This is a genomic window from Sphingomonas sp. CFBP 8765 (assembly GCF_014841445.1).
Lineage (GTDB): Bacteria > Pseudomonadota > Alphaproteobacteria > Sphingomonadales > Sphingomonadaceae > Sphingomonas > Sphingomonas aerolata.
On the sequence record NZ_JACYTY010000002.1, the window covers coordinates 1 to 57,671 of the forward strand.

44 protein-coding genes and 1 tRNA gene (1 of these 45 running past the window's edge) are annotated in these 57,671 nt (G+C 67.7%); 19 read left to right on the plus strand and 26 right to left on the minus strand.

Translation table 11 applies throughout. The features are described from left to right. Window positions 1-221 precede the first annotated feature (221 nt). Window positions 222-1,757, plus strand: coding sequence for a lipopolysaccharide biosynthesis protein (locus tag IFT87_RS04490; RefSeq protein ID WP_192007748.1), 1,536 nt, complete (start codon window positions 222-224; stop codon window positions 1,755-1,757). Between the two features lie 13 nt (window positions 1,758-1,770). Here IFT87_RS04490 and IFT87_RS04495 read toward each other — a convergent pair whose 3' ends face one another. Next, window positions 1,771-2,223, minus strand: coding sequence for a CBS domain-containing protein (locus IFT87_RS04495; RefSeq protein WP_031394021.1), 453 nt, complete (start codon window positions 2,221-2,223; stop codon window positions 1,771-1,773). A gap of 71 nt (window positions 2,224-2,294) precedes the next feature. Here IFT87_RS04495 and IFT87_RS04500 point away from each other — a divergent pair, with 71 nt between their 5' ends. Beyond that, entirely contained in the window at window positions 2,295-2,585 is a 291-nt protein-coding gene (locus IFT87_RS04500) for a hypothetical protein (protein WP_192007749.1), read from the plus strand. Between the two features lie 101 nt (window positions 2,586-2,686). Here IFT87_RS04500 and IFT87_RS04505 read toward each other — a convergent pair whose 3' ends face one another. From IFT87_RS04505 to hisS, 4 genes are all read right to left on the minus strand, one after another. Continuing rightward, window positions 2,687-3,904, minus strand: coding sequence for a DUF4167 domain-containing protein (locus IFT87_RS04505; RefSeq protein WP_192007750.1), 1,218 nt, complete (start codon window positions 3,902-3,904; stop codon window positions 2,687-2,689). 260 nt (window positions 3,905-4,164) lie between these two features. Next, on the minus strand, window positions 4,165-5,016 hold the full coding sequence (gene prmC / locus IFT87_RS04510) for a peptide chain release factor N(5)-glutamine methyltransferase (RefSeq protein WP_192007751.1): 852 nt from the start codon (window positions 5,014-5,016) through the stop codon (window positions 4,165-4,167). A gap of 117 nt (window positions 5,017-5,133) precedes the next feature. Further along, window positions 5,134-6,207, minus strand: a complete 1,074-nt coding sequence (prfA, locus tag IFT87_RS04515) for a peptide chain release factor 1 (RefSeq protein WP_037531654.1) — start codon at window positions 6,205-6,207, stop codon at window positions 5,134-5,136. Between the two features lie 106 nt (window positions 6,208-6,313). Continuing rightward, window positions 6,314-7,558 carry a histidine--tRNA ligase gene (gene hisS / locus IFT87_RS04520; RefSeq protein WP_107045049.1) on the minus strand — a complete coding sequence of 415 codons (1,245 nt, stop codon included), beginning with the start codon at window positions 7,556-7,558 and terminating at the stop codon, window positions 6,314-6,316. A 49-nt stretch (window positions 7,559-7,607) separates the two neighbouring features. Here hisS and IFT87_RS04525 point away from each other — a divergent pair, with 49 nt between their 5' ends. The 3 genes from IFT87_RS04525 (at window position 7,608) to ppa (ending at window position 11,052) form a co-directional block, all read left to right on the plus strand. Beyond that, complete coding sequence (locus IFT87_RS04525; RefSeq protein WP_192007752.1) at window positions 7,608-8,258, plus strand: DUF1345 domain-containing protein; 651 nt, start codon at window positions 7,608-7,610, stop codon at window positions 8,256-8,258. A gap of 224 nt (window positions 8,259-8,482) precedes the next feature. After that, window positions 8,483-10,396 carry a M61 family metallopeptidase gene (locus IFT87_RS04530; protein ID WP_107931320.1) on the plus strand — a complete coding sequence of 638 codons (1,914 nt, stop codon included), beginning with the start codon at window positions 8,483-8,485 and terminating at the stop codon, window positions 10,394-10,396. Window positions 10,397-10,473: 77 nt separating this feature from the next. Continuing rightward, on the plus strand, window positions 10,474-11,052 hold the full coding sequence (ppa, locus tag IFT87_RS04535; protein ID WP_031393175.1) for an inorganic diphosphatase: 579 nt from the start codon (window positions 10,474-10,476) through the stop codon (window positions 11,050-11,052). 124 nt (window positions 11,053-11,176) lie between these two features. Here the strand turns inward: ppa and egtD are convergent, their stop codons facing one another. The 4 genes from egtD to IFT87_RS04555 form a co-directional block, all read right to left on the minus strand. After that, complete coding sequence (gene egtD, locus IFT87_RS04540; RefSeq protein WP_192007753.1) at window positions 11,177-12,154, minus strand: L-histidine N(alpha)-methyltransferase; 978 nt, start codon at window positions 12,152-12,154, stop codon at window positions 11,177-11,179. Further along, complete coding sequence (gene egtB / locus IFT87_RS04545; protein WP_192007754.1) at window positions 12,154-13,431, minus strand: ergothioneine biosynthesis protein EgtB; 1,278 nt, start codon at window positions 13,429-13,431, stop codon at window positions 12,154-12,156. The genes egtD and egtB overlap by 1 nt, the downstream gene beginning before the upstream one ends. A 67-nt stretch (window positions 13,432-13,498) precedes the next feature. Beyond that, complete coding sequence (locus IFT87_RS04550; protein ID WP_031395689.1) at window positions 13,499-14,065, minus strand: cob(I)yrinic acid a,c-diamide adenosyltransferase; 567 nt, start codon at window positions 14,063-14,065, stop codon at window positions 13,499-13,501. A 19-nt stretch (window positions 14,066-14,084) separates the two neighbouring features. Continuing rightward, window positions 14,085-14,312: a twin transmembrane helix small protein gene (locus tag IFT87_RS04555; RefSeq protein WP_031395690.1), complete on the minus strand. Its 228-nt coding sequence runs from the start codon at window positions 14,310-14,312 to the stop codon at window positions 14,085-14,087. Between the two features lie 137 nt (window positions 14,313-14,449). Here IFT87_RS04555 and IFT87_RS04560 point away from each other — a divergent pair, with 137 nt between their 5' ends. Further along, a complete protein-coding gene (locus IFT87_RS04560) occupies window positions 14,450-15,925 on the plus strand; it encodes a S41 family peptidase (protein WP_244180484.1) in 1,476 nt (491 codons plus the stop codon). Between the two features lie 269 nt (window positions 15,926-16,194). Here IFT87_RS04560 and gluQRS read toward each other — a convergent pair whose 3' ends face one another. After that, window positions 16,195-17,058: a tRNA glutamyl-Q(34) synthetase GluQRS gene (gene gluQRS, locus IFT87_RS04565; protein ID WP_342211129.1), complete on the minus strand. Its 864-nt coding sequence runs from the start codon at window positions 17,056-17,058 to the stop codon at window positions 16,195-16,197. 89 nt (window positions 17,059-17,147) lie between these two features. On the opposite strand from gluQRS, the gene IFT87_RS04570 reads away from it, so the two are divergent. The 3 genes from IFT87_RS04570 (at window position 17,148) to ppc (ending at window position 20,928) form a co-directional block, all read left to right on the plus strand. Then, complete coding sequence (locus IFT87_RS04570; protein ID WP_031440448.1) at window positions 17,148-17,714, plus strand: HNH endonuclease; 567 nt, start codon at window positions 17,148-17,150, stop codon at window positions 17,712-17,714. 37 nt (window positions 17,715-17,751) lie between these two features. After that, the gene (locus IFT87_RS04575) at window positions 17,752-18,129 is read left to right on the plus strand and encodes an EF-hand domain-containing protein (protein WP_056409745.1); all 378 of its coding nucleotides are present in this window, start codon (window positions 17,752-17,754) and stop codon (window positions 18,127-18,129) included. A gap of 105 nt (window positions 18,130-18,234) precedes the next feature. Then, entirely contained in the window at window positions 18,235-20,928 is a 2,694-nt protein-coding gene (gene ppc / locus IFT87_RS04580) for a phosphoenolpyruvate carboxylase (protein WP_192007756.1), read from the plus strand. A 93-nt stretch (window positions 20,929-21,021) separates the two neighbouring features. Here ppc and IFT87_RS04585 read toward each other — a convergent pair whose 3' ends face one another. From IFT87_RS04585 to IFT87_RS04595, 3 genes are all read right to left on the minus strand, one after another. Next, the gene (locus tag IFT87_RS04585) at window positions 21,022-21,420 is read right to left on the minus strand and encodes an acyl-CoA thioesterase (protein WP_192007757.1); all 399 of its coding nucleotides are present in this window, start codon (window positions 21,418-21,420) and stop codon (window positions 21,022-21,024) included. Then, complete coding sequence (locus IFT87_RS04590; protein WP_192007759.1) at window positions 21,417-21,980, minus strand: VTT domain-containing protein; 564 nt, start codon at window positions 21,978-21,980, stop codon at window positions 21,417-21,419. The genes IFT87_RS04585 and IFT87_RS04590 overlap by 4 nt, the downstream gene beginning before the upstream one ends. Before the next feature lie 169 nt (window positions 21,981-22,149). Further along, window positions 22,150-24,237: a S9 family peptidase gene (locus IFT87_RS04595; RefSeq protein WP_249403215.1), complete on the minus strand. Its 2,088-nt coding sequence runs from the start codon at window positions 24,235-24,237 to the stop codon at window positions 22,150-22,152. Window positions 24,238-24,629: 392 nt separating this feature from the next. Here IFT87_RS04595 and IFT87_RS04600 point away from each other — a divergent pair, with 392 nt between their 5' ends. Beyond that, window positions 24,630-26,441 (plus strand): aminopeptidase P family protein, encoded by a 1,812-nt coding sequence (locus tag IFT87_RS04600; protein ID WP_031440849.1) that lies wholly within the window; start codon window positions 24,630-24,632, stop codon window positions 26,439-26,441. 5 nt (window positions 26,442-26,446) lie between these two features. On the opposite strand, the gene IFT87_RS04605 is transcribed toward IFT87_RS04600, so the two are convergent. Further along, entirely contained in the window at window positions 26,447-26,596 is a 150-nt protein-coding gene (locus IFT87_RS04605; RefSeq protein ID WP_168427513.1) for a hypothetical protein, read from the minus strand. An 89-nt stretch (window positions 26,597-26,685) separates the two neighbouring features. Between IFT87_RS04605 and IFT87_RS04610 the strand changes: the two genes are divergently transcribed. Together IFT87_RS04610 and IFT87_RS04615 are read left to right on the plus strand one after the other, a co-directional pair. Further along, window positions 26,686-26,760, plus strand: a tRNA-Thr gene (locus IFT87_RS04610). A gap of 204 nt (window positions 26,761-26,964) precedes the next feature. Further along, window positions 26,965-28,932 carry a beta-N-acetylhexosaminidase family protein gene (locus tag IFT87_RS04615; RefSeq protein ID WP_249403216.1) on the plus strand — a complete coding sequence of 656 codons (1,968 nt, stop codon included), beginning with the start codon at window positions 26,965-26,967 and terminating at the stop codon, window positions 28,930-28,932. A gap of 25 nt (window positions 28,933-28,957) precedes the next feature. Here the strand turns inward: IFT87_RS04615 and mdoH are convergent, their stop codons facing one another. From mdoH to IFT87_RS04630, 3 genes are all read right to left on the minus strand, one after another. Further along, window positions 28,958-30,826, minus strand: coding sequence for a glucans biosynthesis glucosyltransferase MdoH (gene mdoH / locus IFT87_RS04620; RefSeq protein WP_192007762.1), 1,869 nt, complete (start codon window positions 30,824-30,826; stop codon window positions 28,958-28,960). Window positions 30,827-30,829: 3 nt separating this feature from the next. Then, window positions 30,830-32,377 (minus strand): glucan biosynthesis protein, encoded by a 1,548-nt coding sequence (locus IFT87_RS04625; protein WP_192007764.1) that lies wholly within the window; start codon window positions 32,375-32,377, stop codon window positions 30,830-30,832. Between the two features lie 113 nt (window positions 32,378-32,490). Further along, a complete protein-coding gene (locus tag IFT87_RS04630; RefSeq protein WP_320481913.1) occupies window positions 32,491-33,066 on the minus strand; it encodes a TetR/AcrR family transcriptional regulator in 576 nt (191 codons plus the stop codon). Window positions 33,067-33,194: 128 nt separating this feature from the next. On the opposite strand from IFT87_RS04630, the gene IFT87_RS04635 reads away from it, so the two are divergent. From IFT87_RS04635 to IFT87_RS04645, 3 genes are read left to right on the plus strand one after another with little or no spacing between them, the layout of a single operon-like run. After that, the gene (locus IFT87_RS04635) at window positions 33,195-34,397 is read left to right on the plus strand and encodes an efflux RND transporter periplasmic adaptor subunit (protein ID WP_031441553.1); all 1,203 of its coding nucleotides are present in this window, start codon (window positions 33,195-33,197) and stop codon (window positions 34,395-34,397) included. A 6-nt stretch (window positions 34,398-34,403) separates the two neighbouring features. Further along, window positions 34,404-37,589, plus strand: a complete 3,186-nt coding sequence (locus tag IFT87_RS04640; RefSeq protein ID WP_192007765.1) for an efflux RND transporter permease subunit — start codon at window positions 34,404-34,406, stop codon at window positions 37,587-37,589. Between the two features lie 4 nt (window positions 37,590-37,593). Continuing rightward, entirely contained in the window at window positions 37,594-39,078 is a 1,485-nt protein-coding gene (locus IFT87_RS04645) for an efflux transporter outer membrane subunit (protein WP_031441552.1), read from the plus strand. 68 nt (window positions 39,079-39,146) lie between these two features. Here the strand turns inward: IFT87_RS04645 and IFT87_RS04650 are convergent, their stop codons facing one another. Further along, entirely contained in the window at window positions 39,147-39,773 is a 627-nt protein-coding gene (locus tag IFT87_RS04650; protein WP_249403217.1) for an NADPH-dependent FMN reductase, read from the minus strand. Between the two features lie 118 nt (window positions 39,774-39,891). Here IFT87_RS04650 and IFT87_RS04655 point away from each other — a divergent pair, with 118 nt between their 5' ends. The 3 genes from IFT87_RS04655 to IFT87_RS04665 all read left to right on the plus strand — a co-directional run bounded on the left by IFT87_RS04655 (window position 39,892) and on the right by IFT87_RS04665 (window position 44,128). Further along, window positions 39,892-42,081: a transglycosylase domain-containing protein gene (locus IFT87_RS04655; protein ID WP_192007766.1), complete on the plus strand. Its 2,190-nt coding sequence runs from the start codon at window positions 39,892-39,894 to the stop codon at window positions 42,079-42,081. Window positions 42,082-42,197: 116 nt separating this feature from the next. Continuing rightward, window positions 42,198-43,199: a threonine aldolase family protein gene (locus tag IFT87_RS04660; protein WP_031441549.1), complete on the plus strand. Its 1,002-nt coding sequence runs from the start codon at window positions 42,198-42,200 to the stop codon at window positions 43,197-43,199. Then, the gene (locus IFT87_RS04665; protein ID WP_031441548.1) at window positions 43,196-44,128 is read left to right on the plus strand and encodes a DMT family transporter; all 933 of its coding nucleotides are present in this window, start codon (window positions 43,196-43,198) and stop codon (window positions 44,126-44,128) included. Before IFT87_RS04660 ends, IFT87_RS04665 begins: the two co-directional genes overlap by 4 nt. Here IFT87_RS04665 and IFT87_RS04670 read toward each other — a convergent pair. Together IFT87_RS04670 and IFT87_RS04675 are read right to left on the minus strand one after the other, a co-directional pair. Further along, window positions 44,041-44,877 (minus strand): epimerase, encoded by an 837-nt coding sequence (locus tag IFT87_RS04670; protein ID WP_031441547.1) that lies wholly within the window; start codon window positions 44,875-44,877, stop codon window positions 44,041-44,043. The two genes, IFT87_RS04665 and IFT87_RS04670, sit on opposite strands and share 88 nt — an antisense overlap. Then, a complete protein-coding gene (locus IFT87_RS04675) occupies window positions 44,874-46,628 on the minus strand; it encodes a M28 family metallopeptidase (RefSeq protein WP_037527145.1) in 1,755 nt (584 codons plus the stop codon). The genes IFT87_RS04670 and IFT87_RS04675 overlap by 4 nt, the downstream gene beginning before the upstream one ends. 119 nt (window positions 46,629-46,747) lie before the next feature. On the opposite strand from IFT87_RS04675, the gene pepN reads away from it, so the two are divergent. Further along, on the plus strand, window positions 46,748-49,360 hold the full coding sequence (pepN, locus tag IFT87_RS04680; protein ID WP_037527147.1) for an aminopeptidase N: 2,613 nt from the start codon (window positions 46,748-46,750) through the stop codon (window positions 49,358-49,360). Between the two features lie 34 nt (window positions 49,361-49,394). On the opposite strand, the gene IFT87_RS04685 is transcribed toward pepN, so the two are convergent. From IFT87_RS04685 to IFT87_RS04710, 6 genes are all read right to left on the minus strand, one after another. Next, complete coding sequence (locus IFT87_RS04685; RefSeq protein ID WP_031441545.1) at window positions 49,395-49,739, minus strand: tRNA-binding protein; 345 nt, start codon at window positions 49,737-49,739, stop codon at window positions 49,395-49,397. Window positions 49,740-49,741: 2 nt separating this feature from the next. Beyond that, window positions 49,742-50,416 (minus strand): glutathione S-transferase family protein, encoded by a 675-nt coding sequence (locus IFT87_RS04690; protein ID WP_031396481.1) that lies wholly within the window; start codon window positions 50,414-50,416, stop codon window positions 49,742-49,744. 323 nt (window positions 50,417-50,739) lie between these two features. Further along, window positions 50,740-55,254 (minus strand): glutamate synthase large subunit, encoded by a 4,515-nt coding sequence (gene gltB, locus IFT87_RS04695; protein ID WP_192007767.1) that lies wholly within the window; start codon window positions 55,252-55,254, stop codon window positions 50,740-50,742. Between the two features lie 2 nt (window positions 55,255-55,256). Beyond that, window positions 55,257-55,838 carry a DUF2059 domain-containing protein gene (locus tag IFT87_RS04700; RefSeq protein ID WP_192007769.1) on the minus strand — a complete coding sequence of 194 codons (582 nt, stop codon included), beginning with the start codon at window positions 55,836-55,838 and terminating at the stop codon, window positions 55,257-55,259. Then, entirely contained in the window at window positions 55,835-57,277 is a 1,443-nt protein-coding gene (locus IFT87_RS04705; protein WP_037527153.1) for an NAD(P)-dependent oxidoreductase, read from the minus strand. The genes IFT87_RS04700 and IFT87_RS04705 overlap by 4 nt, the downstream gene beginning before the upstream one ends. Window positions 57,278-57,429: 152 nt before the next feature. Further along, window positions 57,430-57,671, minus strand: partial view of an undecaprenyl-diphosphate phosphatase gene (locus tag IFT87_RS04710; protein WP_031441542.1) — the 3' end only. The gene runs 568 nt beyond the window's last position; only the last 242 of its 810 coding nucleotides appear in the window; its start codon lies off the right edge, out of view — the gene reads right to left on this strand; it ends in the stop codon at window positions 57,430-57,432.

Consider the following 57,671-nt stretch of genomic DNA (forward strand, 5'->3'; position numbering starts at 1 on the left):
GGTGACACCCCTCTAGGCCCACTCCCCAATCCCGTCAAACGCAAATTTCACTTTTATGGCAATTTTCTTCATTTCGACCGACTTACGCCCCCAGGCAGCGTGTGTGGGCCGTGCAGGGCACGACGACGACGCCCCTGCGTGCCAGCAAGGGACGCGACGCGGCATCCTCGCGCAGCTTTCTTAAGTGCTTGTGAAGCGCAGGCGATTATAGGGCCGGTCCGATGACCACGCCGATTCCCAGCGCCCCGCCGGCGGCAGACCCGCTGGCGGCCCGGCCGCCCGACGGGCCGATCGACGGCTTGGCCGCCCCGGCGCCGCTCGCCGGACAGGTCCGCAGCGCGCTGATCTGGCGGTCGGGAAGCCAGATCGTCGCGCAACTCGTCCAGTGGAGCGCCACCTTCCTGGTGATCCGCATCCTTGCGCCCGCCGATTACGGGCTGTTCGCGATGTGCCAGGTGATCCTGACCTTCATGGCGATGCTCAACGGCTATGGCCTGGCGAGCGGGCTGATCCAGCAGGCGACGATCAGCCGCCACGAGGTGCGCCAGCTCTTCGGCATGCTGATCCTGCTCAACGCGACGCTGGCCACAGCGCAGCTGGTGCTCGCGCCGCTCGCCGCGGCCTATTACCGCCAGCCGGTCGTCGCCGACATGCTGCGCGTCCAGGCGCTGCTCTATCTCACCACGCCGTTCATCGCCCTGCCCTATGCGCTGCTGTCACGCGCGATGGATTTTCGCCATCAGGCCAAGGCGAACATCACCGCCTCGATCGCCTCGGCGAGCACCGCGCTCGGCGGCGCGCTCTACGGACTGGGAGTATGGACGCTCGTCATCGCCCCGCTCGTGCTGTTCGCGGTCCGCGGTACGATGATGACGTGGAGCGCGCGGTCGCTGGTCTGGCCGAGCTTCGACTTTCGCGGCGCGGGCCGGATCGCGCGCTATGGCGGGGTGATGGCGGCGAGCCAGCTCTTCTGGTTCCTGCAGAGCCAGGCCGATGTGTTCATCGCCGGGCGCCGGTTCTCGCCGCACATGCTCGGCATCTACACGACCAGCCTGTTCCTCACGCAGATCTTCGTCAGCAAGTTCGTGCCGCCGCTCAACGAAGTCGCCTTTTCCGCCTATGCGCGGATGCAGGCGGATCCCGACGCGATCGGACGGGCGTTCGTCAAGGGCGTGCGGCTGGTGATGATCGTCGCCATGCCCTTCTATCTCGGGCTCGCGGTCACCGCCGAGCCGCTGGTGCTGACCGTGCTCGGCGAGAAATGGGTCGAGACCGCACCGATCGTCCGGCTGCTCGCGCTGGCGATGCCGTTCATGACGCTCCAGGTGCTGCTGACCCCCGCCTCCGATGCGCGCGGGCGACCGGGTATCGGCGTGCGCAACGGCGCGACCGGCGCGGCGATCCTCGGCACCGCGTTCCTGATCGGGGTTGAGTGGGGGCCGACCGGGCTCGGCCTCGCCTGGATCGCGGCCTATCCCCTCTATTTCGCGATCAGTGCGTGGCGGAGCCTGCCGGTGATCGGCGTCCCCGCACGTGCGGTCGCCCGCGCGGTCGCGTCGCCCGCGCTGGCCGCGATCGCGATGGCGCTCGCGGTCTGGCTGGTCGATCAGCGCCTGCCAGTGCTCGATCCGGTCTGGCGACTCGCGGTGCTGCTCGCGGTCGGCGGCGTAGTCTATGCGGGCGGGATGCTCGCCTTCGCGCGCGCGGCGCTGGGCGAGCTCGTCGCAGTGCTGCGCAAACGCCCCGTTACGCCCTGACCGGGTCCGCGGGTCAGGCGGACTGGATATAGGCGCGCATCGCCGCGGCATCCGCCTCGATCCGGTCGATCCGGAATTTGACGAGATCGCCGATCGAGACGAAGCCGACGAGCTGATCATGGTCGATCACGGGCAGATGCCGGATCCGCCGCTGAGTCATCAGCGACAGCGCGCCGATCACCGATTCGGTCGGCGCGACCGATTTGACCGCGCGCGTCATCACGTCGCCGATCCGCTGCGTCAGCGCGCCCGCGCCCTTGGCCTGCAGGCAATGGATCACGTCGCGCTCGGAAAATATCCCGACCACGCGGCCGTCGTCGAGCACCGGCGCCGCGCCGATCCGCTGTTCCGCGAGCATCGCCACCGCGTCCGCGACGCTCGCATCGGGGTGCAACGACAGCACCATGTCCGCGCGCGTGCCGTCACCGGTCCGCCGCTTCGTCTCGAGGATCGTCGCGATCGTCATCTCCGCCTCTCCTTGTCGCGTCTCCATGCGCGTGGCTTGAGAAAACCATGTTTGCGCGGCAATGAAAAGCGATGACCGATCCTTCTGCCGAGACACCGACCGGACTCGACGATCCTCACTATGCCGCGTTCGCCTGGGGCCGGTTCCGGACGATCATAGCGTGGATGATTCTGGCGGCAGCGATCTGCGCCGCGGGCGTCATCGTCGCGATGGCGCATCTTCAGGGGGCGCTGCACCTCGTGACGATGCTCGCGATTCTCGGTGGGGTCGGCGGATCGGTGATCATGGCCGGGCTGTTGATGGGGCTCGTCTTCCTGAGTTCGGGCAGCGGCCATGACGAGGACGTGACTCGGATCGACTAGCCGTCCGGGCGATGCGCGCGGCCGCGGGATGAAACGAAAAAAGGCCGATACCGCAGCGTCGCGGTACCGGCCTTTTTCGATTTTGCCGTCTGGCGCGACGGTCAGCCCGCCTCGACCTCGTCGGTGGCGACGCGGACGCGACGGCGACGCGGCTTTTCCGCAGCTGCGCCGTCCGCCGAAGCGTCGGTAGCTGGTGCGGGTGCCGAGGCCGAGATGCCGAGCGATGGCGGCAGCCGGTCTGCGTCGAACGCCGCGGGTGCGGCATCGTCCGTGGCGACCGGCGCGTCGAGACTGCGGTCGCGACGCGGGCGACCACGACGGCGGGGCTGCTCCTCGCCCGAACCGTCCGACGCGGGCGCCGGGGCGCTCGCGGCCGCGGCGTCGACCGGCTCGCCCATGGACTGGGGCGCGGACGACCGGTCGTCGGACGTGGCTGCGTCGGGCGTGGCCGGCGTTACGCTGCGCGCGGCGACCTCTTCCATGCGCTCGCCCTGCTGCTCGGACTCGGCCTGGACCGGACGCGCGGCGCGTGGCGTGCGACGGATGGTGTCGCGGCGCGGGGCATCGCGATACTCGTCACGGCCCTGGTTTTCGCGAGGCTGGGCCTCGCGCTGCTGGCCTTGCTCGTCACCGGGCTGTTCGTCGCGCGACTGCGTCATCCGCGGGCCGCGAGCCTCGCCACGCTGGCCCTCGTTGCGGTTCGCGTCGTAGCGTGGGCGATCGTCCCGCTGCGAGCGGTCGTCGCGACCCTGGCCATCACGGCCCTGACTATCACGGCCCTGACTCTCACGGGGCGCGCGGGCGTTCGAATACTGGCCATTGGACTGGCCGCCATTCGCCATCGCCGCCTGGTCGCCGGATCCCTGCTGGCCGTTTTGCTGCCCGTGCTGCTGGCCGTTCTGCTGGCTGCCCTGCTGCTCGCCCGAGCGGATCGGTTCGCCCTCGTCGCCATAATCGTCGTCGCCGTCGAGATCGAACGGCTGCTGGCGACGCGGCTGCTGCTGCGCCTGGGGCTGGCTCTCTTCGAAGCGCGCGCGGGTTTCGCTCAGCACGCGGAAATAATGATCCGCGAACTGCAGATAATATTCGATGTTGACGCGGTCGCCCTGCATCTGCGCGTCGCGCGCCAGGTTCTTGTACTTCTCGTACAATTGGCTCGCGTTGCCGCGCGCGCGGCTGTCGATGCGGTTGCCGGTGTCGCGGCCACCCTGGCCACCACCACCGCCGCCGCCTTGGCGTTGACCGCCACCGCCGCCACCGCCGCCATTATTATTGTTGCCACGACCGCGACGGCGGCCGGCTTGCCGGTTGTTGATCAAGCTTGTGTCCTCAGTCGTCGAACCAAAATCTGGTCGTGCTCCGAAATGCGGTGCAAACCCCCCGCCGCGCACCGATGACGATGCGTCGGACTTGCCAGGGCCGCCGGACTGCAGCGACTTTAAGGCGAAGGATGCGGGTCAACGCTCAAAAACGACCAAGTTGTCGAGATTGCGTGCCCCTGCCCACGTGATAGCGGCCCGGAAGGGCCTCCCACAAGCGAAATATGCGGCGGCAGGCCATAATCGTCAAGTCGCGCCGGTCATCGCGCAAGCAGGACACGCGGGTTTCCGCCATAATCATGATGTAGCGCAACGTGCAGCCCCTGCGCCTCGAGCAGCACCGAGACCGGCGCCGCCTGCGTCGCGCCGATCTCGATCACCGCCGCGCCGCCGGGCGCGATCAGCGCGGGGAGCTGCGCCGCGAGGATCCGGTAATCGTCGAGCCCGTCCGCGCCTGCGAACAGCGCCGCATGCGGTTCGTGATCGCGGACCTCGGGCGGCAGCGTCTCGGCGGTACCGATATAGGGCGGGTTGGCGAGGATCAGGTCGAACCGCCCCTCGATCGCGTCCGCCCAGCTGCCACGCACGAACTGCGCCCGATCCGCCATGCCGAGTGCCGCCGCATTGGCGCGCGCATAGCCGAGCGCGTCCGCCGAAAAGTCGATGCCGAGACCGCGCGCGGGCCATTCGTCGAGCGCGGCGAGCAACAGCGTGCCGGGGCCGGTGCCGAGATCGAGGATCGTCGCGGGCGCACGACCGGCAAAATGCGCCTGCGCGGCGATCAGCAGCGTCTCGCTGTCCGCGCGGGGTACCAGCGCCCCCGGCCCGACCGCAAGATCGATCGACCAGAAGCCGCGCGTGCCGGTGATATAGGCGATCGGCTCATGCCGGAGACGACGCTCGACGAGCGCAGCGAACCTGGCGGGGACGGCGTAGCGGTCGGGATCGAGCAGGATCGCGTTCCCCTCGACGCCCAGCGCATGCGCCATCAGCAATTCAGCGTCGAGGCGGGGGGTGGCGGAGAAGGCGAAGCGCGTGGCCGCCGTGGCGAGGGCCTGACGTACCCCCCCGCCCGCTTGCGGGAGGGGGTTGGGGGGTGGGCTCGCGCTCACCGCGGTCGCACTGTCGGCGATGTGTCGAAAGACCGGAACGCGGCGCCTTCCTGGAACACGCCGCGCGCCCACCCCCCGGCCCCCTCCCGCACGCGGGATGGGGGGGAGCAGCCAGGCTCAGCCATCCAGCTGCGCCAGCCGGTCCGCCTCGTCCTGCGACACCAGCGCGCCGATCAGCTCGCCCATATCGCCCGCGACGATTTCCGGCAGCCGGTGCAGCGTCAGGTTGATGCGGTGATCGGTCACGCGGCCTTGCGGAAAATTATACGTCCGGATCCGCTCCGATCGATCCCCCGACCCGACCATCGACTTGCGCGCACCCGCACGCTCGGCATGCAACCGGTCGCGCTCCGCCTCGTACAGCCGCGTCCGCAGCACGCGCAAAGCCTTCGCCTTGTTCTTGTGCTGCGACTTCTCGTCCTGCTGGATCACCGTCAGCCCGGTCGGGATATGGACGATCCGCACAGCAGAGTCGGTCGTGTTGACCGACTGGCCGCCCGGCCCCGACGAGCGATAGACGTCGATGCGCAGGTCCTTGTCGTCGATCTTGACGTCGACCTCCTCCGCCTCGGGCAGCACCGCGACGGTCGCCGCCGAGGTGTGGATCCGGCCGCCCGCCTCGGTCGCGGGCACGCGCTGGACGCGGTGGACGCCGCTCTCGAACTTCAGTTTCGCGAACACGCCCTGCCCCGTCACGCTGGCGACGACTTCCTTGAATCCGCCCGCGTCGGACGACGATCCCGAGATCAGTTCGACCCGCCAGCCCTGCGATTCGGCATAACGCTGGTACATGCGGAACAGGTCGCCCGCGAACAGCGCCGCCTCGTCGCCGCCAGTGCCGGCGCGCACCTCGAGCATCGCCGAGCGCTCGTCCGCGGAATCGCGCGGCAGCAACGCGAGCGCGAGCTTGCGGTCCGCGGTCTCGAGCAGCGTGCGGTTCTCGTGCAGCTCCTCCGACGCCATCGCGCGCAACTCGTCATCGGCATCCTCGGCCATGAAGGCGAGGCTTTCGGCCTCCTGCCGCAGCCGCCGCACTTCGGTCGCCGCCTGCGCGACGGGTTCGAGCTCGGCATATTCCTTCGACACCGCGACGAAGCGGTCGGACGGCAGGTCGCCGGTCGACATCAGCGCCTGCAACTCGTCCCGCCGCGCCTCGATCGCGCGGATCCGGTCCGGGGAGATCTGGGTCATGCGGACGCTCCCTCTTGCGTCATCCCAGCGAACGCTGGGATCCAGGGTGACCGGGCGCAGCCTTCATGGCGCTGGATCCCGGCCTGCGCCGGGATGACGGGGAGGCTCAACGCAGCGCCTCCGCCAGATCGGCGAACGCGACCTCGGTCTGCGTGCCGGTCGCGAGCGCTTTCACCGCGCCCACGCCCTTGGCGAGTTCGTCATCGCCAAGGATGATCGCAAACCGCGCGCCGAGCGCATCCGCCTTCGCCATCCGCGCCTTCATCTTGCCCTTGTACGCCATCTCGACCGCGACGCCCGCACGCCGCAGGTCCGCGACGATGCCGGTCGCGCGCGCTTCGGCCGCGGCACCCATCGGCACGACCACCGCGTCGATCCCGGCCGCCGCCGGCTCGTCGAGCAACATCGCCAGCCGCTCGACCCCCGCGGCCCAGCCGACACCCGCCGTCTCGGGCCCGCCGAGCGACCCGATCAACCCGTCATAGCGCCCACCGGCCAGCACCGTCCCCTGCGACCCCAACCGGTCGGTCACGAACTCGAACGCGGTGTGGCGGTAATAATCGAGCCCGCGCACCAGCCGCGCATTGCGCTCCCACGCGACGCCCGCGGCATCGAGCCCGGCGGTCACCGCATCGAAGAACGCGCGCGCCTCGGGCGTCAGATACGCGTCGATATCGGGGGCGCTGTCCGCGATCGGCCGGTCCTTCGGATCCTTCGAATCGAGGATCCGCATCGGGTTCTTCTCGAGCCGCGTCAGGCTGTCCTCGGACAGCTCACCGCGATGCGCCTCGAAATGCGCGACCAGCGCCGCGCGCCAGGCTTCACGCGTCTCGGCATCGCCCAAAGTGTTCAGCTGCAGCGTCACCCCGTCCGCAATGCCGAGCTCGCGCAGCAGCTGGTCCGCCAGCACCAGCAGTTCGACGTCCGCCGCGGGCTCGGCCGCGCCGATCACCTCGGCGTCGATCTGGTGGAACTGCCGGAACCGCCCCTTTTGCGGGCGTTCATAGCGGAACACCGGGCCGCTCGTCGTGATCTTGAGCGGCGCGAACTGCTGCCAGCCCTCGGTCAGATAGGCACGCGCGATCCCGGCGGTGAATTCGGGCCGCAGCGTCAGCGAATCCCCGCCGCGATCCTCGAATGTGTACATCTCCTTCGACACGACATCGGTCGTCTCGCCGAGCGAGCGCGCGAACACCGCGGTGGATTCGAACACCGGGATGTCGATCCGCTGAAAGCAATACAGCGCACGCACGCGTTCGAAGGTGCTGAGAACATGCGCGAAACGGCGCTGCTCGTCGCCGAAGATGTCCTGAGTGCCGCGGATGCGACGCGGGGTTTCTGTTCTGGCCATGATGCGCGCGTATCTAGGCGACGTGCCCGCGAAGCGCTAGCGCCGTCACATGAGCAACGACGTCCGCTATTGGGGGCTCGGCCGGCGCATCGCCCCGCCGCGCTTCGTGCTGTTTGCATGCGTCTTCGCGATCGGCCTCGTCGCGCTGATCCCCCGACTGGGGCTGGGCCGCGGCACGATGGCGGCGTTCGATATCGCCGCGGTCCTGTTCCTCGCCACCGTCGCGACCTTGTTCGGCAACGCCACCGCGGAGCGGATGCGGCGCTATGCGGACGAGAACGACGCCAACCGCACGGTGCTGCTCGCGTTCAGCGGGACGATCCTGATCGTCGTGCTCGTCGCGGTGGCGAAGGAATTGCAGGGCAAGACCGATCTCGTCGCGGTCCTGATCTCGGTCACGACCCTGGTGCTCGCCTGGCTGTTCTCGAACATGGTCTACACGCTGCATTACGCGCATCTGTTCTACAGCGACGCCGCGGATGGCAGCGACGCGGGCGGGCTGGACTTCCCCTCCTGCGCCGAGCCCGATTACTGGGACTTCGCCTATTTCGCCTTCACGCTCGGCATGACCTTCCAGACCTCCGACGTCGAGATCACGTCGCGGCGCGTGCGCAAGGTCGCATTGGGCCAGTGCATGGCCGCGTTCGTCTTCAACATCGGCGTGCTCGCCTTCACCATCAACGTGCTCGGCAGCAGCTGACCCTGCCCCTTCCGTCATCCTGACGAAAGTCAGGATCCAGAGCCATAAACACCACCGCCCGTAACCCTGGATCCTGACGTTCGTCAGGATGACGGCGCATGTGGCAAAGCGCGACGCACCAAACGCCTGCGACGCGAAACTATACACCCCGGCAAAGGGCTGGACGACTGCCCTTTCTGCCGCTTACACCTTGACCATCGTCTCTCTGCCGGAAGGCCTTTTCCTTGATCCGCAAGCTTCTCGTCGCATCCCTGCTCGCGTCTGCACTTCCCGCGGTCGCGCAAGTCCCCGCCGGCAACACCGCACCACAGCCGGTGCCGTTCGTCGACACGATCCCCGCCGCGCAGGACACGCCCTATCCCGGCACGATCCTGCTCGACATCGACGCGACCGATACCGAGCGCGGCATCTTCCGCGTCAAGGAGACGATCCCCGTCGCCAAATCGGGCAAGATGGCGCTGCTCTTCCCGAAATGGCTGCCCGGCAACCATGCGCCACGCGGCGAGATCGAGAAGCTCGCCGGGCTGGTGATCCGCGCGAACGGCCGGATCCTTCCCTGGACGCGCGATCCGGTCGACGTCTACGCCTTCCACATCGACGTCCCCGCGGGCACCAAACAGCTCGACGCGACCTTCCAGTTCATCTCCGCGACCAAGGCGGACCAGGGCCGTGTCGTCATGACGCCGACGATGATCAGCCTCCAGCCGAACTCGGTCAGCCTCTATCCCGCCGGCTATTATACGCGTCAGATCCCGGTGAAGATGACCGTCACCTATCCGACCGGCTGGACCGCCGCGGGTGCGGTCCCCGCCAAGGTGTCGGGCGCGACCTATGCCTATGACCGGACCAATTACGAGATCCTCGTCGATTCGCCGATCCTCGCGGGCAAGTACGGCAAGGTCTGGCCTTTGAGCCCGAAGGTCGACCTCAACGTCTTCGCCGACACCCCCGACCAGCTCGCCGCCAAGCCCGAACAGATCGATGCACACAAGCGTCTCGTCGATCAGGCCGCGCGCACCTTCGGCGCCGAGCATTATGATCATTACGAGTTCCTGCTCTCGATCACCGATCAGCTCGGCGGGATTGGCCTCGAACATCATCGCAGCTCGGAAAACGGCGTCCGCCCCGGCTATTTCACCGAATGGGAGACGGGCGCGTCGGCCCGCAACCTGCTGCCGCACGAATTCACGCACAGCTGGGACGGCAAGTTCCGCCGCGGCGCCGACCTGTGGACGCCCGATTTCCGCACGCCGATGCGCAACTCGCTGCTCTGGGTCTATGAGGGCCAGACGCAGTTCTGGGGCTATGTGCTCCAGGCGCGCTCGGGTCTGGTCAGCAAGCAGGACACGCTCGACGGCTATGCCTCGATTCTGGGCACCTACGACACCGCGCAGGGTCGCCAGTGGCGCCCGCTGATCGACACCACCAACGATCCGGTCATCTCGTCGCGCCGTCCTAAGGGCTGGACCAGCTGGCAGCGCTCGGAGGATTATTACAACGAAGGGCTGATGGTCTGGATGGAGGTCGACGCGATGCTCCGCCAGAAGTCGGGCGGCACCAAGTCGATCGACGATTTCGCGCGAGCCTTTTTCGGCATCCGCAACGGCGATTATGGCGAGGTCACCTACACGTTCGACGACGTCGCCAAGACGCTGAACGGCATCCTGCCCTATGACTGGGCGGGCTTCCTCAACACGCGGCTGACCGAGACGGGCAAGCCCGCGCCGATCAACGGCTTTGCGATGAACGGCTACAAGCTGGTCTATGGCCCCGTGCAGAGCCCGTATCTGAAGCAGGCGGAGAAGAGCCGCGGCACCGATGTCAGCTATTCGCTGGGCTTGGTGATGAACAAGGACGGCGTCGTGACTGCCTCGATCTGGGACAGCCCCGCGTTCCGCGCCGGGATCGACGTCGGCACCGAAATCGAGGCGGTCAACGGCGAGTCCTACTCGTCGGACCGCATGAAAGCGGCAATTCTCGCGGCCCAGGGCACAAAGCTGCCGATCCGTCTGACTGTAAAAAACAACGAGCGATTCCGCGACGTCTCGCTCGATTACCATGACGGCCCGCGCTATCCGCGGCTCGAGAAGGTCGGTACAGGTGACGGCGGACTGGACAAGTTGCTGATGCCGCGCTGACAGTTCTGATATTTTTCCGGTGCCGGCCGCCTCCCCACGGGGAAGCGGCCGGCACCGCCATTTCTGAAAGGACCGCCATGCGTATCGACCTCATCCCGACGGGCAAGAATCCGCCCGAAGATCTGAACGTCATCATCGAAGTGCCGACCGGCGGCGAGCCCGTGAAGTACGAGTTCGACAAGGCCTCGGGCGCGCTGTTCGTCGACCGCATCCTGCACACGCCGATGCGCTACCCCGCCAATTACGGCTTCGTGCCGCACACGCTCAGCCCCGATGGCGACCCGCTCGACGCGCTCGTGATCGCGCGCTCGCCGTTCATCCCCGGCTGCGTCGTCCGCGCGCGCCCGATCGCGGTGCTCAACCTCGAGGACGAGGCCGGCGGCGACGAGAAGCTCGTCTGCGTCCCCGTCAACGACGTGTTCCCCTATTATTCGAACGTCGGCGGCCGTGCCGACGTGCCCGAGATCGTGTTCGAGCAGATCGAGCATTTCTTCACCCACTATAAGGACCTCGAGAAGAAGAAGTGGGTCCGCGTCGGCAAGTGGGGCGATGCCGAGGAAGCCAAGCGCATCACGATCGAGGCGATCGAGCGCTACGAAGAGGCCAAGAAGCAGGGCGACGAGCCCATGAACGCGGACGACGCCGCAGGCCGCTGATCACAAGCGACCGAAGTCGAAGCGGCGCGCACACGGCGCGCCTTTCGATTGCGCTCAGGGCGAACGGGGCCGCGAACTACGCCCCCCGTTCGTGCTGAGCGAAGTCGAAGCACCTGCCCCGCCCTTACGGCGCCGGCCGCTCCGCCTGCGCTTCCGCCAGGTACAGCGAGAACAACCCTGCCGGATCGGTCCATTCGCGGATCGGCGTCCACCCGCCTGACCGCAACAGGATTCGCGCATCACGCGACCCGTATTTGTGGCTGTTCTCGGTGTGGATCGTCTCGCCCGCGGCGATATCGAACGGCCGCCCCTCGATCGTGAACGCGGCATCGCGCTGCGCCTCGAGATGCATCTCGATCCGCGCGCGGTCGTCGTTCCACACCGCCATGTGCCGGAACGCCTCAACCGGCACGTCGGCGTCGAGCTCGCGGTTGATCCGCTCGAGCAGGTTCATGTTGAACGCCGCGGTCACGCCCTGCGCATCGTCATAGGCGGGGACCAGCACCGCTGGATCCTTGATCCGGTCCATCCCGATCAGCAGCATCGCGCCGATCCCGAGCGACGCGCGCATCGCCTTCAACAGGTCGACCGCCATCAGCGGGATCATGTTGCCGATCGTCGACCCCGGAAAGAAACCGAGCTTGGGCGTGTCCGCGATCGTCTTCGGCAATGCGAGCGGCCGCATGAAATCCGCCTCGAACGGCAGGACCAGCAGCTCGGGGAATTGCGCCGCAAGCACGCGCGACGATTCGCGCAGGAAATCGCCCGAGATATCGATCGGCACATAAACCGACGGCGCCACCGCGCTCAGCAGGATCGGCGTCTTGGTCGACGACCCCGACCCGAATTCGACCACCGCACGTCCCGCGCCGGCAATCTCGGCGACCTCGGGGCAGGCGGTCTCGAGGATCGAGCGCTCGGTCCGCGTCGGATAATATTCGGGCAGGTCGGTGATCGCCTCGAACAGCTCCGACCCGCGCCGGTCGTAGAACCAGCGCGCCGGAATCGCGCGCGGCCGCCGTTCCAGCCCGGCGAGCACGTCCGCCCGGAACGCAGGATCGGCCAGACTCTGCTCGCCGTCTTCGATTTCACGCTTCAACATCAGATATCCTTGGCGAGCCGGACGCCGGTGAACTGCCAGCGCTGGTGCGGGTAGAAGAAATTGCGGTAGCTCGCCCGCGCATGGCCGCGCGGCGTCGCGCAGCTCCCGCCGCGCAGCACGAACTGACCGCTCATGAACTTGCCATTATACTCGCCGACCGCCCCCTCGACCGCGCGGAAGCCGGGATAGGGCCGATAGGCGCTCCCCGTCCATTCCCAGACGTCGCCGAAAAAGGCCGGGTCGCCCGCGCGCGCCGGCCGCGGCTCGACCGGGCCCGCCGCATCCATCTGATTGCCGCCATCGCCGGCATAGTCCGCCGCAACGGCCTCCCATTCGGCCTCGGTCGGCAGCCGGACGCCCGCCCAGCTGGCATAGGCGTCCGCCTCGTAGAAGCTGACATGCGTCACCGGCGCCGCCGGATCGATCGCGCGCCGCCCGTCGAGCCCGAACCGCGTCCAGCCCCCGTCGCGCTCTTCCCAGTACATCGGCGCGACGATGCCCTCCGCCTTCACCCAGGCCCAGCCATCGGCGAGCCAGTGGCGCGGCTCGCTATAGCCGCCATCGGCAATGAACGCCGCCCATTCGCCATTGGTCACCGTCCGGTCGGCGATCGCGTGGCGCGCGAGCAGCGTGTCGTGCCGCGGCGTCTCGCAATCGAACGCGAAGCCGTCGCCGTCATGCCCCATCCGCGCGATCCCGGCGTCGCGTTCGATCCAGCCGATCGCGCCCGGCATCTCGACCGGCACCTTGCGCGGCGCAGCCCAGACCGCGGGCTCGAGCGGATTTTCCGAAAACAAATGGAGGATGTCGGTCACCAGCAATTCCTGGTGCTGCTCCTCGTGATGGCAGCCCAGCGCCACCAGCTCGCGCGCCGCCTCGGGCAGGTCGGGCAGCGCCGCGATCAGCGCCGCATCGACATGCACGCGGTACGCGCGGACCTCGTCGAGCGTCGGCCGCGTGATCATCCCGCGCCGGTCGCGCGCATGCCGCCGGCCTTCGGCCTCGTAATAGCTGTTGAACAGGAACGGGAAGCGTTCGTCGTGCAGCCGGTAGCCCGCGACATGATCGCGCAGCACGAACGTCTCGAAGAACCAGCTGGTATGCGCGAGATGCCATTTGGTCGGCGACGCGTCGGGCATCGACTGCACCGTCGCATCCGCATCCGACAGCGGCGCGGCCAGCGCGATCGACAGGTCGCGCACGGCGGCGAACCGCGCACCGAGCGCGTCTGTATCAGGCAGGGTCGCAGGATTATGGGTGGGGACGGGGTTCGGCATCGACTGTCCTCGTGCGGGCGATGCACGCGGCATGACCCCTTATAAAAGGATGCAGCGATACGGAGCGCTATCCGCGCGTTGCCCCCGGTCGCCAAAGAACGTCGCTCGCCCCGTTTTGGTTCACCGCACGCGCGGCGACGAACAGGAAATCCGACAAGCGGTTAACATACGCTAATGCCAGCGGATTGATCGGGTCGTCGACCGCGACCACCGCGCGCTCGGCGCGGCGCGTGATTGCGCGCGCCAGATGCAGCGCCGCGGCACCCGGCGATCCACCCGGCAGGATGAAGCTGGTCAGCGGCGCCATCTGCGCGGTCATCGCGTCGATCTCGCCTTCGAGCCGCTCGACCTGCGAACCGATGATCCGCAGCGTCATTTCGGACGGCGCGAAATCCTCGCCCGGCGTCGCGATGTCCGCGCCGAGATCGAACAGGTCGTTCTGGATCCGCTCGAGCGCTCGGCCAAGCGGATGATCGCCCAGCGCCACCGCGGCCACGCCGATCGCGCTGTTCGCCTCGTCGACATCACCGATCGCCTGCATCCGCGGGCACGCCTTGGACACGCGCGATCCGTCGACCAGCCCCGTGGTCCCCGCGTCGCCGGTCCGCGTGTAGATCTTGTTCAGCTTTACCATAACGTTAGGCCCTTCGGGCTCAGGTCCGGCCCGCGGCAAACAGGATCAGCACGACGATCAGGATCGCGATCGCCTGAAAGAAGATGCGCTGCTGCATCATCCGGTTCGATTTCAGCGACGCGGCGCTCGGCCCCCCGTCCTTCACCTGCGCCGACTGGTCCTGCAGGAACGTCACCACCCCGCGCACCAGAGCAACGAGCGTCGCGATCATCGCCGCGATCAGGAGGATGACGAGGAAGGTGTTCATGACGACAATCTAGGCATGCGCGCGCCGCCCCGCAATGGCCGTTCCGCCGGTCGTCGGACAAGCCTCGAAACGGGCGGAATTCTACGCTGACAGCCCCGATCTTCCCGGCTAGCATCGTGACAAATGGGGGAATGAGTATGCGTAACGGACGGATCGGCGCCAGCCTGGCGATGCTGGCTATGTTGAGTGCGTGCGGCGGAGACTCCGGCGCGGTGTCGGGATCGACCGGCGGGACGCCCGGGGTGTCCACCCCGACCACCGGCACGACCACCCCGACGACCGTCGCCGGGTGCAGCCTGCGTGAGCGGCAGGACTGGGCCGCGGCGCAGCTGCGCGAATGGTATCTGTTCCCCGAGACGCTGCCCGCCAGCCTCGACCCGACGCCCTATACGACCGTCGACGCCTATATCGATGCGCTCACCGCGACCGCGCGCGGCCAGCGCCGCGACCGCTATTTCACCTATCTGACGTCGATCAAGGAGGAGGACGCCTATTATGAGGCGGGGTCCAATGCCGGCTTCGGCTTCCGTCTCGGCATCGATGGCAGCGGGCGGCGCGCCTATGTCATCGAATCCTTCGAAGGCGGCGCCGCGCTGGCGGCGCAGGTCGATCGCGGTGCGGAAATCGTCGCGATCGGGACCAACGCCAACACGCTGCGGACCGTCAGCGCGATCTTTGCCGCAGAGGGCAGCGCGGGCGTCTCGACCGCGCTCGGCCCGGACACGGTCGGCACCAGCCGCGTGCTGCAGATCCGCGACGCGCAGGGGACGCGCGACATCACGCTGACCAAGACCGATTTCGCGCTGCTCCCGGTCTCCAGCCGCTACGGCGCGAAGGTCATCGCCGATGGCGGCCGCAACTATGGCTATATCAACCTCCGGACCTTCATCTCGACCGCCGACCCCGCGCTGCGCGCCGCCTTCGCCAGCTTCCGCGCGCAGAACGTCACCGATATCGTCATCGACCTGCGCTATAATGGCGGCGGGCTGATCTCGATCGCGGAGCTGATGACCGACCTGCTCGGTCGCAACCGCGCGACCTCCGAAGTCTCGAGCTACACGACCTTCCGCACCGAAAAATCCGCCAACAACACGACGCGCTTCTTCGCGCCGCAGCCCGAATCGATCGCGCCGACGCGCGTCGCGTTCATCGGCACGGGCGGGACCGCCTCGGCGAGCGAACTCGTCATCAACGCGATGATCCCGTATCTGCACAGCGCTGCCGGGCTGATCGGCACGAACACCTATGGCAAGCCCGTCGGCCAGATCGGGCTCGACCGCGCTGCCTGCGACGACCGTCTGCGCGTGGTCGCACTCTCGACGCAGAACGCCGCACGCCAGGGCGCCTATTATGACGGGCTCGCCGGCACGGTCGAGGCAAGCTGCCGCGCCGAGGACGACATCCGCTATCCGCTCGGCGACCCGCGCGAAGCCTCGACGCGGCAGGCGATCGACTTCCTCGCCGGCCGCAGCTGCCTGCCCGTCACCGCAACCGCAGCCACCGCGTCCGCCCGCACCAGCACGCCCACGCCGACGACCGACCTCCCCACGCGCGCGCTGCTGATCCCCGACCACCCCACCACCCCGCAACGCGAAGTCCCCGGCCTCTATTGATCCGTCCGGCGCGACGGGGCCGGGTCACCCCACCCACCCCGTCAATCCCGCTGACCCCGTCCTCCGCGCTCACCCACCCACCCCGTCACCCTGACGAAAGTCAGGGCCCAGAGCCAAACACGCCGCCCCCCGGTAACCCTGGATCCTGACTTTCGTCAGGATGACGAGGGGCATCGCCAGCGCCCCACCACCCCCACCCGTCATCCTGACGAAAGTCAGGATCCAGAGCCAAACACGCCGCACGTCGTAACCCTGGATCCTGACTTCCGTCAGGATGACGGCGAATAGGGCGCATCCCCCGCCAGCATCGCCCGCACCCCCGCGGCAACCGCGAGCCCGTCCTCCCCCCGTTCGCGCATCGCCGCGAGCGAGGGCGCGCCGGTGCGCTTGGCGAGCCGCGCGCCATCCGCCCCCAGCATCAGCGGATGGTGATGGTAGCGCGGCGTCGGCAGCCCCAGCAGCGCCTGCAACAGCCGGTGAATGTCGGTCGCCGCGAACAGGTCGTCGCCGCGCACCACGTCGGTGACACCCTGCGCCGCATCGTCGAGCGTCACCGCGAGATGATAGCTGGCGGGCGCGTCCTTGCGCGCGAGCACCACGTCGCCCTGCGCCGCCGGATCGGCCCGCACCGTCCCCGCCCGCGCATCCACCCAGTCGAGCGGTCCCGTGACGCTGAGCGCCGCGGCCATGTCGAGCCGCCAGCAATGCGCCTCGCCCATCCGCGCCGCGACCTCGGCGGGCGCCAGCTTCCGGCACGTCCCCGGATAGACCGCGGCGTCTCCGGCATGCGGCGCCGACAGGCTCGCCGCGATCTCCGCGCGCGTACAGAAACACGGATAGAGCAGCCCGCGCGCGTTCAATCCATCGAGCGCCGCCTGATAGGATGCGAGCCGCGCCGACTGATGCGACAGATCGTCCCAGTCCAGCCCCAGCCAGCGCAGATCCTCCACGATTCCCGCGACATGCTCGGGCCGGCTGCGGCCCATGTCGATGTCCTCGATCCGCAGCAGGAACCGCCCGCCCCGCGCCCGCGCAAAATCGTGCGCGCGGATCGCCGACAACGCATGGCCGAGGTGCAACCGCCCGGTCGGACTGGGCGCGAACCGCGTCGTGACGAATTCGGCGCTGTTCACTGGACTTGACCCCATGTCCCGCGCCGTGCTGTCATGACCCTGTCATGCCGGTGCGCGAAAGCGCGTCCGGGACTTTTGTGGGAGGAGCCGTGTTTCACCCCGACCTGATACGCCACCCGGATGGATGTCCGGCGCTCGTGCTCAACGCCGATTATACGCCGCTCTCCTATTATCCGCTCAGCGTCTGGCCCTGGCAGACCGCCGTGAAGGCTGTCTTCCTCGATCGCGTCGATATCGTCGCCAATTACGAACGCGAGGTGCGCAGCGCCAGCTTCGCGCTCAAGCTCCCATCGGTGATCGCGCTCAAGCAATTCGTCAAACCGTCGCAATTTCCCGCCTTCACCCGTTTCAACCTGTTCCTGCGCGACAAGTTCACCTGCCAATATTGCGGCAAGCTGCGCGATCTCACCTTCGACCATGTCATTCCCCGCGCGCAAGGCGGGCGCACCACCTGGGAAAATGTCGTCACCGCCTGTGCGCCGTGCAACCTCAAAAAGGGCGGGCGCACCCCGCGCCAGGCCGCGATGCCGCTCCATCTCGAGCCGATCCGCCCGACCAACTGGCATCTGCACGAACATGGCCGCAGCTTCCCGCCGAATTATTTGCACGAAACCTGGCATGATTGGCTCTACTGGGACATTGAACTCGAAGCGTGACCGTCCGGCCGCGCAGCATTGTGCGGGAGACGGGTCGATGCGGGTGATGATGGGTGTGATCGCGGCGGGACTGATTGTCGCAGGGTGCGGCGACAAGGACGCGCAGCGCGCAGAGGCGGATGCCGGCGCGGTTGGCTTCGTCCCCCCCTCGGTCACCTCGCGGCTCGATTTCGGCGCCAGCATGGAACGCCGCTTCCGCACGCTCGATCGCAACGCCGATGATCGCATCACCAAGGACGAGCTGCCCTCCCCCAATGCGCGGATCAAGGCGTTCGACCGCAACAAGGACGGCGTGATCACCGAGGTCGAGTGGAGCGAGGGCACGTTGCGATGGTTCGACCGGATGGACCTGAACCACGACGGCACCGTCACCTCCGAAGAGCGCGCCGAAGCCCGCAAGCGCGAGGGGCGATGATCGTCAGTAATTTTATGTCCTGACCGCACGCCTTCAGGCGCGGATTTCATCGCCGATTGCGGGTTCGGCGGTTGACCTGATCCCTGTCGCAGCGCAGCAAGGCGCATGGCCAGTCTTCCCGCAATCGCGAACAATTCCGACATCCGTTTCCTCGGCACGCTGCTCGGCGACGTCATCCGCAGCTATGGCGGACCGCGTCTGTTCGAGGCGACCGAGACGATCCGCAAGGCCTCGGTCGAGCGACACCGCGGCCTCGCCGAGGGCCGGACCGACGATCACGCCGCGGTCGATCTCAGCCTCGAAAAGCTCAGCCTCGACGAGACGCTCGATTTCGTCCGCGGCTTCATGCTGTTCTCGATGCTCGCCAATCTGGCCGAGGACCGGCAGGGGATCGCGGCGGAACACGGCGCCGACCTCGCCTCCGCGATCGCGCAGCTCGAAGCCGAGGGGATCGACCGGACGCAGGTCCGCGCGCTGCTCGACCATGCGCTGATCGTCCCCGTGCTCACCGCGCACCCGACCGAGGTGCGGCGCAAGAGCATGATCGACCACCGCAACCGCATCGCCGAGCTGCTCGCGCTGCGCGATGCGGGTCGCGACACCACCCCCGATGGCGACCGGGTCGACGACGCGATCCTGCGCCAGATCGCATTGCTGTGGCAGACGCGCGTGCTGCGCCGCGACCGGCTCTACGTCACCGACGAGGTCGATACCGCGCTCAGCTATCTGCGCGACGTCTTCCTCCCCGCTTTGCCCGCGCTCTACCAGCGCTGGGATCGCGCGCTCGGCGAACGCACGCCGAGCTTCCTCAAGCCCGGCAGCTGGATCGGTGGCGACCGCGACGGCAATCCCTATGTCACCGCCGATTCGCTCAAGACCGCGCTCGCCCGCGCCAGCGAGGCGGTGCTCGGCTATTATTGCCAGGCGGTCCACGCGCTCGGCGCCGAGCTCTCGATCTCGACCGAGCACGCCGTCGCCGACCCCGCGGTCGAGGCGCTCGCTGCGGCAAGCGGCGACGACGCCACCAGCCGCGCCGACGAACCCTATCGCCGCGCCTTGTCGGGGATCTATGCGCGCCTCGCCGCGACGCAGCAGAAACTGACCGGCAAGGCCGCGCCGCGCCCCGGCCGCCTCACCGGCGCGCCCTATGCCAGCCCGGCCGATCTGCGCGCCGATCTCGTCACGCTCGCGCACGGACTCGGCACCGCGCTCAAGACCGGCGGCGCGCTCGGCCGGCTGATCCGCGCGGTCGAGACGTTCGGCTTCCACCTCGCCACGCTCGACCTGCGCCAGAACAGCGCGGTCCATGAACGCGTCGTCGCCGAACTGCTCAAGGTGTCGGGCGTCGAGCCGGACTATCTCGCGCTCGACGAGGACGCGCGCGTCGCGCTGCTCCGCCGCGAACTTGCCAATGCGCGTCCGCTCACCACCCGCTTTGCCGCCTATAGCGACGAGACCGCGGGCGAGCTCGCCATCCTCCAGGCCGCCGCCGACGCGCATGCCGCCTATGGCCCCGCCTGCATCACCAACTACATCGTCTCGATGGCGCAGTCGGTCAGCGACCTGCTCGAGGTGAATTTGCTGCTCAAGGAGGTCGGGCTCTACCGCCCCGGCGACACGCCCAGCGCGGCGATCATGGCGGTGCCGCTGTTCGAGACGATCGGCGATCTCGAGGCCGCACCCGCGGTCATGACCGCCTGGTTCGCGCTGCCCGAGATCGCGACGATCGCCAAGGCGCGCGGTCATCAGGAGGTGATGATCGGCTATTCTGACAGCAACAAGGATGGCGGCTACCTCACCTCCACCTGGCAATTGTCCAAGGCCTCGACCGCGCTCAGGCCCGTGTTCGAGCAGGCGGGCGTCGGCATGCAGCTGTTCCACGGCCGCGGCGGCGCGGTCGGGCGCGGCGGCGGCTCGGCCTTCGCGGCGATCCGCGCGCAACCCGGCGGCACCGTGCAGGGCCGCATCCGCATCACCGAACAGGGCGAGGTGATCGCCGCCAAATACGGCACGCGCGACGCCGCGATGACCAATCTGGAGGCGATCGCGTCGGCCACGTTGCTCGCCAGCCTCGAACCCGAACGCCTGTCGAACGCCGACACCACGCGCTTCTGCGCCGCGATGGACTGGCTCAGCGACACCGCGTTCCACAGCTATCGCGACCTCGTCTACGGCACTGTCGGCGGCGACGAGCGCGGCTTTCGCACCTTCTTCCGCCAGATGACGCCGATCGCCGAGATCGCCGGGCTCAAGATCGGCAGCCGTCCCGCCAGCCGCACCAAGTCCGACCGGATCGAGGATCTGCGCGCGATCCCCTGGGTGTTCAGCTGGGCGCAGGCGCGCGTCATGCTTCCCGGCTGGTACGGCGTCGGCCAGGCGCTCGCCGGGTTCGAGGACAAGGCGCTGCTGCGCGACATGGCGCAGGGCTGGCCGCTCTTCGCCTCCGCGCTCGCCAATCTCGAGATGGTGCTGGCCAAGTCCGACATGGCGATCGCCGCACGCTATGCCGGGCTGGTCGAGGATCCGGCGCTGCGCGACACCGTCTTCGGCCGGATCCGCGACGGCTGGCAGCAGACGCATGACGGGCTGCTCGATGCGACCGGCCAGTCGCGCCTGCTCGAAAAACACCCCGCGCTCGAAGCTTCGATCCGCCTCCGCCTGCCCTATATCGAACCGCTCAACCTGCTTCAGATCGAACTGATCAAGCGCCGCCGCGCCGGTGAAGAGGATGCACGCATCGGCGAAGGCATCCTCCTGTCGATCAACGCGATCGCGACGGGCCTGAGAAACTCAGGCTAACTCCCTCTCCCCTTGGGGGAGAGGGAAGGGGCCCGCGGCCCTTGCCGCGGGAAGGGTGAGGGCCAGTGAGGCCAAAACCCTCACCCCAAACCTTCAGCCCGCCCCTTCAAAAAACGGCGCCGCAATCTCCGGCCGCACGCGCAGCAACCGCCCGCTCGCCCGGTCGAGCAGCGCCCAGGTCGTCACCGCGTCCAGCTTCACGCGCCCGTCATCGCCGACGAACCGCACATGCCGGTCGAACCGAGCGCCCTTCGGCCCGCCCTCGACCCAGGTCTCGCCGGTCACGGTCTCGCCCGCGACCACGCTGCCGCGATAGTCGATCTCGTGCCGCGTCACGACCCAGACATAGGCGGCCTTGTGCTCGGCGGGCGCGACCGCCTCCCAATGCGCGGTCGCGATCCGCTGGATCCACTGGACCCAGACCGCATTGTTGACGTGCCCCAGCTCGTCGATATCCGCCTCGGCCGCGGTGATCGTCATCGTGAAGGTCATGCGCTGCGCTCCCGCCATTTCCGCCACGCGAACCAGCCGCCGCCGACCAGCAGCAGCGCCGCCGCGCCGAGCAGGATCAGCCGCCCGGTGTCGATCCGCCCCAGCATCTCCTCGATGACATTGCCGAACGCATAGCCGATCGCGCTGAACACACAGCCCCACACGATCGCCGCGGCGAGGTTCACCGCCAGGAACACGCGCTGCGAAATCCGGCTCGTCCCGATCGCAATTGGGCTGACCGTGCGGATTCCGTAGACGAAGCGATAGGCGAAGATGAACCGCCGCGGATAGCGTTCGAGCAGGTCGATCGCGCGCGCATAGGCCGACCGCCGCCGGATCGCCGCAACGGGGCGCGACTCGCGGAAATACCGCCCGCCCGCAAAGAACAGCTGGTCCGCAACGAACGACCCGATCACCGCCGCCGCCATCGCGCCCGCCAGCGACACCAGCCCCTGATGCGCCAGCACCCCGCCCGTCACGACCGCCGCCTCCCCCTCGACCCCTGCCCCGAGAAAAATCGCCACGACGCCGTACCGCGCCACCAACGTCTCGATCGTCACGCGGCGACCGACCTTTGTTCACGCGAAGGCGCGAAGGCGCGAAGAAGGGTGGTTCGCGCAGAGGCGCAGAGGACGCTGAGAATGGTGTGCATCTTCTCTCTGCGTCCTCCGCGTCTCCGCGCGAAAACTCTAAATCTTCGCGCCTTCGCGCCTTCGCGCGAACCAAGAATCATCCCGCGACGCCCAACTGCCACAGCACGAACGCATGCTCCTCCGCCGCCTCGCGCAGCGACTCGAACCGGCCCGACTTGCCGCCATGCCCCGCGCCCATGTTCGTCTTGAGCAACAGCACATTGTCGTCGGTCTTCATCAGGCGCAGCTTGGCCGCCCATTTCGCGGGCTCCCAATAGGTCACGCGCGGATCGTTGAGCCCGCCGCTGATGAACATCGGCGGATAGGCCTGCGCCTTGACGTTGTCGTACGGCGAATAGGAGCGGATCAGCGCGAACGCCGCCGGATCCTCGATCGGATTGCCCCATTCGGGCCATTCCCCCGGCGTCAGCGGCAGCTCGGCGTCGAGCATCGTGTTGAGCACGTCGACGAACGGCACGTCGGCGATTACCGGGCCCCAGAGCGCGGGGTCGGAATTGACCACCGCCCCCATCAGCTCGCCGCCCGCAGACCGCCCCGCGATCGCGATCCGCCCCGCCGACGTCCACTTCGCGTCGACCAGCGCCTTGGCCACGTCGACGAAATCGTTGAACGTGTTCTCGCGCTTCTCCAGCTTGCCGTCGAGATACCATTGCTGGCCAAGGTCATCGCCGCCGCGGATATGCGCGATCGCATAGGCAAAGCCGCGGTCGAGCAGGCTCATCCGCCCGGTCGAGAAGCCCGGCGGGATCGCATAGCCGTAAGCGCCATAGGCATAGAGGAACACAGGCGCCGACCCGTCGCGCACGAACCCGGCCGGATAGACGATCGACACCGGAATCTCGGTGCCGTCCCGCGCGGTGATCTTCAGCCGCTCGGTCGCGTATTTCGCCGCGTCGTAACCGCTCGGAATCTCCTGCACCTTGAGCATCGTCCGCTCGCCGGTATCGACGTCATAATCGTACACCGTCCCCGGCGTGACCATCGACTCATAGCCGAGCCGCAGCACGGTCATGTCATATTCGGGATTATCGCCAAGCCCGGCGACATAGCTCGCCTCGGGAAACTCGATCCGCTTGCCCTCGGTCGGCGTCTCGTACCGGTGAATCGCGATCTGATCGAGCCCGTCCTCTCGCCCGTCGACCACGAAGAAGTCCTGATAGCACTCCACCCCGGTCATGTAGAAGGTCGGGCTGGCCGGGATCAGCTCGGTCCACGCGCCCGGCTCCTCGACCAGCGCGGTGCACAGGCGGAAGTTCGGATCGACGTCGTTGGTGTGGATGAACAGCGTCCCGTCATGCTCGTCGACGTCATATTCGCGGCCAACCTTCCGCGCGGACACCAGGATCGGTACCGCCAGCGGCTCGTGCGCGGGCAGCAGGTAGATCTCGCTCGTCACATGGTCGCTCGTCGCGATCACGATCCACTTGCGCGAACTCGTCTCGCCGACGCCGACGCGGAAGCCCTCGTCCTCCTCGTGGAACAGCACGACGTCGTCCGTGATCGGCGTGCCCAGCCGGTGGAACCGCGCATTGTCGGTCCGCCACTGCTCGTTCGCCAGACCGTAGAGGAAGCCCGCATCGTCCGCGGTCCAGACGATCTCGCTGAGCATCCCGGGGATGACGTCGGGCAGATGCTCGCCGGTGTTCAGGTCCTTGACCCGGACCTCGAACCGCTCGCTGCCATTGTCGTCGATCGCATAGGCGAGATAGCGCCCGTCATTGCTGACCGAGAACGCGCCGAGCCGGAAATATTCATGCCCCTCGGCGAGCGCGGGCTCGTCGAGCAGCAGCTCGTCCGGACCGCCCGCAACGGGCTTGCGCCACCATTTCTTGTACTGGCCGCCGGTCTCGTAGGCGGTCCAGTAAAGCCAGTCGCCGTCCTTTTGCGGGACCGAGGATTCGTCCTCCTTGATGCGTGCCTTCATCTCTTCGTACAACGTGTCGGTCAGCGCCTTGTGCGGCGCCATCTGCGCCTCGAAATAGGCGTTCTCGGCGGCGAGATACGCCAGCACGTCCGCGTCATCGACCTCGGGATAGTTGGGATCCTTCAGCCACGCATAGGGATCCTCGATCGTCACGCCATGCGCGGTGAAGCTGTGCGGCCGCTGCTCGGCACGCGGCGGCACGGATGGGGTCTCGGGCGAAGAGATGGCAGGGGAATTCATGGTCATCCCCCCTGTTACCGCCCCCACGACCGGAAGCCAACGCACCACGCCCGCGCCCCGGTTATCCTTCCCCCCGTCATCCTCCCCGTCATCCTGACGAAAGTCAGGACCCAGAGCCACAAGCGCCGAGGCCAATAACCTTGGGTCCTGACTTTCGTCAGGATGACGAACGGGGGGGGTGGCGGGGTGACGGCCCGACACCCCCGCAAGCAAACCCCGCTGTCCTACACGCCGCGTTTCTGTCACAACACGCGCCATGCCCTGTCCCGGCCCCAATTGCCCGCACACGCCCCGCCCGCGCGGCACCCGACCGGCACGCTGGACCTGACAACGCCGCATTTTTTGCTGCCAGCGTCTCAACATTCACAACATTCAGATCGACGAAAGCCCCGATGACCCGATCCAGCCCGACCCGACTCACCGCCCTGCGCGCCCATCTCGCCGCCGCCGGCCTCGACGGCTTCGTCGTGCCGCTGACCGACGAGCATATGAGCGAATATGTCGGCGGCTATGCGCAGCGGCTCGGCTGGCTGACCGGGTTCCAGGGCTCGGCGGGCAGCGCCGCGGTCCTTGCCGACCGCGCCGCGATCTTCACCGATGGCCGCTACACGCTCCAGGTCCGCGAACAGGTCGATGGCGATCACTGGGAATACGCCCCCGTGCCGCAGACCAGTGTCGCCGCCTGGCTCGGCACCCACGTCGCCGAGGGCGCGCGGATCGGCTATGACGCGTGGCTGCACACCAGCGCCTGGGTCGCCGAAGCCAGCGCAGTGCTCGCCGATCGCGGGGCTGAGCTCGTCGCGGTCGACGCCAACCCGATCGACGCGATCTGGACCGACCGCCCCGCGCCCTCGCCTGCGAAGATCACCATCCAGCCAGACGCGTTCGCCGGCGCCTCGTCCGCCGAAAAGCGCGCGCGGATCGCCGACTGGCTCGCCGAACAGCGCGCCGACGCGGTCGTGCTCTCCGCGCTCGATTCGATCGCCTGGACGCTCAACATCCGCGGCGACGACGTCAGCCACACCCCCGTCGCGCTCAGCTATGCGATCGTCGGCGCCGACGGCACCACCGACCTGTTCGTCGCACCCGAAAAGCTCGACGACACCGTCCGCCAGCATCTCGGCAACGCGGTCCGCGTCCATGACCGCACCGCGTTCCAGCCCGCGCTGCGCAACTATGCGGGCAAGCGCGTCGCCGCCGACCCCGAACGCGCCGTCGCCGCGATTTCCGACGCACTGATCGCGGGCGGGGCCAAGGTGCTCGCGCTGCGCGATCCCGTCGTGCTCGCCAAGGCGCTCAAGAACCCGGTCGAGATCGCCGGCCACCGCGCCGCCTCGGTCCGCGACGGCGCCGCGCTCGCGCGCTTCCTGCGCTGGGTCGAGACCGACTGCGCCGACGGCAGCGAGACCGAATTGTCCGCCACCGCGAAGCTGCTCGCCTTCCGCGAGGCGACCGGGCTGCTGAAGGACACGTCGTTCGACACGATCTCCGCGACCGGCGCGCACGGCGCCAGCCCGCACTACCACTGCACCGAAGAGTCGAACGTCCCCCTCGAGCCCGGCCAGCTCTATCTGGTCGATTCGGGCGGGCAATATGCCGACGGCACCACCGACGTGACGCGCGTCATGCCGATCGGCGCGCTCGCACCCGAACAGGGCAAGGAGCTCCGCGACCGCTTCACCCGCGTGCTCAAGGGCCATATCGCGATCGCGACCGCGGTCTTCCCCGACGGCACGCTCGGCGGCCAGATCGACGCGTTCGCCCGCCGTCCGCTCTGGGAGGCGGGGCTCGATTTCGCGCACGGCACCGGTCACGGTATCGGCGCCTATCTGGCGGTGCACGAGGGGCCACAGCGGATCGCCTCGCCCAACTACCCCGGCGGCGCGGCGATGGAGCCGCTGCGTGCCGGCATGATGCTCTCGAACGAGCCCGGCTATTACAAGGCGGGCGAATACGGCATCCGGATCGAGAATCTGCTGCTGATCGAACCGCGCACGATTCCCGGCGCGGACCGCGCGATGCTCGGTTTCGAGACGCTGACCTTCTGCCCGATCGAGCGCACGCTGATCGAGCCGTCGCTGCTCACCCACCCCGAACTCGCGTGGCTGAACGCCTATCACGCGCAGGTGCTGGACACGCTCTCGCCCGAAATGACCGGCGACGACCTCGCCTGGCTTCAGGCAAAATGCGCGCCGATCGGCTGACCGCCTCAGTCCACAGGCGGCTCATCCGTAGGGGGAGCCGCGGCGGGCTCGGCCGCCGCGGCACGCGCCTGCGCCTTGCGACGGCGCAGATTCTCGCGCAGCGCGGCGGCCATGCGGGCCGCTTTTTCCGCCGCCTTTTCATCGTTCGATTGCATAATAACGCTCTACATCGTCGCGCGACGCCTTGACAATCGTCCCGCCCTCGTCTCTTAGCCCCACTCCGCCGACAGCGATGTCGACGAGTGCTGCCGTAGCTCAGTGGTAGAGCGCATCCTTGGTAAGGCTGAGGTCGTGAGTTCAATCCTCACCGGCAGCACCAGCTTTTTTCATCCGACCGCCGCGTGGACCCGACGTCCCGCCGGCCCTGCGATAGGGGCCCAAGGTCGGTCACCCCATCCTGACCAAAGTCTGTCGGCAATGGCCGCCATGGCAGCGACGCCTTGCCGTGACGCCGTCCTGTGCCTAAACCGCTCTCATAATACCAATGAAATACCGGAGAGCTGTTATGACGCGATGCATGGCCATGACGGGGACGTACGCGGCCCTGATCGCGACGGGCTTGGCGACCACGGTCTCCGCGCAGGGTGCCGCGCAGCCGGTGACGATGCCCGCCATCTTCCCCGCGCCGACGTCGGTCGCGCTTCAGGCCGGCACGATAACGCTCGGCCGATCGGTGGTGCTCGTCGCCCCCGCCGGCACCGACGGTGACAGCGTCGCGCTGGTCCGCGAGATCCTGCGCGCCGCCGGAGTCACGACGATCACGACCGCACGGCGGCTGCCCGCCGCCCCCGATCGCCCGCACATCCTGCTCGGCACCGGCGATACCGCGATCGTCCGCGACGCGCTGGCCCGCGCCGGTACCGTCCGCGACACGCATCCCGAAGGCTATACGATCGCCACGCTCGCGGCGGGCAACAGCGGCATCATCACGCTGGCGGGCCACGACGCGGACGGACTATTCCATGCCGTCCAGACGTTCCGACAGCTCGCGGCACGCGCGGTCCTTCCCGCGCTGGTGATCCACGATCATCCCGCGATGCCGATGCGCGGCACGATCGAGGGCTTTTACGGCAAGCCCTGGACGATGGCGGACCGGACGAAGCATCTCGACTTCCTCGCCACCGTCAAGGCGAACACCTATGTCTACAGCCCCAAGGACGATCCCTATGCGCGCGATCGCTGGCGCGAGGCCTATCCCGCGGCGACTTTGTCCGCGCTCGGCACGCTGGTCGCGACCGCACGGCGCAATCATGTCGATTTCGTCTATGCGGTCTCGCCGGGCCCATCTGTGTGCTTCTCCGACCCCGCCGATGCTCAGGCGCTCGAACGCAAGTTCGCCGCGCTGCGATCGATCGGCGTCCACAGCTTCTACGTCGCGCTCGACGACATCGAATATACCAAATGGAACTGCGAGCGGGACAAGGCCAGTTTCGGACCATCAGGCGCCGAAGCCGCCGGCATCGCGCAATCGCGCCTGCTGAACGCGGTTCAGGCGGATCTGCTCGCGAAGGATCCGTCGTCGCGCCCGCTGATCATGGTCCCGACCGAATATTACGACGCGAAGGAAACCCCGTACAAGGCGGCGCTGCGCAAATATCTCGATCCCCGCGTCGTGGTGCAGTGGACCGGCACCGATGTCGTCCCCCCCGCGATCTCGATCGCCGATGCGAAGACCGCGACCAAGGCCTTCGGGCGCAAGACGCTGCTGTGGGACAATTATCCGGTCAACGACTATGCGCAGACCACCGGGCGGCTGCTGCTCGCGCCCTATGCGCGGCGCGAGGCGGGGCTGGCGGGCGAACTGACGGGGATCCTGTCGAACCCGATGAACCAGGAGGCGCCAAGCCGCGTCGCGGTGACCGGCGTTGCTGCGTTCGGCTGGAACGACAAGGACTATGACGCGGACCGCACGTGGCAGTTCGCCGCCCGCGAGCTGGCGGGCGGCGATGCGCGCGCGACCGCGGCGCTGCTGAGCTTCTTCGACACGCAGCATCTGGCCCCGACCTTCGGCAGCCAGCCCTGGCAGCCCCAGGCGCCCAGGCTCAAGGCCCAGCTCGACGCCGTGCGCCTCGCGCTGGCGGAGGGCGATGCGGCCGCCCGCGGTCTCGCGCTCGCGGATCTGGCCAGGGCGGCCGACGCCCTCGCGGCGGCGCCCGACACGATCCGCTCGGGCACGATCGATCCGGGCTTTGCGGACCAGGCTCGGCCCTGGCTCGATGCGATGCAGATCTGGGGTCGCGCGTTGCAGATGACCGCCGCCGGACTTGACGCCGCGAACCACGACGGCACGGCCGCCCCCGGCTATTTCACCGAAGCGCGCCGTCTCGCCGCACAGGCTGCGGCCGTCCAGACCATCCCCGGTGCGACGCGGTTCGACGGTGCGATCCGGGTCGCCGACGGCGTGCTCGACCGGTTCGTCGCGGATGCCCCGACGCTGATCGCCGCCGCATCCGCCCCAGCCGTTTCGGCCTCCGCCGAAGCCGTGCGGTAGCGTCGGCGGCGCCGCGCGTCGCGCGTCAGTGCGCGATCGCGTGGAGCGCCGACGCCTCGGTCGCGGGCAGCTGGTCGATGCCGCTGGCGGGCACCTGGAACAGGCCGCGCGCGTCAGCGCGGCTCCCCGCCGCGTTGCTCGCGCTCCATTTGGCGAGCCACGGCGACAGCAACAGCCCCAGCGTCACTGGCGCCAGCCACAGCGCGGTGATCGGAACGGCGGGCGAGATCAGGAGCAGGGCGACCCCCGCCGCCAGATGCCAGCGATAGCGCGGCACGACATCCGCGATCGACAGCCCGTCGCGATCCCTGTTCTGCGGGCTCCAGCCCGAGGGCTGGCCGCGGAAGATGCTGATCAGGTCCATCGTCTGCGTCAGCATGATGACCGGCGCGGACAGCATCGACAGCGGGATCTCGGCAATGGCTGACGCGATGATCGCCCGCGCCCCCCCGAACGCCGCGCGCCGGCTCCGGTCGGACACCGCCCAGATGATCCCGAGCAATTTGGGGCCGAACAGCAGGATGACCGTCAGCGCCAGCACGCGCGCCGAGGTCGTCGCCTCGACCAGCTTGCTTTCGCCGGCAAAGGCCTGCGCGATGGTCGTCAGGATCAGGACCAGCCAGGCGGGCGACGTCATGTACGCCGACGCCCCGATCGCGAGCTGCAGCCGGTTGACCGGATGGAACCCGTCCGACCCGAGCAGCTTCAGATGCTGGATATTGCCCTGCGCCCAGCGCCGGTCGCGCACCGCCATGTCGATCAGCGTCGGGGGAAACTCCTCATAGCTGTCGTCGATCATGATCAGGTGGACCGCCCAGCCGCGCCGCCGCAGCAAGGCGGCCTCGACCATGTCGTGGCTCATGATCGCGCCGCCGAACGGCGGGCCGCCAGGCAGCACGGGCAGGCCGCAGCTTTCGGCAAAGGCCCGGGTGCGGATGATCGCATTATGCCCCCAGAAGCTCGCCTCCGACCCCGACCACCAGACCAGACCGGCGGTCGAGATCGGGCCGTAGAGCCGGCTGTTGAACTGCATCCAGCGCTGGAACAGCGTGGTCGCGCCGCGGATCGTCGGCACCGTCTGCAACAGGCCGACCGAGGGGCGGCGCTCCATCACCTGCGCCATGCCGATCATCGCGTCGCCGCTCATCAGGCTGTCCGCGTCGAGCACCAGCATGTGATCATAGCCGCCGCCGAAGCGCCGGACCCAGTCGGCGACATTGCCCGGCTTGCGCGCGACATTGTCGGTCCGGCGGCGATAATAGAGCGGGACGCGCGATCCAGGTGCGAGCACCTCCCAGGCCGCGACCTCCTGTGCGCCCGACTCTTCGCCCGAATCGCTCAGCACGAAGAAGGCGAAGCTCCCCGCCTCGCCCGCAGCCTCGATCGCGTGCATCATCCGCGCGATCCGGCCAAATACCGCGTCGACATCCTCGTTATGGACCGGGATCAGCACCGCGGTCTGCCCGGTCAGCGGCTGGCGGTTCTGCGGCACCGGCACGAAGCCGGGATGCATCCGCGTCATCAGCAGGACGAACCCGATCAGCGCGTTGAGAAACCCGAACGCGATCCACGCGAAGAGCGGGAAGAACAGCACGAGCAGCGCGACGTCCCACAGATCGATGCCGTCGCCGAGCAGCGAATCCTGGACCGCCGCGGAGGCGGTGGTGGCGAGCAGCATCGTCAGCAGGAACAGGAGCAGTCGCCGCGACGACATGCCCTCGGGCGAGGTCAGCGTGTCCGAGCCGTTCGACGGTCCGGCCAGCGGGTCGGGCGTCGGCCCGCCGCCGGTGCCGCGCGCCCGGAAATTCTGCAGCGGCATGTCGATCGGGACGTCGGCGGGCAATCGTGCCGGAAGTGCGGGATGACCGGGGCGGCCCGGGCTGTCCACGGTCATGGCTCAACCCACCTGCGTCAGCACGGTTTCGCTGAGCGACTGCCCGCCGCGCTTCAGGAACAGCCGGACATCGGCCAGGACGCCGCGTTCGGGGGCGACATCGAGCGTGACGCGCCAGCGGTTCGGCTGGCCGACGACCGGATAGGCGGCGCTAGCGAGGACCCGGCCACGGCTGACATCGGCCTGCACCGTCACCCCGCTCGACCGGTCGAGACCGGCGAGCGTCGCACCGACGAAATCGACGACGACCTTCCGCGCGCCCGGCGTCGGCTCGGCGCCCGGCCGGCCGGCCGAGCCACGCCAGTTCTCGACCGCATGCGCGGCCTGCGCGACCGACGGATCGCGCGACGACCAGGTCAGGCGATAGTCGAACTGCATCGTCTTGCCAGCGGTCGCCGGCGCGGCGGGCACCCAGAAGGCGGCGATATTGTCGACCGTCTCGCTCGCGGTCGGGAAGGCGTACAGCGTCACCGCGCCCTTGCCCCAATCGCCCTTCGGCTCGATCCACAGGTTCGCGCGGCGATCGTAGAAGGCGCCGTCGTCCTGGTAATGATCGAACGCCCGGTCACGCTGGATCAGGCCGAAACCGCGCGGATTGTCATCCTGGAAGCTGTCGAGCGTGGGGGTCGCGGGATTGGCGAGCGGACGCCAGATCCGCTCGCCGGCACCGGTCGCCATCGCCAGCCCGTCCGAATCATGGATTTCGGGGCGCCAGTCGATCGCCGCGGCGCGATTGCCCTCGCCATACCAGAACATGCTCGTCGCCGGCGCGATGCCGAGCCGCGCGACGTCCTTGCGCAGCGTGATCGTCGACGAGACATCCTGGACGACGCCGCCATCGGTCCCGTCGGTGTACCGGCACACGAAGCGGTACGCACCGGTCACGCTGGGCCCGTCGAGAAGGGCATAGACGGTATAGCTCTGCGCGCCCGTCGCCTCGATCCAGAAGGCGGTGAAGGCGGGAAATTCCTCCTTGCCGTCGATCCCCGTGTCGATCGCGATACCGCGCGCGGACAGGCCATATTGATCCTGAGAACCGGCGGTGCGGAAGTAAGAGGCGCCGATGAACGCCATCCAGTCGCTCTTGCCGTCGCTCGACACCGCGCGGAAGCCGGCGATGCCGAGGGCGGCGTGATGCCCGGATTCGGTCTTGAAGAGATCCGCGGCGAAGTCGACCGCGCGCGCCTGCCCGCGTTCGACGACATGGATCGCGACAGGGGTCGGCGCATAACGGCCGAGCGGGAACAAGCGGATGCCGCCCGCCAGCGTCCGTTCGGGCTTGTAGCTGATCGACCCTACCGCATCATAATCGATCGCCTCCGCCGCCGCGACCTTGGCCGGTGCGCGGTAGGGCGCGCGCGCCAGCGCCGCGGCGCGCTGCTGCAGAGCCTCCCAGGAAAACGACTCGGGCTTGCCCAGCGCGGGGGCGGACGACGCCGCGGCGCCGCGCTTGCGGGGGGTGCCCGCCCCCGTCTGTGCCAGTGCCGCCGCCGGCCACAGGCCCGTGGCCGCAAGGGCCATCATGATGTCGCGTCGTGTCGTTTCGGTCATGGACCGCTTATCCGACTTCGCGCGCCGCAGTGCAACAATCGGTAATGCCCCGCACCGCCGCCCGCCCGCCAAACGGGGCCGCCTGCCCCGTCGTCAGGACACCGTGTCGTGTCTCAGAGCGCGTGGAGCGCCGCGAGGATCATGCGCCCGGTGACTTCTGCGGTCTCGGTCTCGGACAGCCGCGGACAGGACAGTGTCCGATGCCCCAGCCCGAACATGCACGCCAGCACCAGCTCCTCCGCGCCGTCGAGCGCATCCGCCGACAACGCGGGATTGGCGACGCAGGCGAGATCGCGCACCACCGCGCGAAACCCCGCGCACAGCGAACCGATCGTGTCCGCGACCTCGCCGTTGCGATGCGCTTCCGCCATAATATCAAACGACAACGCCTCATCCCCCTTGGCGAGCGACCGCCGCGCGAGCTCGACAAATCCGCGCTCGATCGACAGCCGCCCCGTCGACACGTCGTCGGTCAGCTTGCGCAGGTCTGAGAGTTTGGCCTCGGCATCCTCGAGGATCAGCGCCTGGATCAGCGCGTTCTTGCCGGTAAACAGGCGGTAGATCTGGCCGACGCTGACGTCCGCAGCGGCAGCCAGTTCGGCCATCGACGTCTGATGGAATCCCTGCGTCGCATAAAGATGCCGGGCCGCATCAACGATGTGCGAACGCGCCGACTTCTCATGTTGCACTGCACTCAAAATTCCACTCCGGACGACGTTTTAACTTGACCCGGCGTTCGCACGTCCATAGCGGCGGCGCAAGCGGAATGAACGTTCATTCCGGTGAACTCTTCTGCACGGACGTCGGGATGCTCAACATGCAGCGATTGAATCTCAAGGGATCGGTGGCCCTGGCCGCGCTGGCGCTGATGGCGGCGTGCAGCAAGGAAGAGGCCCCCCCGCCCCCGCCGACGCCCACGGTCGGCGTCGTGACGGTCGCGCAGGAGGCGGTGACGCTCACCACCGAGTTGCCGGGGCGGATTGCCGCGGTGGAGACGTCCGAAGTGCGGCCGCAGGTGTCGGGCGTCATCCGCCGTCGCCTGTTCACCGAGGGCGCGATGGTCCGTTCGGGCCAGGTCCTCTACGAGATCGAGGACGCCCCCTATCGCGCCGCGCTCGGCACTGCGCAGGGCCAGCTTGGCGCCGCGCAGTCGCAGATCAATGCGACCCGACTCCAGGCGCAGCGTTACGGCCAGCTCGTCGCGCTGAACGCGGTCAGCAAGCAGGAGGCGGACAACGCCACCGCGTCCGCACAACAGGCGCGTGCCAATGTTGCAGCGCAGCGTGCAGCGGTCGAATCCGCGCGCGTGAACCTCAATTTCACCCGCATCAAGGCGCCGATCTCGGGTCGTATCGGCCGTTCGATCTTCACCGCCGGCGCGCTCGTCCAGACCGGGCAGACCGACGCGCTCGCGACGATCCAGCGGACCGACACCGTCTATGTCGACGTCACCCAGTCGGCGGCGCAGCTGCTCGACCTGAAGGCGGCGATGGCGTCGGGCGGCGTGACGCGCGGCGACGGTACCGCACGCGTCCAGCTGATCCTGCCCAACGGCCAGACCTATCCGATCGAGGGTCGCCTGCAATTCGCGGAAGTGACCGTCGACCCCGCGACGGGCGCGGTCACGCTGCGCGCCAGCTTCCCCAATCCCAACGGGCTGTTGCTGCCGGGCATGTATGTCCGCGCCAAGCTGGTCGAGGGTATCCGCAGCCAGGCGATCATGGCCCCGCAGGAAGGCATCACGCGCGATCCGCGCGGCAAGGCGACCGCGATGGTCGTCACCGCGCAGAACAAGGTCGAGCAGCGCAATGTCGTCACCGACCGCGTGATCGGCGACAAGTGGATCGTCACCAGCGGGCTGAAGCCCGGCGACAAGCTGATCGTCGAGGGGCTGCTCAACCTGCGCCCCGGCACGACCGTCAAGCCCGCCGCTCCGCAGCAGGTCGGCAAGGCCGGTGGCAAGGACGCTGCCGGGAATGCCGCAGCTGGCGGCGCCGCCTCCACGCAGGCCGGGAAGTAACGCCTCATGTCACGCTATTTCATCGATAGACCCATCTTCGCATGGGTCATCGCGATCATCCTGATGCTGGCCGGCGTCCTGGCGATCCGGTCGCTGCCGATCGCGCAGTTCCCCGAGATCGCCGCGCCCAAGGTGACGGTCGCAACGTCCTATCCGGGCGCCGACGCGCAGACGCTCGAGAACACGACGACGCAGATCATCGAGCAGCAGATGAAGGGGATCGACAACCTTCGCTACTTTGCATCGACCAGCGATGGCGCGGGCAATCTCGCGATCACGCTGACCTTCGAACAGGGCACCGACGCGGACATCGCGCAGGTCCAGGTGCAGAACAAGCTGCAACAGGCGACCCCGCTCCTGCCGCAGGAAGTGCAGCAGGCCGGGCTTCGCGTGACCAAGGCGACCGCCAACTTCCTGCTCGTGATCGCCGCCTATTCGCAGGACGGCAGCCATGACCAGGTCGATCTCGGCGATCTGATCGCCTCCAAGCTCCAGGATCCGCTCAGCCGGATCAAGGGCGTCGGCGACACGCAGGTGTTCGGCGCGCAATATTCGATGCGGATCTGGGTCGATCCGTTCAAGATGTCGAACCTCGGCGTCACCGTCACCGACATCACCTCGGCAATCACCGCGCAGAACGCACAGGTTTCCGCCGGTCAGGTCGGCAGCCTTCCCGCGGTCAAGGGCCAGGCGCTCAACGCGACCGTCACCGCGCAGTCGCGTCTGCAGACTCCGGAACAGTTCCGCCAGATCATCATTCGCTCGGCCACCGGCGGCGCCACCGTGCGCCTTGCCGATGTCGCCCGGGTCGAAATGGGCTCGGAAAACTACAGCTTCCAGGCGCGCTACAACGGCAAGCAGGCAGCAGGCTTCGGCGTGAAGCTGGCGCCGGGCGCCAACGCGCTCGACACCGTCACGCTGGTGAAGGCCGAGGTCGAGAAGATCGCCAAGCAGTTCCCGGCCGACGTCAAGATCGCCTATCCGGTCGACAATTCGACGTTCGTCCGGCTGTCGGTCGAACAGGTGGTCCACACGCTGATCGAGGCGATCATCCTCGTCTTCCTCGTGATGTTCCTCTTCCTCCAGAACTTCCGCGCCACGCTCATCCCGACGATCGCGGTGCCGGTCGTGCTGCTCGGCTCGCTCGCCGTGCTTCAGGTCGCGGGCTTCACGATCAACACGCTGACGCTGTTCGGCATGGTGCTGGCGATCGGCCTGCTCGTCGATGACGCGATCGTCGTCGTCGAGAATGTCGAACGCCTGATCCAGGAAGAGGGGCTGAGCCCCAAGGAGGCCGCCAAGAAATCGATGGACGAGATCAGCGGCGCGCTGGTCGGCATCGGCCTCGTGCTGTCCGCGGTGTTCCTGCCGATGGCGTTCTTCAGCGGCTCGACCGGCGTGATCTTCCGCCAGTTCTCGATCACCATCGTCTCGTCGATGGTGCTTTCGGTGCTGGTCGCGCTGATCCTGACGCCCGCACTCTGCGCCACCATCCTGAAGCCGTCCAAGCAGGATCACGGCGACAAGAAGGGCTTTTTCGGCTGGTTCAACCGGACCTTCGATCGCGGCGTCGACAGATATGGCAAGGGCCTGCGCCGCGTCGAAAAGGGCTGGGTACGGACGATGATCGTCTATGCGGTCATCGTCGGCGCGATGCTGTTCGTCTTCCTGCGACTGCCCTCGGGCTTCCTTCCCGAAGAGGATCAGGGCCTGATGTTCGCGCAGGTGTCGATGCCCACGGGCACGACGATGGAAGAGACTGCGCGGACGATGGACAAGCTGCGCGATCACTTCCTGGTCGACGAGAAGGCCAACATTGCGGGCATCTTCACGATCAGTGGCTTCGGCTTTGTCGGCCAGGGTCAGAATGTCGGTCTCGCCTTCATCCAGCTCAAGCCGTGGGAGGATCGCGAAGGCGACGCGAATACCGTCGCCGCGGTCGCCCAGCGCGCGAACCAGGCCCTCGCCGGGATCCGCGCCGGCATGGTGATCGGCTTCGTGCCGCCCGCCGTGCAGGAACTGGGCAACGCCAACGGCTTCGACTTCATGCTGAAGGACAATGCCGGCGTCGGCCACGACAAGCTGCTCGAGGCACGCAACATGCTGCTCGGCATGGCCAGCCAGGACAAGCGCCTGATGCAGGTCCGTCCGAACGGCCTGGAGGATGCGCCACAGCTCAAACTGAACGTCGACCAGGCCCAGGCAGGCGCGCTCGGCCTGAGTCAGGCGGACATCAACACCACCGTCAGCACCGCGTTCGGCGGATCGTACATCAACGACTTCATCGACCGCGGTCGCGTGAAGAAGGTGTTCGTCCAGGCCGATGCGCCGTTCCGCAAGTCGCCCGCAGACCTCGGCAATTTCTATGTCCGCGGCGCGACCAACGCGATGACGCCGATGTCGTCCTTCTCGACCACCGGCTGGACCTACGGTCCCGCACGTCTCGAACGCTATAACGGCGTCGCCTCGTTCGAGATCATGGGGTCGCCCGCACCCGGCGTCAGCAGCGGCACCGCGATCAAGGCGATGGAGGAAATGGCGGCCAAGCTGCCCCCCGGCATCGGCTATGAGTGGACCGGCCTCAGCTATGAGGAACAGCTTTCGGGCGGGCAGTCGACCTATGTCTATGCGCTGTCGCTGCTGATCGTGTTCCTGTGCCTTGCCGCACTGTACGAGAGCTGGTCGATCCCGATCGCCGTGCTCCTCGTCGTACCGCTCGGCGTGCTCGGTGCGGTGCTCGCGGCGATGGTCGCGGGGCTCAACAACGACATCTATCTCCAGGTCGGCCTGATCACGACGATCGGCGTGGCGGCGAAGAACGCGATCCTGATCGTCGAGTTCGCCGAGGAAAAGATGGGTGACGGGATGAATGCGGCGGATGCCGCGGTCGAGGCCGCCAAGCTGCGTCTTCGCCCGATCCTGATGACCTCGTTCGCGTTCATCTTCGGCGTTCTCCCGCTCGCGCTGTCGAGCGGTGCGGGCGCGGGCGGCCAGAACGCAATCGGCTGGGCGGTGGTGGGCGGCATGCTGTCCGCGACTGTGCTCGCGATATTCTTCGTGCCGCTGTTCTTCCTGCTCGTGAAGCGCGTCTTCAAGCAGGACAAGCCCGGCCAGCAGGACGGAGACCGCCACCGTGATGACACCCGTGACGGCGACACCACGACCCACGACCAGCGGCCGCAGGAGGCCTGATCCGATGTTCTCGCGCAAAATCGCTCTGACGTTCGCCGCCGGGCTCACGCTCGCCGGCTGCAACTTGGCCCCGAAATATGTCCGGCCCGAGCTTCCGGTGGCTCCGTCAACGCCGACCGGACCGGCTTATGCGGCGACCGATGCGGCGGGTGCGATCATGCCCGCGGACACCGCATGGGAGGCGTTCTTTACCGACGACCGCCTGCGCCGCGTCATTCGCACCGCGCTCGACAACAACCGCGATGTCCGCATCGCGGTTGCCAATGTCGCGCAGGCGCGGGCGCAATATCGCGTCCAGCGCGCGGACCTGTTCCCGACGCTGGGTGCGACGGGCAGCGCAACCTATCAGAAGTCCCCCTTCGGCGCCGTCGGTGGCGGTACGGGCGGCACGACGGGCGGCGGTACTGGAGGCGGCAACGGCGGCGGCGGCACCGGTGCCGGGGCGGTCGCCGGCGGCGGCCGGTTCGATATCTATTCGGCCAATCTCGGCGTCTCGGCCTGGGAGATCGATCTGTTCGGCCGGGTCCGCAATCTGACCCAGGCGCAGCAGCAGGCCTATTTCGCCGCGGAGGAAAACCGCAACGCCGCGCAGGTGTCGCTGATCGCGGAAACCGCGACAGCCTGGCTGACGATGGCGGCGGACCAGGATCGGCTGAAGATCGCGCAGGACACCGAACGGGCCTTTGGGGAAACGCTCAAGCTGACGCAGGATCGATTCCGCATCGGCATCGCGTCCGAACTCGAAGTGCGCCAGGCGCGGACGACCTATGACCAGGCGCGCTCCGACATCGCCGACGCGACGACGCTCATCGCGCAGGACCAGAACGCACTCAACCTGCTCGCAGGCACCACGCTGAGCGCCGACCTGCTGCCGGCCCGGATGCCGGAGAAGACGCCGACGCTGGAAAACCTGCCCGCCAACCTGTCCTCCGAAGTCCTGCTGCGCCGCCCCGACGTCGCGGCCGCCGAGCATCAGCTGATTGCGGCGAACGCCAATATCGGTGCGGCCCGCGCGGCGTTCTTCCCCAATATCTCGCTGACCGCGTCGCTCGGCACGCTGAGCCTCGGCCTGTCGAACCTGTTCGGCAAGGGCAGCGAATCCTGGTCGGTCGCGCCGTCGATCACGCAGCCGATCTTCGACTTCGGTCGCAACAAGGGCAATCTGGACTACGCCAAGGCCTCGCGCGACGCGATGCTCGCTACCTATGAGAAGAGCGTCCAGACCGGCTTCCGTGAAGTCGCCGATGCGCTCGCGCGCCGCGGTACGATCAACGGCCAGCTCGAAGCGCAGACGTCGCTGCGCGACAATGCGGCGGGCGCGTTCAACCTGTCGCAACTGCGCTTCCGCGCGGGGATCGATCCGTTCCTCAACACGCTCGATTCACAGCGGTCGCTCTACACCGCGCAGCAGAGCCTGCTGGCGACGCGGCTGGTCCGCGATACCAATGCGGTCGAGCTCTATCGCGCGCTCGGCGGCGGGCTGCGCTAACACCGGCCCGTCCCGCCCACCGCGTCATTCCGGGCCAGGCCCGGGTGACGCGGCGGTGCGACGCGCGGTCAGTTTGCCGGTTCGGACAAAGGTGCGAACCGCGCGACCTGCCGGCCGACCAGCCGAAGCTGCTCGAGGACCGCGGGATCGCTCGCCCCGCCCTCGGCATCGAATTTCGTCACCTGTGTGTTGATCGCCGCTGCGAATGGCGTCGGCCAGCCGCGAAGTGCGTGGACGATCGAGCGCAGCGCCGCGATCGTGCTGCCCGTCGCCTGCCAGCCATAGGCGGTCGCGATCAGCCCGACCGGCATGTCCGCCAGATAGGGCCGTTCGGCATCACGTGCGGTTTCCTCGAGCAGGTCGAGCGCATTCTTCACCACGCCTGAGATGCTGCCATGATAGCCCGGGCTGGCGATGATCACCGCCGATGCCGCGCGCACCGCCGCGACAAAGGCACGCTCGTCCTCGGTCCGCTCGGTCGCCTTGGGATCGTAAAGCGGCAGCCGGGCCATGTCCGCGCCGCCGAACATCTGTGTCCGGTATCCGTGTCGCTCGACCGAATCGAGCGCGATCCGCAATGCGCGCTCGGTCGACGACACGCCGCCGATCGTCCCGCCAATGCCGACGACAAGCGGCAGGGAGGGCGATAGAGAGTCGGTAGCTGCCACGGTGTCACCCTGTTCGAACGTCATCATTATGCTCTTCCCCGTTTCGCCCGGTGATGACAACAGGCCAATGCTGTCGCTCAGCGCGCGTACACGTTAAGCGTGCGCATAGGCTTGTCCGAACTGTCATAGAACGATAACACACCAGATGCCCGACCGCTGGAACGATCCGATGCGCCCCGATCCCTTCGACCCCGCCCGATCCGGCTCCGGCATGTCCGGCGAACGCGAGCCCTATGCCTATGAACGCGAACGGTTGATCACCGAGCGCGAACGCCTGCGCGAGAAATATGAGCGCGAGCGACTGGGCGAAGATCCGGACGGCAATTACGATCCCCGCCAGGACGATGGCTACCCCCAGCCCGCAACACCGCGGCGCAGGCGGGGCGGGATCGGCCGGTGGATCGTGCGCGGCACCGGTATCGGCATCATCCTGCTGGTGATCGCGATCATTTGGCTGGCGATCACCGCGCCCCTGTCGAAATCACTGCAGCCGCCGACCCCGCCCTCGATCACGCTGACCGCCGATGACGGCACGCCGATCGCACGGCGCGGCGCGATCATCGGCAAACCGGTCGACGCGGCGACGCTGCCGCCGCACGTGCGCGAGGCGTTCCTCGCGATCGAGGACCGCCGCTTCTATTCGCACTGGGGTATCGACCCGCGCGGGATCGCGCGCGCGGCCTGGGCGAATCTCGGGTCGGGCGGGGTGCGTCAGGGCGGCAGCACGATCACGCAACAGCTTGCGAAGAACGCGTTCCTCGATTCGGATCGCACCGCGACGCGCAAGATCCGCGAGGCGATGATCGCCGTCTGGCTCGAGGCATGGCTGTCGAAGGACGAGATCCTCTCGCGCTATCTGTCGAACGTGTATTTCGGCGACAACACCTATGGGATCAGCGCGGCTGCCAAGCATTATTTCGGCCGGACACCCGCGGCGCTGAACGTCGGCCAGGCAGCGATGCTCGCCGGCCTGGTCAAGGCGCCGTCGCGGCTCGCCCCGACCTCCAACCTCGAGGGTGCGCGCAAGCGTGAAGCCGTCGTCGTCGGCGCGATGGTCGCCGCAGGCTTCCTTACCGAAGCGGAGGGCGATGCGGTCCGCCCGCAACGCGTGCTGGCGAACCGCCCGACGCAACTCCCCAACGGCACCTATTTCGCCGACTGGATCCTGCCCGAGGCGCGCGACCAGGCGGGCGAGGTGAAGACCGAGACGACCGTCCGGACCACGCTCGATCCGCGGCTGCAACGCGCCGCCGAACGCACCGTCGCGCGCGCCGGACTGCGCGAGGCGCAGGTCGCGCTGGTGGCGATGCGCCCCGACGGCCGGGTCGTCGCGATGGTCGGTGGCAAGGATTACCGCAAGAGCCCGTTCAACCGCGCGACGCAGGCGCGTCGCCAGCCCGGATCGACGTTCAAGCTGTTCGTCTATCTCGCCGCGATGCGCGCGGGGATGACACCCGATTCGACGATCGAGGACCGCCCGGTGACGATCGGCGACTGGACGCCCAAGAACAGCGACGGCCGCTATCAGGGGACGATCACGCTGCGCCAGGCATTTGCCCGATCGTCCAACGTTGCCGCCGCCCGGCTGACGCAACAGGTCGGCGTCCGGGCGGTGATCAAGGCCGCGCGCGACCTGGGGATTTCCACGCCCATTCCGAACGAGGCGACGATCGGCCTCGGCACCTCGACCGTGTCGCTGCTCGAACTGACCGCCGCCTATGCCGCGATCGCGCGCGAGACCTATCCGGTGCAGCCGCGCGGGCTGGCCGATGTTCGGGAAAAGGGCTGGTATCAGTCGCTGACCGGCGGTTCGACCGCCCTGCCGCCGAAGATCCATGACGAGATGCTCGATCTGCTCGCCGCCTCGATCCGCAACGGAACCGGGCGGAGCGCCAACCTGACGGTCGATGCGTTCGGCAAGACCGGGACGACGTCGGACAACAAGGATGCGCTGTTCGTCGGCTTCGCGCGCGACCTGGTGGTCGGCGTATGGGTCGGCAACGACGACAATAGTTCGAATCCCGGCCTGTCTGGCGGTGGCATCCCGGCGCGGATTTGGCGCGACTTTATGCAGTCCGCGCTGGGCATCGCCCCCGTCGCCGCCCCCGCGCCGCCGGTCGAGGAAATCGACCCCGATGCACTGCCCCCCGAAGACGGGGACAACAGCGTCCTGCCGCTCGGCGGCGAGATCGAGGGGCTCGGCTTCAACCTGAAGATGGGCGAGGACGGGACGATCTCGGTCGGCCCCGCACGCCGCGATCGACCGGAGGATGGGCCACCACGCGACGATCGCCGGCCGCCCGAGGAGGAACCGGGATTTGACGAGGGGCAGTAGTTCGATCCCCCGCCGTCATCCTGACGAAAGTCAGGCCCCGGGATAACGACGTCGAAGGGGGCGACCCAGGCGAAGCGCCCGTTGACGCCATCACTGCATCGCAGCATGTCCTCACCATGCGCTTTTTCTCCGACAACGCCGCCAAGATCCATCCGCAGGTCATGGCCGCGATCGCCGCCGCCGATACGCTCGACACCGCCTATGCGGGCGATCAATGGAGCCAGCAGCTCGACGGCCGCCTGTCGGCGCTGTTCGAGACCGAGGTCGCGGTGCTGTGGGTGCCCACCGGCACGGCCGCCAACTGCCTCGCGCTCGCCGCGCTGTGCCCGCCGCATGGCGGCATCGTCTGCCACCGCGACGCGCATATCCAGAACGACGAGGGCGGCGCGCCCGAATTCTACACCCACGGCGCCAAGCTGTTCCTCGCCGATGGGGAGGGCGCGAAGCTGACACCGTCGACGATCCGCACCGTTCTCGACGCGATCCCCGACGACGTCCACCGCGTCCAGCCGCACGCGATCTCGATCACCAACGCCACCGAATATGGCCAGGTTTACCGCCCCCACGAAGTCGCCGAGATCGGCGCGCTCGCGCGTGAGCGCGGCCTCGGCTTCCACATGGACGGCGCACGTTTTGCAAATGCGATGGTCCATGCGGGATGCTCGCCCGCCGACATGACGTGGCGCGCAGGCGTCGACGCGCTGAGTTTCGGCTTCGTCAAGAACGGCGCGATGAGCGCGGAGGCGCTGGTGTTCTTCAAACCCCAGCTCGCCGCCGTCACCCAGTATCGCCGCAAGAGGGCGGGCCTGCTCCTGTCAAAGGGGCGATACCTCGCCGCACAGATCCTCGCGATGCTCGAGGACGACCTCTGGCTCGCCAATGGCGAGGCCGCGAACCAGGCTGCCACGCGACTGGCCGCGGCCGCGGGCGACCGCCTCGTCCATCCGGTCGAGGCCAACGAGGTCTTTCTCCGCGCGACCCCCGACGAGGCCGCCGCGCTCCGCGCGCAGGGGTTCGATTTCTATGACTGGGCAGCGGGCGAGATCCGGCTGGTGACCGCGTGGGACACACCGGTCGGTCCGGTCGACCAGCTCGCGGACGCGATCCGGTCGTTATGACCGGGCCGTCCGGTTCGCCGCAACCCCCGATCCAGTCGACGCGCGCGGCGGTGCTGGTCCCGTTCGGGATCGTCACGCTGATCTGGGGGTCGACCTGGCTCGTCATCCGCGACCAGATCGCGGTGGTGCCGCCGAGCTGGTCGATCAGCTACCGCTTCCTCATCGCCGGCATTGCGATGGCCATCTATGCGCGGGTGAAGCGCGAAAGCCTCCTGCTCGACGCCCGCGGCTACGCCTTTGCCGCGATCATCGGCACCGCGCTGTTCACGTTCAACTTCAACTTCGTCTACCGTGCCGAGCATTATGTGACGTCGGGGCTGGTCGCGGTGGTCTTCGCGTTGCTGCTCGTCCCCAACGCGGTGTTCGGCCGCATCTTCCTGGGGCAGAAGCTCGGGCGACAATTGATGCTCGGGTGCGCCGTCGCGATGGCGGGCGTCGCATTGCTGTTCGTCAACGAGGCGCGGGTCGATCCGCATGGTCCGCAGTCCGCGACCATCGGCATCGCCCTGACGCTGGGCGGCGTCCTGGCCGCGTCGATCGCCAATGTCATGCAGGGCAGCGCGTTTGCGAAACGCTATCCGATGGCCCCGATGCTGGCGATCGCGATGCTGATCGGCGCGACGCTCGACGCGACCTTCGCCTGGATCACCACCGGGCCGCCGGTGTTCGAGCTGCGGCTGGGCTATATCGCCGGGATCCTCTATCTCGGCATCTTCGCCTCCGCGCTCGCCTTCCCGCTCTATTTCAACGTCATCCGCGCGATCGGGCCTGCCAAGGCGGCCTATTCGGGGGTGATCGTCCCGGTCATCGCGATGATCTTATCGACGATCTTCGAGCATTATCACTGGTCGACGCTGGCGGTGGCCGGTGCGGTACTCGCAGGGGCAGGACTCGTCATCGCGCTCAGCGCCCGCAGACCCGCCCGGTAATCCGGCCAGGTCGGGGTCCAGCGCAGGACGCGCTTCGCCTTGCCGTTCGCGACCCGCCGGTTCTCGGCATAGAAACCACGGCCCATCGCCGACAGCTGCTCGATCGTCACGAACGGCGGCGCGGGCAGACCGAGCAGCGCCGCGGCGAAGGCGACGACGTCGTTCTGCGACGCCGGAACGTCATCCGCCAGATTATAGGCGCCCGCCGGCGCATCGAACGCCGCGATCACGCCCGCGCCGATATCGTCGACATGCGCGCGACTGAACACCTGGCCCGGCTGGTCTATCCGGTGCGCCTTGCCCTCGCGCACGCGGTCGAGCGGCGACCGGCCGGGGCCGTAGATGCCGGGCAGGCGAAAGGTCCGCGCGCCGATCGCGAGCCAGTCGGCATCCGCCGCCGCGCGCGCACTCCGGCGTCCGCCGCCGATCGGCGCGGTCTCGTCGACCCAGGCACCACCGGCATCGCCGTAGACGCCGGTCGACGACAGATAGCCGAGCCAGGCGCGCGTTCTAAGCAGCGCCGCTCCGTAGCGCGCCAGAACGGGGTCGGCGTCATGCTCGGGCGGGACCGAGGACAGGATATGCGTCGCCGCGGCGATCTCCGTCATGACCGCGGCGGCGTCGTCGAACCGGATCGTGCCGTCGCGACCGTCGCGCGACGTGCCGACGACATGCCACCCGTCCCCGGCCAGGCGGCGTGCGATCCGCGACGCGGTATAGCCGAGGCCGAAGACGAGCAGCCGGCTCATTTCGCGGCCGCCGCCCGACCCATCGGGCCCTTGTAGAGCGTGCCGAAATAGTCGCCCGCATTCCAGACCGGCCGCTCCGCGCCATCGGCGATCTCACGCGCGATCCGGTAGTTCGCATCAACGAACCGCACGCCCTGATCCCACAGGATCGGCTGCGACAGATCGTCAGACGGCTTGTGATAATTGTTCGCCATGAAATAGGCGACCGCGGCCTTGCCCGGCCCCTTCTGCCCCGGCCACAGGAACACCGCCGGGATCCCCTTCTGAACGAAGCGGAAATGATCCGAGCGGACGAAGATTCCCTCTTCGGGCATCGGATCGGGCGACAGGCCGACACCGATCGCCGCGACCGCCGTCTGGACGATCGGACCGAGCGTCGATCGCTCCGCGCCGAACACCACCATGTCCTCGAACTTGTAGGTCAGGATCGGCATGTCGAGGTTCACGTCCGCGACGATATTGGCGAGCGGCACGGTCGGGTGGTTGGTGAAATAATCGCTGCCGACCAGCCCCTTTTCCTCGCCCGTGACCGCGAGGAAGATCAACGTGCGCTTCGAACCCTTGCCGCTGGTCGTGAAGCGCTTGGCTTCCTCGATCAGGCTGGCGATGCCGATCGCATTGTCGAGCGCGCCGTTGTTGAGCGCATCGCCGTCCTTCGCGCCGTTCGCGGGCCGGGTGATGCCGATATGGTCGAGATGCGCGGACAGCACGACGACCTCCTTGCCGAGCACCGGATCGGTGCCGGGAATGACGCCGACGACATTGCTGCTTGCCGCCGGCGCGAAGCTCGTCTTGGTCGCGACCGTCAGCGTGCCCGCAAGCGGTGCGGACCTGAACTTGGCATTGTCCGACCGCGCCTGCTTGGCGATCGCCTTCCACGACGCGCCGAACAACTTGGTCGCGCCTGCGACGCTCAGCGTGCCGAGCGACGGCGCGCCGGGCGCGTCGACCTTGCCGGTGCCGTCGGGGTTGGCCCAGGTCATCCGGGCAGCGTCGTAAAATTGTGCAGATCGCGCGAACGGGCGGGCCTTGGCGGTGCGCGGGCTTTCGAGCGTGATCACGCCGACCGCCCCCTTGCTTTCGGCGGTCCGGGCCTTGGTGCCGCCGGATCCGAAAAAGGCACGTTCCTCGCCGCTGAACCGCGCCGGCGCACCACCGAAATAGGCGACGATCTTGCCGCGCACGTCGACGCCGGCATAGTCGTTCTGGCCGTATTGCGGGGCGTCGATGCCATAACCGACGAACACGATCGGCGCCGACACCGCGGTATCCGCCTTCGCACCGTTGGCGGCGGGGACATAATCTGCCGCAAACACGAGCGGCTGCGCGGCGCCAGACTGCGGCGTCCAGGTGAAGCTGCCCTTGTCCGCGGCCTTGTAGCTGACCAGCGGCACGCGCTGCAGATAGCCGGCATCGTCACCACCTGGCCGCAGACCGGCGGCATAGAATTGCGCCGCGACATATTGCGCGGCGATGTCGAACTCGGGGCTGCCCGCCTCGCGCCCCTTCATCGCATCGGAGGCGAGGAACAGGACGTGCGCCTTCATCGCCGCCTGATCCGCCGGCAGCGGCGCTGCGAGCCGTGCATTGAGGATCGCCGGGTCGGGCTTTGCCGCCGGGGTGGCCGCCGGGGTGGACCCCGATGCGGCTGCCGGTGTCGGCGCGGCGGCTTTCGGTTGCGGGGCCGACGTCTGCGCCAGCGTCGCCGTGGAGAGGGCGAGCACCGAGAGCGCGCCGATGAACCGATACATGCCGAAATCCTCGCAAGACGAACGTGTTGCAGCCGGGTAGCACGCCGGCCGCGACACGCAAGCACAGCCCGGCAAGCTTTGGCTGGCGGAGCCCGCGACGGCCCCTATATTCGACGTCTATGCTCGACATCCAACACAGCCTCGCCCAGCCCGACATCGCTGCCCCGGTCGCCATTCGCCGGGTGGATTATACGGCGCCGGCCTGGCTGGTGCCGACGACACGGCTGGAGTTCACGCTCGATCCGTCCGCGACGCGCGTCATCGCGACGCTGTCCGTCACCCGCAACGGTGACCACCGCGATCCGCTGAAGCTCGATGGGGCAGGCCAGCGACCGCTGTCGATCATGGTCGACGGCGTCGCGGTCAACGACTGGCATTTCGAGGGCGAGCAGCTGGTGATCCCCCTGTCGGGCGACGCGCATGTCGTCGAGACCGAGGTCGAGATCGCCCCCGACCGCAACACCCAGCTGATGGGGCTCTATGCCTCGGGCGGCAATCTGTGCACGCAGTGCGAGGCGGAGGGGTTTCGCCGCATCACCTATTTCCCCGACCGCCCCGACGTGCTCAGCCGCTATTCGGTGCGGATGACGGCGGACAAGGCGCGCTTCCCCGTGCTGCTGGCGAACGGCGACCCCGTCGCACAGGGCGATCTCGCCGATGGCCGCCACTGGGCGGAATGGAACGACCCCTTCCCCAAGCCCTCCTATCTCTTCGCGATCGTCGCCGGGGATCTCGCGGTCAATTCGGGCCGTTTCACGACGATGTCGGGGCGCGAGGTTTCGCTCGGCATCTGGGTGCGCAAGGCGGACCTCGCCAAGACCGATCATGCGCTCGAGGCGCTGGCGCTCTCCATGGCCTGGGACGAGGCGACCTATGGCCGCGAATATGATCTCGACGTGTTCAACATCGTCGCGGTCGACGACTTCAACTTCGGCGCGATGGAGAACAAGGGGCTCAACATCTTCAACTCGCGCTACATCCTGGCCGACCCCGATACCGCGACCGATTACGACTATGACGCGATCGCCGCGGTCGTCGCGCATGAATATTTCCACAACTGGTCGGGCAACCGGATCACCTGCCGCGACTGGTTCCAGCTGTCGCTGAAGGAGGGCTTCACGGTCTATCGCGACCAGGGTTTCTCCGCCGACCAGGGCAGCCGTGCGGTCAAGCGGATCGAGGACGTCCGCGGCCTGCGTGCGTCGCAGTTTCCCGAGGATTCAGGGCCGCTCGCGCATCCCGTCCGCCCCGAATCCTATCAGGAGATCTCCAACTTCTACACCGCGACGATCTACAACAAGGGCGCCGAGCTGATCCGCATGATGGCGGCGATCCTCGGGCCGAAGAACTTCCGGGCGGGGACCGATCTGTATTTCGACCGCTTCGACGGCACCGCCGCGACCTGCGAGGATTTCGTCGCCAGCATGGAAGAGGCGAGCGGGATCGATCTGACGCAGTTCCGCCTCTGGTATTCGCAGGCGGGCACCCCGCGCCTCTCGGCGAGCCTGTCGCATGATCCCGTGGCGCAGAGCGCGACGCTGACCCTGGCACAGCATGTACCCGCCACGCCGGGCCAGCCGGACAAGGCGCCGATGGTCCTGCCGCTCGCGATCAAGCTGTTCGGCGCCGACACGGGCACCGCGCTGATCGACGAACGGCTCGTCCTGCTCGACGGGCCGGGCGAGACGATCCGGTTCGAGGGGATCGACGAACGCCCGGTCCTGTCGATCAATCGCGGCTTTTCCGCGCCGGTCGTGGTCGAAAGCGATCGCAGCGCCGCGGATCTCGCCTTTCTCAGCGCGCATGACGACGATCCCTTCGCGCGGTACGAGGCGATGCAGCAGCTGATGCTCGAGACGCTCGTGGCCAGCGCGAGCACGGGTCGCGCGGAGCATGACGGTGTGATCGCCGCGGTCGCCCGGACGCTGGAGGATCCCGATCTCGACCCCGCCTTCATCGCCGAAGCGGTGATGCTCCCCTCCGAGAGTTTTATCGGCGACCAGATGCGGATCGTCGATCCCGACGCCATCTTCCGCGCGCGCGACGGCCTGCGTCGCGATCTCGGCACGCAGCTCGAACGCCAGTGGCGCCAGGCGCATGCGCGCGCCGGTTCGGCACCCTTTGCCTATACGCCCGAGGGCAAGGGCCTGCGCCGGCTGCGCTCGGTCGCGCTCGCCTATATCATGGCGAGCGACGCCCCCGACGCCGCCGAACTGGCACTCGCGCAGTTCGAGGGGGCGGACAACATGACCGACCGCCAGGGCGCGCTGACCGCGCTCGTCAGCTCGACGGCGGCACAGCGCGACGCGGCGCTCGACCGCTTCTACGCGCGCTACAGCAGCAATCCGCTGGTGCTCGACAAGTGGTTCCAGACCCAGGCCCAGTCGTCGCGCGACGATACCGGCACGGTCGTCGCGGCGCTCGCCCGCCATCCCGACTTCACGCTGACCAATCCGAACCGCGCGCGCGCGCTCATCGGCGCGTTCGCGGCGAACCAGCGCGCCTTCCATGCGATCGACGGCAGCGGCTATCGCTTCCTCGCGGATCATCTGATCGCGCTCGACCGGCTCAATCCGCAGACGGCGGCAAAGCTCCTGCCGCCGCTTGGTCGCTGGCGCCGGTTCGACGCCAAACGCGCCGGGCTGATGCGCGCGGAACTCGAGCGGATCCTGAACACGCCCGGCTTGTCGCGCGACATGGTCGAGCAGAGCTCGAAAAGCCTCGAGGGCTAGGATCCGGGCCGTATTCGGCCCGGACGGCGCCGCGTCAGAAGAGGCGGCCGCCGTTCGGGACGGGCTCGGACGGTGCGATCAGCACGACCTTGCCGTCGGCATCGGGAAAGCCCAGCGTCAGCACCTCGGACATCATCGGCCCGATCTGCCGCGGTGGAAAATTGACCACCGCGGCGACTTGGCGGCCGACGAGCGTCTCGGGCGAATAATGGTCGGTGATCTGGGCCGAGGATCGCTTGGTCCCGATCGTGTCACCGAAATCGATCGTCAGCTTGAACGCAGGCTTGCGGGCCTCGGGAAAGGGCTCGACCGCGATGATCGTCCCGACCCGGATATCCACCCTAGCAAAGTCGTCGAACGCGATTCCGGGCTCGGCCATCGTCAGAAGTCCACATTGTCGTAATGCGCGGGCGGCGCGATCAATTCCATGCGCTCGCTCAGCAAGGGACGAAAGCTCGGCCGGCTCTTGAACCCGCGATACCAGCGTGCCGTCTGGTCGTGCCCCTTCCAGTCGATCCCGCCGAGATAATCCGTGACCGAGATCTGCGCCGCGGCGGCCAGATCAACGAGGCTCATCGTCGCGCCGCCGAGCCAGTTGCGGTGATCGAGCAGGTAATCGGTGTAGTCCAGATGCCCCACCGCTGCCTTCATCGCCTCGCGCAGGCCCTTGGCATCGGGTGCGGCGCGGTGCGCGAGGCGCTTGACCATCCGCTCGTGGAGCAAGGGGCCGGTCACGTCGCGATAGAAATGCGTGTCGAACCACGTCACCAGCCGGCGGATCTCCGCGCGGTTGGTCGCGGTGCCGTTGATCATCGCCGACTTCTCGACGGTTTCCTCGAAAAATTCGCAGATCGCCATCGAATCGATCAGCGGCGCGACGCCGCGCGACGCATCGACCATCACCGGCGTCTGCCCCGCGGGGTTCATGTCCATGAACTCGTCACGCCGTTCCCAGGGCGATTCGCGGACGAGCTCGTAGCCGATGCCCTTCTCACCCAGCAGCAAGCGCACCTTTCGCGAGAAGGGACATAAGGGGAATTGATAAAGCTGCCACATAGCGTCCGTTTAGGCGGCATCGGGCGGGTGTGTCACTAGCGCGGGTTTGCCGGTGCGTAAGAAGATTGGGTTCGCGCGGAGGCGCGGAGGCGCGGAGGTGTTGCGCTCGCTGTGAGCGAAGCTCCTTCATCACCGTTCGCGATCGAAAAGCGACGAGGGGATTCAAGCTCCGCGTCTCCGCGTCTCCGCGTGAACCCCCTTCTTTCCCCCTCCCCGGCGAAGGCCGGGGCCCAATTGGGGGCCGTAGGTAACGAAGCACCGCGCTCCGTTACTGCGACCTTTTCAACTGGGCCCCGGCCTTCGCCGGGGTGGTGGAAGCACCGCTATTCCGCCGCGACCAGCTCCGCGCTGTCGTCCAGCGGATGCGGCAGGCGCGTCAGCATTTCCTTCGGCACGATCTGCCAGAAATGCGGTGCCACCCGGTCCCAGTCCTCGAGCAGGCCCTTCGACCATTTGCTGTCGGTCGTATCCGCATGGTCGCGCACCAGGTCGAGCAGGACGTCCGCCCAGTGGAGCGACTTCACCCGGTCCCAGGTGATGTTCTCGGGATTGGCGCGCTTTGCGAACAGGCCCTCGGGATCATAGACGAACGCCATCCCCCCGGTCATCCCGGCGCCGAAGTTCGCCCCCACCGCGCCGAGGACGACCGCGATTCCGTTGGTCATATATTCGCAGCCGTTCGCGCCGCAGCCCTCGACGACCACGGTCGCGCCCGAGTTGCGGACTGCGAACCGCTCGCCCGCCTGCCCCGCCGCGAACAGCCGGCCGCTGGTCGCGCCATAGAGCACGGTGTTGCCGATGATCGTGTTGTCCTGGCTGGCGAGCGGCGAACTCACCGCGGGCCGGACGATGATCGTCCCCCCCGACAGTCCCTTGCCGACATAGTCGTTCGAATCGCCGAACACCTCGAGCGTGATCCCCTTGCAGAGGAACGCACCGAGCGACTGGCCCGCCGAGCCGCGCAACCGGATCGTGACGTGATCGTCGGCGAGCGTCGACATGCCGAACTTGCGCGTGATCTCGCTCGACAGCCGCGTGCCCACCGCGCGGTGCGTGTTGCGCACCGAATAGGTCAGCTGCATCTTCTCGCCGCGCGAGAACACCGCCGCGGCATCCTTGATGATCTGCGCGTCGAGGCTGTCGGGCACTTCGTTGCGGAAGGTCGAGAGCGAGAAGCGCCGCTCGGCATCCGACGCGTCGACCTTGGCGAGGATCGGGTTGAGATCGAGATCGTCGAGATGCTCGGCACCACGGCTGACCTGCCGCAACAGCTCGGTACGGCCGATCACGTCGTCGAGGCTCTTCACGCCCAGCCGCGCGAGGATGTCGCGGACTTCCTCGGCGATGAACGTCATCAGGTTGATGACCTTCTCGGGCGTGCCGACGAACTTCTGCCTGAGCGCGTCGTTCTGCGTGCAGATACCGACCGGACAGGTGTTCGAATGACACTGGCGGACCATGATGCAGCCCATCGCCACCAGCGACAGCGTGCCGATCCCGAACTCTTCCGCGCCGAGGATCGCGGCGATCACGATGTCGCGTCCGGTCTTGAGCCCGCCATCGGTGCGCAGCCGCACGCGCCCGCGCAGGCCGTTGAGCGTCAGCACCTGGTTGACCTCGGACAGCCCCATTTCCCACGGCGTGCCCGCATATTTGATCGACGTCTGCGGCGACGCGCCGGTCCCGCCGACATGCCCCGCGATCAGGATCACGTCGGCATGCGCCTTCGCGACGCCCGCCGCCACGGTGCCGATGCCCGCCGAGCTGACGAGCTTCACACAGACCCGCGCGCGCGGATTGATCTGCTTCAGGTCGTAGATGAGCTGCGCCAGATCCTCGATCGAGTAGATGTCATGGTGCGGCGGCGGCGAGATCAACGTCACGCCGGGCGTCGCATGACGCAGCTTGGCGATAAACTCGGTCACCTTGAAGCCGGGCAGCTGGCCGCCCTCGCCGGGCTTGGCGCCCTGCGCGACCTTGACCTCGATCTCCTCGCACGCGTTCAGATATTCCGCGGTCACGCCGAACCGGCCGGAGGCGATCTGCTTGATCGTCGAGTTCGCATTGTCGCCGTTCGCGTACGGCACGAAGCGCGACTTGTCCTCGCCACCCTCGCCCGACACCGCCTTCGCGCCGATCCGGTTCATCGCGATCGCCAGCGTCTCGTGCGCCTCGGGAGAGAGAGCGCCGAGCGACATGCCCGGCGTCACGAACCGCTTGCGGATCTCGGTGATCGCCTCGACCTGGTCGACGGGCACGCCCTCGGCCGGGAAGTTAAACTGGAGAAGGTCGCGCAGATACACCGGCGGCAGGTCGGACACCCCGCGCGAGAATTGCAGATAGCTCGTATAGCTGTCGGTCGCGACCGCGGTCTGGAGCAGGTGCATCAGCTGCGCCGAATAGGCATGCGTCTCGCCGGTGTGGCGCTGGCGATAGAATCCGCCGATCGGCAGCGTCGCGACCGCCGGATCGAACGCCGCTTCGTGGCGATCGGTCGCGTTGACGTGGAGCGAGGCATAGCCCTCGCCGCTGATCTTCGCGGGCATGCCGGGGAACAGGTCGTTCACCAGGCTGCGCGACAGGCCGACCGCCTCGAAATTATAGCCGCCGCGGTAGGACGATATGACCGCGATGCCCATCTTCGACATGATCTTGAGCAGCCCCTCTTCGACCGCGACGCGGTGGCGGCGGAGGCATTCGGCGAGATCGAGATCACCGAACAGCCCGCGGCTCTGGCGATCGACGATCGCGGCCTCGGCCAGATACGCGTTCACGGTGGTCGCGCCGACGCCGATCAGCACGGCATAATAGTGCGTGTCGAGGCATTCCGCGGTGCGCACGTTGATCGACGCATAGGAGCGCAGGCCGCGACGGACGAGATGCGTGTGCACCGCCGCCACCGCGAGCACGCCGGCGATGCCGACGCGGTCCTCGCCGATCGCCTCGTCGGTCAGGAACAGTTCGCTCTTGCCCTGGCGGACCGCCTGCTCGGCCTCGTTGCGGATCCGCTGGATCGCCGCGCGCAGCTTCTCCGGGCCGCCGCCCGCGTCGAAGGTGCAGTCGATCTCGGCGACCGCGCCGCCGAAATGCGCCTTCAGCCGCGCCCAATGCTCACCGGTGAGCACCGGTGAATCGAGCACCAGCACGCGCTCGCGCTGGTCGCGCACGTCGAGGATGTTGGCGAGATTGCCGAACCGCGTCTTGAGCGACATCACGTGCCGCTCGCGCAGCGGGTCGATTGGCGGGTTTGTCACCTGGCTGAAATTCTGGCGGAAGAACTGGCTAATCAGCCGCGGCTTGTCCGAAATGACCGCGAGCGGCGTGTCGTCGCCCATCGATCCGATCGCTTCCTTGGCCGATTCGACCATCGGCGACAGGATCAGCTCCATGTCCTCGATCGTCTGCCCGGCCGCGACCTGGCGTCGCGCCAGCTCGGCGCGATCATAGCGGACCACGGCGTCCTCGACCGACGGCAGGTCTGCCAGCGTGTGGAACTCGCCGATCATCGCGGCATAGTCGGCCTCGCCGGAGATGCGATCCTTGACCGCGCGGTCCTGCAACAGCCGTCCTTCGTCGAGGTCGACCGCGATCATCTCGCCCGGCCCGAGCCGCCCCTTGGCGATGATCGTCGATTCGGGGACGACAACCATCCCGCTTTCCGATCCGACGATCAGCAGCCCGTCGACGGTCAACGTGTAGCGCAGCGGCCTGAGCGCGTTGCGGTCCATGCCTGCGACGGCCCAGCGGCCATCGGTCATCGCCAGCGCGGCCGGGCCGTCCCATGGCTCCATCACCGACGCCAGATACTGGTACATCGCGCGGTGCTCGGGCGGCATGTCGGGGCTCGCGGCCTCGGGCACCAGCATCAGCTTTGCGGTCGGCGCGTCGCGGCCCGAGCGGCAGATCGCCTCGAACACCGCATCGAGCGCGGCGGTATCGGACGCGCCTGCCGGGATCACCGGCTTGATGTCCTCCGAATTATCGCCGAACGCGAGGCTCGCCATCCGGATCTCGTGGGAGAGCATCCAGTTCTTGTTGCCGCGGATCGTGTTGATTTCGCCGTTATGCGCAAGGCACCGGAACGGTTGCGCCAGCCACCATTGCGGGAAGGTGTTGGTCGAATAGCGCTGATGGAAGATCGCGACGCGGCTCTCGAACCGCTGGTCGCACAAATCGGGATAGAAGACCGACAGCGATTCGGCGAGGAAGAGCCCCTTGTAGATGATCGAGCGGCACGACAGCGAACAGATGTAGAAGCCCTGGATCTGCGCCGCGATCACGCGCTTCTCGATACGCCTGCGGACCAGGTACAGCGTCTTCTCGAACTCGGCGGCGTCCTGTTCTTCGGGCAGCGGCCCGGCGATCATGATCTGCTCGATCTCGGGGCGCGTCGCCTGCGCCTTCTGGCCGATCACCGACACGTCGACGGGCACCTGGCGCCAGCCATAGATGGTATAGCCCGCCTCGATGATCGCGCTCTCGACGATCGTCCGGCAATCCTCCTGCGCCCCCAGATCGGTGCGCGGCAGGAAGATCATGCCGACCGCGAGCCGGTTCGGCCGCACCTTGTGCCCCGAAGCGGCGACCGCATCGTCGAAGAACTTGAGCGGAAGGTCGATGTGAAGACCTGCGCCATCACCGGTCTTGCCGTCCGCATCGACCGCGCCGCGGTGCCACACCGCCTTCAGCGCATCGACCGCGGACTGCACGACGCGCCGCGACGCGCGGCCATCGGTCGCGGCGACGAGACCCACGCCGCAGGCATCACCCTCGAATTCGGGACGGTACATGCCGTGCTCGGCGAGATATTGGCGCTGATCGGTGCTGGAGTCGGTCATCGTCACTTCTTCTTTTGCTCGGGCGTGGCAACCTGCTTGGCGAATTCGGCGACATCGGCCTGCATGTGGCGCATCGAGGATTCCATCATCGACCGCTGCCACGCGGCGACGTCAGGATCGGCCATGATCGTCAGCGACTGCTGCATGTACAGGCGTCCGCTCGGCGTCGCGAAGAACGCCTTGATGTCGCGACACTGGGCGACGTCGAAGCGGCGCGCATAGGCACGCGCCATCGTATCGAACATGCCCGGCATGCCGTCGCGCATCAACGTCAGCGTGCGAGTCTGCTGTTGGTTCATGAAGGCGGCAAACTGCGCCTGCATCTGCGGATTTTTAGCCATTGCGCTGCTGAACATCGGGCTCTGCGCCATGCCCTGCTGGAGATTGCCCAACATCGGCGCGATCATGCCCTCGATCATCCGCGCGCGCGATTCGGGAGGCATCAAGACGTCGATCAATTCGCGCGCTGCTGCAAGTCGGGCCGGATCAGGTGCCGCGGCGGCAACAGGCGCTGCCTGCGCATGCGCCGCCGACGGGACTGCCGCACCCGCCAGCAACACCGCCCCGAGAAACCCGAGCCTCATGCCGCGACCTTCGCGCTGGCCGCCTTCGCCTTGAGATACTTGTGCATCGTCGCGGCCACGTCGCGGCCGTCGCGGATCGCCCACACGACCAGGCTTGCGCCGCGGACGATGTCGCCCGCTGCGAACACGCCGTCGAGGCTGGTCATCAGCGTCTTGCCATCGACCAGCACGGTACCCCAGCGGCTTACCCCCAGTTCGGGCGTCGCGAACAAGGTCGGCAGGTCCTCGGCATCGAAGCCCAGCGCCTTGATGACCAGGTCGGCATCGACCGAATAGTCACCGGCAGGATCGGGTTCGGGCGTGCGGCGACCGCTCGCATCGGCTGCGCCCAGACGCATCTTGCGCACCCTGACGCTCGACACGCTCTCGCCGCCGTCGAAGCTCTGCGGGCCCGACAACCAGACGAATTCGACGCCCTCCTCCTCGGCATTGGCGACTTCGCGCTGCGACCCGGGCATGTTCGCGCGGTCGCGGCGATAGAGGCATTTCACCGACTTGGCGCCCTGGCGGATCGCGGTGCGGACACAGTCCATCGCGGTATCGCCGCCGCCGATCACGACGACGTCCTTGCCCTCGGCATTCAGGCTGCCGTCGTCGAACGCGGGGACCGCATCACCGAAACCCTTGCGGTTCGACGCGACGAGGAAGTCGAGCGCCGCCACCACGCCATTGGAACCGCCACCGGGCAGGTCCATCGCGCGCGCCTTGTACACGCCGGTCGCGATCAGGATCGCGTCGTGGCGCTGCCTCAGCTCGTCGAGGCTGGCGTCGTCACCGACCGCAAAGCCTTCGTGGAACACGATGCCCGCGGTCTTCAGTCGCTCGACCCGACGCATGACAATCGGCTTTTCGAGCTTGAACCCGGGAATGCCATAAGTGAGCAGGCCGCCCGCGCGGTCGTAACGATCATAGACGTGCACGTCATAGCCGTGGCCGCGCAGATATTCGGCGGCGCTCAGCCCGGCAGGCCCTGCCCCGATCACGCCGACCGACTGGCCGCGAGACTTGCCGGGGACCAGCGGCTCGACCCAGCCATTCTCCCAGGCGGTGTCGGTGATGAACTTCTCGACCGAGCCGATCGTGACCGCGCCGTGGCCCGTGAACTCGATGACGCAATTACCCTCGCACAGCCGGTCCTGCGGACAGATGCGACCGCAGATCTCGGGCATGGTCGAGGTCGCGTTGCTGAGCTCATACGCCTCGCGAAGCCGGCCCTCAGCGGTCAGGCGCAGCCAGTCGGGGATATGATTGTGGAGCGGACAATGGACCGAGCAATAGGGCACGCCGCATTGCGAACAGCGCCCCGCCTGCTCCTCGGCGGGTTCGACTGCATAGCGCGCGGCGATCTCGCGGAAATCGTCCGCGCGTTCCACCGCATTACGCTTGTCGGGATAGGATTGCTCCCGCCCGACGAATTTGAGCATCGAATCGTTCGCCATTTATGCCTCCGACAATCGCGTTATTGCGTCGTCGAAGGTTTGTCACGGCAAAAACGCCTATTATGTCAGCTAAACTGACCTATATATTACGCCAAATCTCGCAGGTCGGGGGATATATTCACAAATCTCACGGAATATATCCCGACTCGGACCTATTTCGATAGGAGCCATACCAGCGCGGCGGAGCCCGCGGCGATGCGATACCATGCAAACGGCACAAACCCGTGCTTGGTGACGATTCCGACGAACCATTTGACCACCAGCAACGCGACGACGAACGAAACGAGCGCGCCGATCGCGATCGACAGCAGGCCGACACCCTCGCCGCTGGTCAGCGCCGCATGGTTCTTCATCAGTTCGAGCCCGCTCGCCCCCAGCATCGTGGGGATGGCGA

Excerpts from the sequence above, each read along its gene's own strand:
- IFT87_RS04490 (WP_192007748.1), top strand. The coding sequence starts at position 222 with ATGACCACGCCGATTCCCAGCGCCCCGCCGGCGGCAGACCCGCTGGCG.
- IFT87_RS04495 (WP_031394021.1), bottom strand. The coding sequence starts at position 2,223 with ATGACGATCGCGACGATCCTCGAGACGAAGCGGCGGACCGGTGACGGC.
- IFT87_RS04500 (WP_192007749.1), top strand. The coding sequence starts at position 2,295 with ATGACCGATCCTTCTGCCGAGACACCGACCGGACTCGACGATCCTCAC.
- prfA (WP_037531654.1), bottom strand. The coding sequence starts at position 6,207 with ATGACCCAGATCTCCCCGGACCGGATCCGCGCGATCGAGGCGCGGCGG.
- hisS (WP_107045049.1), bottom strand. The coding sequence starts at position 7,558 with ATGGCCAGAACAGAAACCCCGCGTCGCATCCGCGGCACTCAGGACATC.
- IFT87_RS04525 (WP_192007752.1), top strand. The coding sequence starts at position 7,608 with ATGAGCAACGACGTCCGCTATTGGGGGCTCGGCCGGCGCATCGCCCCG.
- ppa (WP_031393175.1), top strand. The coding sequence starts at position 10,474 with ATGCGTATCGACCTCATCCCGACGGGCAAGAATCCGCCCGAAGATCTG.
- egtD (WP_192007753.1), bottom strand. The coding sequence starts at position 12,154 with ATGTTGAAGCGTGAAATCGAAGACGGCGAGCAGAGTCTGGCCGATCCT.
- egtB (WP_192007754.1), bottom strand. The coding sequence starts at position 13,431 with ATGCCGAACCCCGTCCCCACCCATAATCCTGCGACCCTGCCTGATACA.
- IFT87_RS04550 (WP_031395689.1), bottom strand. The coding sequence starts at position 14,065 with ATGGTAAAGCTGAACAAGATCTACACGCGGACCGGCGACGCGGGGACC.
- IFT87_RS04555 (WP_031395690.1), bottom strand. The coding sequence starts at position 14,312 with ATGAACACCTTCCTCGTCATCCTCCTGATCGCGGCGATGATCGCGACG.
- IFT87_RS04560 (WP_244180484.1), top strand. The coding sequence starts at position 14,450 with ATGCGTAACGGACGGATCGGCGCCAGCCTGGCGATGCTGGCTATGTTG.
- IFT87_RS04575 (WP_056409745.1), top strand. The coding sequence starts at position 17,752 with ATGCGGGTGATGATGGGTGTGATCGCGGCGGGACTGATTGTCGCAGGG.
- ppc (WP_192007756.1), top strand. The coding sequence starts at position 18,235 with ATGGCCAGTCTTCCCGCAATCGCGAACAATTCCGACATCCGTTTCCTC.
- IFT87_RS04585 (WP_192007757.1), bottom strand. The coding sequence starts at position 21,420 with ATGACCTTCACGATGACGATCACCGCGGCCGAGGCGGATATCGACGAG.
- IFT87_RS04595 (WP_249403215.1), bottom strand. The coding sequence starts at position 24,237 with ATGAATTCCCCTGCCATCTCTTCGCCCGAGACCCCATCCGTGCCGCCG.
- IFT87_RS04600 (WP_031440849.1), top strand. The coding sequence starts at position 24,630 with ATGACCCGATCCAGCCCGACCCGACTCACCGCCCTGCGCGCCCATCTC.
- IFT87_RS04605 (WP_168427513.1), bottom strand. The coding sequence starts at position 26,596 with ATGCAATCGAACGATGAAAAGGCGGCGGAAAAAGCGGCCCGCATGGCC.
- IFT87_RS04615 (WP_249403216.1), top strand. The coding sequence starts at position 26,965 with ATGACGGGGACGTACGCGGCCCTGATCGCGACGGGCTTGGCGACCACG.
- mdoH (WP_192007762.1), bottom strand. The coding sequence starts at position 30,826 with ATGACCGTGGACAGCCCGGGCCGCCCCGGTCATCCCGCACTTCCGGCA.
- IFT87_RS04625 (WP_192007764.1), bottom strand. The coding sequence starts at position 32,377 with ATGACCGAAACGACACGACGCGACATCATGATGGCCCTTGCGGCCACG.
- IFT87_RS04635 (WP_031441553.1), top strand. The coding sequence starts at position 33,195 with ATGCAGCGATTGAATCTCAAGGGATCGGTGGCCCTGGCCGCGCTGGCG.
- IFT87_RS04640 (WP_192007765.1), top strand. The coding sequence starts at position 34,404 with ATGTCACGCTATTTCATCGATAGACCCATCTTCGCATGGGTCATCGCG.
- IFT87_RS04645 (WP_031441552.1), top strand. The coding sequence starts at position 37,594 with ATGTTCTCGCGCAAAATCGCTCTGACGTTCGCCGCCGGGCTCACGCTC.
- IFT87_RS04650 (WP_249403217.1), bottom strand. The coding sequence starts at position 39,773 with ATGATGACGTTCGAACAGGGTGACACCGTGGCAGCTACCGACTCTCTA.
- IFT87_RS04655 (WP_192007766.1), top strand. The coding sequence starts at position 39,892 with ATGCCCGACCGCTGGAACGATCCGATGCGCCCCGATCCCTTCGACCCC.
- IFT87_RS04660 (WP_031441549.1), top strand. The coding sequence starts at position 42,198 with ATGCGCTTTTTCTCCGACAACGCCGCCAAGATCCATCCGCAGGTCATG.
- IFT87_RS04665 (WP_031441548.1), top strand. The coding sequence starts at position 43,196 with ATGACCGGGCCGTCCGGTTCGCCGCAACCCCCGATCCAGTCGACGCGC.
- IFT87_RS04670 (WP_031441547.1), bottom strand. The coding sequence starts at position 44,877 with ATGAGCCGGCTGCTCGTCTTCGGCCTCGGCTATACCGCGTCGCGGATC.
- IFT87_RS04675 (WP_037527145.1), bottom strand. The coding sequence starts at position 46,628 with ATGTATCGGTTCATCGGCGCGCTCTCGGTGCTCGCCCTCTCCACGGCG.
- pepN (WP_037527147.1), top strand. The coding sequence starts at position 46,748 with ATGCTCGACATCCAACACAGCCTCGCCCAGCCCGACATCGCTGCCCCG.
- IFT87_RS04685 (WP_031441545.1), bottom strand. The coding sequence starts at position 49,739 with ATGGCCGAGCCCGGAATCGCGTTCGACGACTTTGCTAGGGTGGATATC.
- IFT87_RS04690 (WP_031396481.1), bottom strand. The coding sequence starts at position 50,416 with ATGTGGCAGCTTTATCAATTCCCCTTATGTCCCTTCTCGCGAAAGGTG.
- gltB (WP_192007767.1), bottom strand. The coding sequence starts at position 55,254 with ATGACCGACTCCAGCACCGATCAGCGCCAATATCTCGCCGAGCACGGC.
- IFT87_RS04700 (WP_192007769.1), bottom strand. The coding sequence starts at position 55,838 with ATGAGGCTCGGGTTTCTCGGGGCGGTGTTGCTGGCGGGTGCGGCAGTC.
- IFT87_RS04705 (WP_037527153.1), bottom strand. The coding sequence starts at position 57,277 with ATGGCGAACGATTCGATGCTCAAATTCGTCGGGCGGGAGCAATCCTAT.